The following is a 48,241-nucleotide window of genomic DNA, read 5'->3' as shown; positions in this document are numbered from 1 at the left end:
TTGGCTTGCCAACTGCAGGGCTACCGTTCGCGCCAGCGGGCCGGAGGCCTTAAGCCCGCCCTGTACTGCGAAGCAGTCAGGGTCGGGTAGTTTACAGCCTGCCGGTAACACTTCTTATCCCCACGACGGCCAGAGAGGCTGGTAAACTGCGAGAGTATACCTGGCCTTTTCATCCGCTTTAAATCACTATGAGTCCCAGTTTGCAAGCTGCTCAAACTCAAGCGCGAGTGCCCACCGAGACCATCCTGACGCCGCGCTTCTACACCACCGATTTCGAGGCCATCGGCAAAATGGGCTTAGGGGCTCGAGAGGCCGATTTCCGGGCCATCCTGCAGGAGTTTCGCGCCGACTACAACCGCCATCACTTCGTCCGGGGTGAGGAGTTCAACCAAGACTGGGAAAGCCGCCTGGATCCGCAGGCGCGCCGGTTGTTTGTGGAGTTCTTGGAGCGCTCCTGTACAGCCGAGTTCTCCGGTTTTCTCCTCTACAAGGAGCTGTCGCGCAAGCTAAAAGAGACCAACCCCGTTTTGGCCGAGTGCTTTGCCCTGATGAGCCGCGATGAGGCCCGCCATGCCGGCTTTCTGAACCGCGCCATGGGCGACTTCAACATGGCCTTCGACCTGAGCTTTCTCACTAAGCACAAGTCTTACACCTATTTCGCGCCGCGTTTCATCTTCTATGCCACCTATCTCTCGGAGAAGATTGGCTACTGGCGCTACATTCTCATCTACCGCCACCTGGAGGCCCACCCCGAGGATCGCGTTTACCCGATCTTCAACTTCTTCAAGAACTGGTGCCAGGACGAGAACCGCCACGGCGATTTCTTCGCGCTGATGCTTCTGAGCCAGCCCAGGCTGCTGCAGGGGTGGGTGGCCAAGCTGTGGTGCCGCTTCTTCTTGCTGTCGGTGTTCGCCACCATGTACCTCAATGATGTGGGAGAGCGCCCCGATTTCTACCGCCTCATCGGCTTGGATCCCCATGCTTATGACATGGAGGTGATCTACAAGACCAACCGCGAGGCGGCCAAGGTGTTTCCGGTGGTGTTGGATGTGGAAAACCCTGAGTTTGTGCGGCGGCTGCAGAAGTGTGTGGCCAACAACGCCAAGCTGAGGGAGATTGCCCGGGGATCCGGCCCCTTCAAGGGTTTGCGCAAGCTGCCCCTCTACCTGAATAACTTCTATCAGTTTTTGCGGCTGTTTCTGCTCAAGCCCCGCCGTGCCGGCTTCTACTTGTGGGAGCAGCCTGAGCCCCGTTTTGAGGGAGCGGCTGTTTCTGCTTAAGCTGTCTGCTGCCTCGCCTCAGTCGCGTCAGAGGTGTGGAGCACTCTTGCAGGTAGGCCATCACAGGTAGACCATGAACATCGCCACCGAGATTACTCCCCTCTTTTTGCTGGGAACGCTGGCCTTTTTGGGTTGGGGCTTCTGGAGAGCCCGTCGGCGGGGATCCTTAGCCGTTTGGGTGTGGTTACAGGGATCCCTGCTCTTGTTGCCGTGGGTGGTTTTCCTGGGGCTGCTGCTGCTGGGGATCTACCTCAATTTTGCAGGCTTCCTGGTGTTGCTGTTGGTCTTTACAGGGCTTTACATTGCTGTGGGGCGCAAGACCCGCCAGTTGGCCCAGCAGGAGCTGCAGGCCCGTCGCGAGCAGTTGGCTCGTCTGGAAGAGCAGGGGGAAGCCCCTTCGGCAGGGGAGGCGCCTTTGGAAGCGCCTGCGGTTCTGCAGCGGATCTCGGCTGAGGATCTGCAGGCCATTCAGTCTATTTTCGGCCTCGATACCTTTTTCGTCACCGAGACCGTCCCCTATGGGGAAGGGGCGATTTTTAAGGGCAACCTGCGCCAGGAGGCGGAGGTGGTGGTACCCCTGCTGGTGGAGAAGCTCAAAGAGCAGGTGGGCAGTCGCTACCAGCTCTTTTTGGTGGAGGATCCGGCGGAAAAGCCGGCGGTGGTGGTCTTGCCGGATCCCATCGTCAATTACCGCGCTTCCGTGGGGGCGCAGATCCTGGCGGGGGCGTTGCTGGTCTTCAGCTTCGTCGCCACGTTGGAGGTGGGGGCCAATCTCTTGGGCTTCCGGCTGTTGGATGCGCCGGGGCGCTGGGTGGAAGCCCTGCCGGTGGCAGCCGGGATCTTCGCCATCTTGCTGGTGCATGAGACCGGACACCGCTGGATGGCGGGCAAGTACGGCGTGCGCCTCAGCCCTGCTTTTGTTATCCCCAGCTTGGGGATTGGCACGCTGGGATCCCTAAACCGCATCCAATCGCCGGTGCCCAGCCGCAAGGTCCTCTTCGACATTGCCTTTGCCGGCCCGGCAGCGAGCGGGATCCTGTCGCTGCTGGTGCTCTTGGCTGGCCTGAAGCTCTCCGGCTCCGAGGGTCTGTATGTGCCCACGGAGATCTTCCGCAGCTCCATCCTGGTGGGCACCCTAGCGCGGCTGGTGCTGGGATCCCAGTTGCAGGTGGAGCTGGTTCCCATTCATCCTTTTGTTGCCGTGGGCTGGATTGGCCTGGCAATCACCGCCTTGAGCCTGCTGCCGGCAGGGCAGCTGGACGGGGGTCGCATTGTGCAGGCGGTGTACGGGCGGAAGACGGCGGCCCGCGCCACCTTCATCACCCTGATTGCCTTGGCGGTGGCGGCCATCAGCAACGTCTTGGCCCTCTACTGGGCGCTGCTGATCCTGTTCATCGCCCGCGAGCCAGAGCGTCCACCGCAGGATGAGATTACTGAAACCGACGGTCAGCGGGATGCTTTGGCATTGCTGGCCCTCTTTTTGATGGTCATGACCCTGTTGCCGATTGCCCCGGCTTTGGCGGGCTTTCTCAATTTCCCCAACGGCTGATGGGGCACAGGCTCAGGATCCGCCCGCGCGAGGAGCGCACTGCCATCCATGCCTAGACCGGGGAAAGGCTTTGGCCCAAGCAGAGCTGGAGAGGGCAAAGGAGAGCATCTGCAGCGTCTGTTGGCCCAGGCCGTTCGCCATCACCAAGCGGGGCAATGGCCACAGGCCGTCTCGCTTTACCAGCAGGTGCTGCAAGCCCAGCCCACTCACCCGGAGGCGCTGCACCTCTTGGGGGTCTGTCGGCAGCAACAGGGATCCCTAGAGGAAGCAATTGCCCTGATCCGGCAGGCCCTTGTCCAACAGCTTTGGTTCCCCGATGCCCACTTTAACCTGGGGATTGCCCTCAAGCAGGCGGGGCGGCTGGCGGAGGCGAAAACTCACCTGCAACTGGCCCTAGAGCAGGGGGGGGCCGGATCCAGAAGTCTTCTACCAGCTGGGGCTGGTGCTGCGGCAGCAGGGGGATTTGGAGGTGGCCCTTGTCCCCTTGGGACAGGCCCTGGAGCTGCAGCCGGACTTTGCCGATGCCGCCTACACCCTGGCCATCCTGCTGCGGGATTGTGGCCGGGAGGAGGAAGCGGCGGAGCTGTTCTACCAACTCTGGCAAGCGGATCCCGCCGACTTGGCCGCGGCCCTGGGCTGGTGTGTTAGCCAGTTGCCCTTGCTGTACGCCTCGGCAGACCAAGTTCCCGTGGCCCGGGAGCGCTACCGCCAAGCCCTACAACAGGTGAAGGGCCGCTGGGAACACCTGCCGCGGGATCCCGAAACCCTGGAGCGAGCAGCTGCCGGGATCGGCTCCGTCCAACCCTTCTTTTTGCCCTACCAAGGCCAGAACGACCGCGATCTGCAGCAGCTCTACGGATCCTTGGTGAGGGACGTGATGGCGGCCCGCTATCCCCAGCCCTCCGTCCTCTGGCAGCGACATCCTGGCCGAGTGCGGGTGGGCATTGTCTCCGGCCTGTTTCGGGATCACTCCGTTTGGAAGATCCTGACTCGCGGCTGGGTAGAAGCCCTGGATCGTGCTCAAGTGGCCCTCTACGGCTTCCACACCTCGGTCATCCAAGATGAGGTCACATGCTCCCTGCCCCCTCGTTTTGAGCACTTTGTGGCCGGATCCCGCAGCATAGAAAATGGCAAGCGGCTATTCGAGAGGCACAGCTGGATGTGCTCCTCTACCCGGAAGTGGGCATTGACCCGGTCTGTGCCCAACTGGCCGCCCTCCGCTTGGCGCCGGTACAGGCGATGGCCTGGGGCCACCCGCAAACTTCTGGCCTGCCGACAATAGACGTTTTCCTCAGCAGCGAGCTGATGGAGCCGCCGGACGGGGCCGGCCATTACACCGAGCAGCTCCTGCCCCTGCCTGGCATCGGCACCTACTATATTCCCCTAGAAGTTGACCCCGCCCCTGTGGACTGGCAAGCTTGGGGGGTGGATCCCGACAGGGTGCTTTACCTCTGCGCCCAATCCCTATTCAAGTACTTACCTCAGTACGACGAGGTGTTCCCCCGCATCGCCCGGAAAGTGGGGAAGTGTCAATTTCTAGAAGTGTCAATTTCTATTTTTGCGGGGCCGCCTCTCCCAAGGGATCCGCGAGCGCTTTTGGCAGCGGCTGCGACGAGCCTTTCAGGCCTATGACCTAGCTGCCGAAGAGTATGTGGTGCTCCTACCGGAACTGATACATTCACGCTGAACTCTCCTGAACATGGTTCAGGAAAGAAGCGATCGCATCCTGCCTATCTCTGAGCAGGAAGGCGGTATCCCGCAAAGCCCTGAGGAATACCCCCCGAGCGCTTTCCCCCTTCACTTCCCGGCAACCGTTGCGGTGGACTCAAGGATCAGGGGGAAACTTGGTCTACTATATCCCTCTCAATGACTTTTGCCAAACCGCCTAAAGCTCAGTAAATTCAGCAAAGTTCAGGGTTTTGGGGGTTAGAGGCATGCTCTCGCCTGCAGAATATGCCGCCTACAACGCCCTGGGGGATATTTACCTGGATAGCCTCGGCTGGTCAGGGGGCAACACCACCCTGGAAGCCCTGCCCCACGGGCTGCCCATCGTCACCTTGCCCGGATCCCTGATGCGGGGCCGCCACACCTACGCCATCCTGCAGCAGATGGGGATTCTCGATACCATCGCTCATAACCTCGATGAATACGTCCAGATTGCCAGTCGGTTGGGCTTGGATCCAGAGTGGCGAGAGCAAATGGGCCAGCAGGTGAAAGCACGTCAAGATCGCGTCTACCGGGATCCCGCGCCGATCCGCGCTCTGGAAGAGTGGTTGCGAAGCCTGAAGACCTGAGGGGGCAGTTTGGGTGAAAGGATAAACGGGCGAGTGTTGTCCTCTTGAAGGGATCCCGGACAGATGGCAGGATAGGCGGGGTTGTCTTGCCGGGCTTTGCCCATGTCTTCTGAGTCTGCTCCCGGTCAGTTCCCCAGGCCGGAAAACGCCCCCGACAACTTGCCCTCCCTTTCAACGCGCCTGAAAGAGATTGCCGTGGTATTCCTGCAGCTGGGATCCCTGGGTTTCGGCGGCCCCCAAGCCCACATCGCCATGCAACACGATGAGGCGGTGATCCGGCGGGGCTGGATGAGCCAGGAACAATTTACCGAAGGGGTGGGCCTATGTGAAATGTTGCCAGGGCCAGCTTCTACCCAGATGGGGATCTATGTCGGCTATGTGCGGGCAGGCTGGTTGGGGGCGGTGCTGGCGGGGATTTGCTTCATTGCCCCTGCTTTTGTGATCGAGGTGATTTTTTCTTGGCTTTACTTTCGCTTTCAGGGGGTGCCGCAGCTAGAGGGGATGTTTTTTGGGGTGGCCCCGGTGGTGATCGCCATTATCCTGGCCTTTTGCTGGAAACTGGGCCGTAAAGCTGTGAAGGATTGGAGCCGGGGGCTGATCGCGGTGGCGGCCTTTGCCCTGCTGCGGATTGGGGGGGTGAATATCCTGTTGCTGTTCGGGCTGGCGGCTCTGGTGGGGCTGCTGCTGTATGGGCCCAAAAAAGGCCCACTATCGGGGATCCCGATTTTACTCCCTTGGCCAGTATTGACGTTGGCCCAGACGGTAGTGGCCACGGTTCCACCGGAAACCCTTATCCTGAGCAGCTTTTGGGGTCTGGAGCGGATTGGTGCCTATTTCTGGCCTTTGGCCTTGTTTTTCCTGAAAGTAGGCGGCGCCATCTTCGGGGGAGGGCTGGTGATCATCCCCTTCATCGCCGACGAGGTGGTGGATCAGTTGGGCTGGTTGACGCCGACAGAGTTCTTGGATGGGGTGGCCATTGGGCAATTTACTCCTGGCCCGGTGGTGCTAACGGCAGCCTTTATCGGCTACAAGGTGGCAGGGGTGCTGGGGGCCCTGACGGCAACAGTGGCCATCTTTGCCCCTTCTTTTGCCTTTATTTTGCTGGCAGCTCCGGTTCTGTTGCGCATACGGCACAATGCTTGGGTGAAGGGATCCCTGCAGGCAATTACCCCAACGGCCCTGGGGGCTTTTGCTGCGGCTACAGTGCCCTTGGCCCAAAATGCGCTGCTACAACAAACAACTCCCGCTTCGCTGGTGGCTTTGGGGATCGGGGTAGCGGCCTTCATTGCCTTGATGCGCTTTCGCCAGCCCACTTGGCTGTTGGTGTTGATGGGAGGGAGGGCGGGTTTGCTGGCCCGAGGTCTGCTGGCCTAAAGGTTTTGCTCCCTGGCCCTGCTTTCTCCTTGGGGGTGAGGGAATGACCCTGATTCAGCCTGATGGCCACGGCACTGACTGGCTTGGGCCAGCCCTTCCTCAGAGGGATCCCTGCCTTCCAGGCGACAAAACAGTTGCCGCATGAGCAGCTCCCGTTGGCCAAGAGACAGGTGAGGGGCAAGGGTGCCGGGAAAGTGGGGCATGGCGAGGGTGACACGATCCAACAGGTCGGCGCGGCGATGTCTCTGTTGAATAGCCCAAGCCCGTTCCAGAAGGTTTTGGGCTGCTTCTGGCGCTAATCCCGCTTGCTCCGATAACCACGCTGCCAGTTGTTCCAAATCGGGGTCGAAGCGCAGCCGGTACATGTAGATCAACATGCCGATCCCGATCACCAAGCCCAAGCCACTGGCTACATAGGCGGCTTTGATGGAAGTTCCCGGCAGATAGGCCACCGCCGACACGCGCAAGATTTCGTAAGGGATGCGAATCAAGCTGTAGCCGACCACATACGTCCAAACCCAAGTGCCATCTTTAAGCTTGGGGAATCGCCAGAACATCCCCATCAACAGAGCAAACAGGGCCAGATTGAGGATGCTCTCGTAGAAAAAGATCGGGTGGAAAAACTCAAACTGGCTGTATTCCGGCTCGCGAGCTTGGGGAGGAATGTACACCCGCAGCGGCCAAGGGCTGTCCGGGGGAATAGGGGCACCATAGGCCTCGGAATTGAAAAAGTTGCCCCAGCGCCCAATGGCTTGGCCCAAAATTAACCCAGGGGTGAGAACATCGGCATACTTCCAGCCGTGGATCCCGGTGGCGCGGCAATAGAAGTAGAGAGCCAGAGCACCGGCCAGCACCCCGCCATGGATGATGAGGCCCCCCTGCCAAATGGCGAAGGCCGAGAGGGGGTTATCTCTGAACTCTGACCAATGGGTGATGACGTAGTAGAGTCTGGCCCCCAGAAACCCAGACACCACCAGCCACAGGGCCAGTAGCTCCACCCGTTCGCCGGCTTTGCCGGGTTCTTTCTCCAAATGACGGGATTCGGCCAGTGCTTTGGTCAAGATCAAGCCGACCAACACGGCCACTGCCATCAATAGGCCATACCAGCGCAGGCCCAGCCCTCCCACCAGCGGGGTGCCAGGGGGAAAACGGAAGACAAATTCTCCAGGTGAGCTGAAGGTGAGACCCAACAGCCCTGCACTCCATAGGTTCATCAACAACACGCTCTGCACCCCAAAATCCCTCAATTCAACTAACCTCACAAGCAAGATTCCACTGGGGGGTTTTGGATCCCCATACCCCTACTCCCGCAGCACGTAGCCCACCCCACGCACGGTCTGGATGAGGCGCTTTTCCCCTTGGCCTTCGATCTTGAGGCGCAAATAGCGAATGTAGACCTCGATGATGTTGGAGTCGCCCATGTAGTCCAGCCCCCACACATGCTCCAAAATCTGCTGGCGGGTGAGCACCTGTCGAGGGTGTTCCATCAAGTAGCGCAGCAGGTCGTATTCTTTGGCTGTTAACTCCACTTGCCGCTCTCCCCGAGTGACCTCCCGCGTTACGGGATCCAGAATCAGATCCATGAACACCAACTGGCCATCGCGGGATCGCCTCGGCTGCCGCAAATAGATCCGTATCCGAGACAGCAGCTCCTGAATGCTGAAGGGTTTGACCACGTAATCATCCGCCCCGGCATCCAACCCCGCTGCTCGATCCGACACCTCATCTCTGGCGGTCATCAACACCACCGGCACGCGGTTGCCCGTTGAGCGCAGTCGCCGACAAATTTCCAAACCTGAGATGCCGGGCAACATCCAGTCCAACAGCACCAAGTCGGGGTTTTGGTCGCAGGCTGCCCTCAACCCGGCCATGCCATCGCTGGCTACGCTGACTCGATATCCCTCACAGGTCAGCTCCGTTTCCACAAAACGAGCCAGCTTAGCTTCATCTTCGATCACCAGAATGTGGGCAGAAGAGGGTTCAGGCTCTGGCATACGCTCTCTTGCTGAATCCAAGGAAGACGCCGAAAAACTTGCTCATTGCCCCCAAGCATATCTCAACCGTATGGATTGGCAGTCGAGATGACTGAATCCGTCCTAGCCTGCAACAGCCTTGTGGAATTGCCTGGGGTTGATATCAGCAAGTGCTTTGAGTTATTCAAAAGGCATTCATGTACCTTATCACCATGAGTATCCTAAGCCATGACCCTCTCTCCTGTTCGGCTCACCCCGCCCCTACCTCCCATTCGATGGGAAAAACTGCCGGAAGACTTTCCCTTGCCGGATGAGCCTGTGGAAAGCACCTTACAGCCCCTTTTGGCTGCTGCTCTGCGTGAGGCATTGGAACTCGCTCAGATGATCCCTGCCCAGGCTTTGATCGCCTCCAACTTTGGCCTTTGCAGCACTGTCGGGGACAAGGTGGTGGTGAAAGCCCCCGACTGGGTTTATGTGCCCGCAGTACAGCCGATTCCCGAAGGAGAGATCCGCCGCAGCTATACCCCACACTTAGAAGGGAATCCCCCGGCGATTGTGATGGAATTCATCTCCGAAACCGAGGGCGGCGAGTACTCCATCAATCCCCACTATCCCTATGGAAAATGGTATTTCTACGAGCGCATTTTGCAGGTGCCTGTCTATGTAATCTTTCATCCCAAAACCGGTGAGCTGGATGTCTACCGCCTGGAGAATGGCCGCTATACCCCTGTATCGGCGGATGAAAACCGTCGCTACTGGATCCCGGAGATCGGCTTGTTTTTGGGGGTGTGGCGGGGACAAAAAGCCGAGACCAAAGCCAACTGGTTGCGGTGGTGGACTGCCGATGGGAATTTGCTCCTATGGGGAATCGAACAGGTAGAGCAGGAGCGGCAGCGGGCCGAAGCGGCAGAAGCAGCCCTCGAACAGGCCCGTCTGGAACAGCAGCGCCTAGCCGCGAAATTGCGGGAGTTGGGCGTGGATCCCGAGGCAATAGCCGATTGAGGGCTCTCCTAGTAGGTGCGCCCGCGCCAAGAGCGGGGTCGGCTGAGAGCAGACAGGATCACCCGCAAGACTGCCAAGGGATCCGCCAGAGGCGACATCCAGAACGTCCAAGGGGGATCCTGATAGGAGCCGCGAATGCCCAGCAGTACACCTAAGCGCAGAATCAGTAAGCCTAGGTTAAGCCCCAGCAGCACCTGCTCCGTCAGGGAAAAGGGAAACCCCATCCCGGCTTTGCCCAACAGCCCTACAACCACCGGCCCAGGGATCCCTTGGGTGAGGACGAGGAGAGCTATATCCCCCCACAACTGGGCCACAGGGGTGGCATCTTTCAAATCGAGGGATCGGCCCCACTCTCGCCAAGTTTCGCCAAAAGAAGTGTACATGCGCACCTTGAGCAGGTGCCGACCGTCGTAAAAAGCTACTTTAAAGCCGGCTGCCGCAATCTGCCGCACCAAGGTGACATCGTCACAGAAGGAGGCCCGCGCCAGCGTGTAACCGTTCATGGCTTCCAGCACCGACCGGCGCACTAGCATACATTGCCCATTGGCCATTGTCCGTTCCGGCAGGGTGGCGGTGTCTCCGGCGGCCCCGTAGCGGTAGATCAGGGTCACCAAAAGAGCCGGCTGCAGCCAGCCTTCCCCCCAGTGCTGCAGGATAAACTGCGGTGCCAGGGTGATCAGGTCGAGCCTTTGGGCCTGGGCGGTTTCCAGCAGGCGCTCCACCAAGCCTGGCTGGGGACGGGTATCGGCGTCGATGCCCAGGATCCACTTAGAGGCCGGATCCGACTGGAGAAATCCGTAGTGCAAAGCCCAGGGGCGGCCCACCCATCCGCCGGGGAGGGGATCGTCGGTCAGCAGGCGAAAGCGGGGATCCCGCTCAGCCATCTGCAGCACTTTTTCGGGGGTGCCATCTTGAGAGCGGCTGTCCACCACCAGCACCTCCCGCAGGACGGAGCTCTGTTGGTGTAATCCTTCTAGGCAGGGATCGATGCGCTCGGCTTCGTTGAGGGTGGGCAACAACACGCTGACCAAGCCCGGCTGCAAAGGGATCCCCGGCTGACCGGGAGGCAGAGGGGAAGGGCGCCGCAAAGAGGGCAGCAGCCGCGCCAGCAGCACCGCCAGCATCGGCACTTGCATAACCAATAGACTCAGGGCGGCAGCATCTCCAGCCCAGGCAGGGATCCCGTTCATGCCAGTTCTAACCTGTAAGGGAAAAGTGTCCAAGAATGCTTGCAAGAGAAGCCCAGTGAGGACAAACTCATACTCATGGTGATTTAGCAATTCAAAATCAGTTTGGTTCCATCGTGCCTGTGCCCATTCCCCCTCAAACCTGCCGGGCTCTTCATGGATGTCTTCATCCGGCTCAGCCACAAGGGATCCCCTGTTACAGTTGTGAAATTGCACAGTGAAAGGCTCAACGCCGCGATTGCCCGCGAGGTACGGAAAGAGCTAAGCCAAATTCTCACCGAGAAACCGGGGCATTTCTTGTTGGATCTTAGTCAGGTTAGCCTGATCGACAGCATGGGGTTGTCGGTTCTGGTTTGGGCGCATCGCCATTGCCGCACTTCGGGCTATCAACTCAAGTTCTGCAGCCTGCAGGAGCAGGTCAAGCTGCTCTTCTCCATCACCGGCTTGGATGCCATTTACGAGATCTACCCCTCTGTAGAAAAGGCACTTGAGTCTTTTCCGTAGCTCTCCCTATCGGGTCAACTGAGAACCGTCAGGGATCAGCTTCTCAACACCTGGATTAGCCTAACGGTTGAAAACCTGCTCAGGGGGAGGGGTTGCTGTTTTGGTTCTCGACCGTCTGGGGCCGGTTCACCTGAGCATAAATCTCTGCTTGCTGCTGGATTTGCTCCCGAACTTGGGGCGGGGCCAGCCGGGCTGCTTGCTCAAACAGCTCAGGCGCTTTTGCCCGTAGGTTTTCATCGGTGGCGGAGCTGAGGGCTATGGCTTTGCCCAACACGGGGGTGAAATCACTGGGATCCGCCGCAATCAACTTGTCGTAGAGGACTACAGCTTTCTCAGTCTGGTTGTTGCGGGCGTAGACAAAGGCCAAGCGCAAACGTACATCATTATCTTCCGGCACTTCTTCAAGATGCTTCTCCAGCAGGGCAATGGCCTCAGAGGTGCGGCCCAGGGTTAGCTGCACATCCACCAACTGCTGCAGCACCTGGCCATCTTTGGGATCCCCCTCGTAAAGGATCTGGAGCTGTTCTAATGCCCCTTCAAAATCCCCCGTATCCTGCTGGATTTCGGCCAAAAAGGCTCGCAGTTGCCGATTTTCGGGCTCCAGTTGTACCAGCTTCTTCAGCGGCTCGATTGCCCCTTGCGGCTCGTTGAGCTGCAGTTGGGTGTCGATCAACCCCCGCAGGGCAATGGGGTTATCCGGCTCCCGCTCCAGCACGACGCGATAGCCGTCTGCCTGGGCCCGCAGTTGCTCGGTTACCAGGCTGGCCTCTGGGGATTCGGAAGGCCCGAGGGCCTGGAATAGCGGGCCAAAGGAGAAGCCCAAGAAAGTTACCGTGCCCACCACCAGCAGCAAAATGTTGAGGAGCTTGCGGGCTGGGGATTCTTGGGGTTTGGACTGAGGCATAAAGGGCTCGCGCAGAAGACTCCTCTGTACTCTATCATCGGCGCCGGGGCAGGCTGCGGGGTGAGGTTACCCAATACCCAAAACTTTTGAAAACAGCATCCAAGGGGAGGGCAATGCCGTACTGAATTTAGGTAGTGCTGAATCTTTTTGCCACCCCTCACTCCCTCTTAACCATGCGGATCACCTGTTACCCCGACAACCTCACCTTGGAAGCCAATCCCCTGCTCACGGTTCTGGAAAATCTGCTCAAGGCGGGGGTGCGCCATGTCCATGCCTGTGGGGGCAATGCCGCCTGCTCCACCTGTCGCATCCTGATTTTGGAAGGCAGCCAAAACTGCCGCAGCATGACTCCTGCCGAGAAGAAGTTAGCTCAACGGCTAGACCTTCCTGTACATATTCGTCTGGCCTGTCAAACCCGCATCACTGGAGATGTCACCTTGCAACGGCTGGTGATCGATAAAGCAGATGTGGAAGTAGCTCAACATCAATTGCAGGCCCATTCGGTCGGCAGCCAAGTCACCGCCGCCATTCTCAGCGCTTCCCTGCGGGGGACGGCCAACTTCGACGAGGAGAACTTTCCCTACGATGTTGTCTACACCTTGGGTCGCTACTTCGCCCAAATGGGGGCCTTGGTGCAGCAATATGGGGGAGTACTGGCCAACCAGAGCGGGCTGAGAAGTCTGGCTTTGTTTGGTCTCAAACAACCCGAGCTGGCCATACAGCAGGCGCTGCAGGCGGGGTTGGCGCTTGGGCAGTCGGTGGTGGAGTTGAATAGGTGTTTGCGGCAACTCTCCTACCCGCAGGTCAAGCTTGCCATCGGGATCCACTACGGCCCAGTCCTTTTGCTGCCCCTCGATCCCCAAGATCCGCAGCGGTTGTCCGCCTTCGGGAAGTCGGTTCAGTTTGCCACCTGGCTGGAGTCGGTTGAGGATGTTTCGCAAGGGGGGGAACAGTCTGAGGAACAGAGCTCCCGGTTGCTCATCTCGGCAGCTGTGTATCGAGCCGTGGAAGGGCAACTCCTGCAGGTGGAGCCTCTTTCGGTGAAACCTTTTCCCAACGCCAAACCCATCCGAGTTTACAGGGTGCACCCTGACCAAGTTAGCTTGCCGACTGGCGAGGAGCAAGCTCCAGAAGCAGCCAAGCCCGAACCGATTGGATGGCTGGAAGCGCTCCGGGAATGGCTACAGGCTTGGTCTCGTTTTTGAGGGATCCCTTCAGCTAGAAATCGCAGGAGCCCCGCACTGTACCCGTAGGGTCAGTGTCGGGAGGAATGCGGAAGTTATGATAGAACCATGACCCAAGTCCTGACCGTCTCCTGCAAGCTCAAGGTGTCCCAGTCGCAAGCCGCAAAGTTGGATGCGACAATGGATGCCTTTGTGCAGGCGTTGAACTGGGTCAACCAAAACACACCAGAAAAAGTAGTCAACGCAGTCAAACTCCAGTCCCTTTGCTATTACCAGATTCGCGCTCGGTTTGGCTTGTCCAGTAACTTGGCAAGGACTACGTCCCGCTTACGCGACCAGCAGGTCTGCAGACGGCTGGCCGGTGCCCGTAAAGTTGCCCGACAGAAAAACCGTCCGGTCAAAACGTTCAAGAGAGGCTTTGCGACCTACGATGCTCGTACCTTTTCGTTCCGCAAGAAAGACTGGACGGTGTCGCTGACCACGGTGGAGGGTCGAGAACGCTTTGAGCTGGCGATTGGCCGTTACCAGAGAGAACAGTTGGCGGGCTCCAATCCCAAATCTGCCACTCTGGTCAAGCGCAAAGACGGTTTCTACTCCATTCAAATCTGTGTGGAAACGGAGCCATCCCCACCGCAACGCACGGATAGAGTGCTGGGGGTGGATTTGGGCAGGACGGATATTGCTCATACAAAGGACTCCGTCCCGCTTGCGCGAACGGAAGGAGATAACTGGCATGGACAGCAGTTGAACAAAGTCCGAGACCACTACTCGCGGTTGAGGGCGGTACTTCAACGCAAAGCCAGTAAGGGCACCCGCAGTTCGCGGCGCAGATGCAGAGAACTGTTGCAACGGCTGTCTGGCAAGGAGAGACGCTTTCAGTCGCGTCAGCGTTGCGTAGCAAAAACGTGGGTCAATCATCGCATCTCCAAAGCTATTGTCTCTAGGGCAAAGGCGACAAATAGCGCTATTGCTCTGGAAGACTTGACAGGGATCCGGGAAAGGGTCAATCAACAGCCACGCAGCAAAGCCGAACGGCGCAGGGCCAACAGTTGGGCGTTTTATCAACTCCGTCAATTTTTGGAGTACAAGGCTCTGCGTGCGGGGGTTGCTCTGGTTCTTGTTCCGCCTGCCTACACGTCGCAGACCTGCCACCGGTGTTTGCACATTCATCCCGACCCTGAACAGTCCTACCGCAGTGGAAAGAAGTTTAAGTGTGGACACTGTGGATGGGAAGGGGATGCGGATTTGAATGGTGCGAATGTGATTGCGCTTTTGGGGGCTGCTGTAAACCAGCCTAGAGGTCAAGCCTACGGCTCGCTTCGCGAACGTGGTTGGCTTGCCAACTGCAGGGCTACCGTTCGCGCCAGCGGGCCGGAGGCCTTAAGCCCGCCCTGTACTGCGAAGCAGTCAGGGTTGGGTAGTTTACGCAAAAACGCCATCCCTTTGCTGCACCTGGGCCCTCAGGTAGGGGATCCCCACCCGATGGCAGTAATCTCCAAAGCTCTCGCCAGGACGGCGCTCCTGCTTGTAGGCCTGCAGGAGAACTCTCATGAGCGGCACGATCTGGCTGATGTGTACCCGATCCTGAAACACTTGCGCCAGGCGATCCCCGCGGGGGCTGGCTCCCAGCCAAATCTGGTAGTAGCCATCGGGGGCGGATCCCACCAATCCCAGCTCGGCCAGGTAGGGTCGGGCACAGCCGTTGGGGCAGCCGGTCATGCGCACCAAAAAGGGCGAATCCTGCAGATCCAGCTCCTGCAACAGCCGATCCAACTGGCGCACCAGCCCCGGCAAAGCCCGCTCCGACTCGGTAATCGCCAACCCACAGGTGGGCAGGGCAGGGCAGGCCATCGACAGCCGCACCAGTTGAGGGATCTCTTCTTTGGAGAGCACCCCGTGGGACTTGAGGATCTGGTTGATGGCCTCCCGCTGGCCATCCTCGATGTCAATAAAGATCACGTCCTGAGTGGGGGTCAGCCGCACGTGCAGAGAAAAGGCTTCCACAATCCGGCGCAGCGCCGTTTTGAGCTGCCGCTCTGGGGTGTCCTGGATGCGGCCATTTTCAATGGAGATGCCCAAAAACCAACGGCCATCCCCCTGCTCGTGCCAGCCTAGGTAGTCGTCGCTGTTGGGGACAAACTTGGGCATGCGCCGGAAGGGCAACAACTTCTCCCCCAGGTACTGCTCGACCACACGGCGAAACTTGCGGATCCCCCAGTCTCTCACCAAGTATTTCAACCGCGCCTGCTTGCGGTCGTGCCGGTTGCCGTAGTCCCGCTGCACAGCCAAAACCGCTTGGCAAACCCGATACACCGCCTCCGGCGGGGCAAAGCAGAGCTTCTGGGCCAGCAAGGGCTGGGTTTCTTCCTTGCCGTGAGTGCGTCCCATCCCGCCACCTACCACGATGTTGAAGCCCTTCAAGTTGCCCTTGCGATCCGTGAGCACAATCAAGCCCAAGTCCTGGGAGTACACATCTACCGTGTTTTCCCCGGCTACGGCGATGGCTGTCTTGAACTTGCGGGGCAAATAGACGGGGCCATACAGGGGTTCTGGCCCCTCCAGGCGCACCCCGTTGCCCACAAACTGCTCTGCTTCCCGCACTTCCTCATCCACCGGTGGGATGGGAACCGGCTCCCCATCCACCCAGATCTCGTAGTAGGCAGAGGTCTTCGGAGCCAACAGATCCGCCAGCTTGCGGGCATACTCTTGGGCATAGCGATAGGCAGGGCGATTTTTGTAGGGGGCAACCGGTGCCATCACGTTGCGGTTGACATCGCCGCAGGCGGCCAGGGTGGATCCCATCTGTTTGAGAATGCTGGCTATGGTGGCCTTGAGGTTTTTCTTGAGGATCCCGTGTAGCTGAAACGTCTGCCGCGTTGTGGCTCGCAGGGTGCCATTGCCGTACTCATCGGCCAGCCGATCCAAGGTCAAATAAAGCTGCGGGGGCACGTGTCCCCCTGAGATGCGGGTGCGCAACATGATGGAATAGGCCCGCTCCAATCCTTCCTGCTTCCGTTGCTGCCGCAGATCCCGGTCATCCTGCTGGTAGGCGCCATGGAACTTGAGCACCTGCACCGCCGCCTCGCTGAAATGGGTGGTGTCTTGGGCCAGCTCCTGCTGAAGGGGATCCCGTAGAAAGTGGCTGTCTGCCTTGATCTGCTCCACCTTGGAGCGCTTGGCCTCGGATGGGATCATGGGGGGCATTGGTGATCTCCGGTAAACCGGTCGGAATACTTGTGAATAACAGGCTATCACCTCCCTTGGGCGGCGTCCAGTTGGAAAAGTCAGCCTCCTATCCGGGTTTTGTCCCAAACCCGCAAAACTTGTTATTTGAGTCAGCTGGAGATGTCGGCGCTTCTAGCTGGCCAGGGCTAGGCGGGCACCATACTCCTGCACCGACCACAGTTGCCAGGCACAATTCCCCTGCAGCTCCAAAACCAGGTCGTGGTAGGCCAAGAGGGTGGGACGATGGCCGACGCTGATGTAGGTGGTGTTCAGGTGTTGCAGCTGCAGGTAGAGCAGTTTTTCGTTGGCCACATCCAGGGCGCTGGTGGCCTCGTCCAAAATGGCGTAGCGGGGCTGGGTGATCAAAATGCGGGCAAAGGCAAGACGCTGCTGTTCCCCTAGGGAGAGAGTGCTGGCCCAGTCTTTCTCCACATCAAAGCCGCCCACCCGCTCCGGCAAGTCTCCCAGGTTCACCTGGGCCAAGACTCGGATGAGATCTTCATCGGTGAGGTCTCGGCGGCGTTTGGGATAGAGCAGTTGATCCCGCAGGGATCCCAGCAGCATGTAGGGCTTCTGGGGCAAAAAGAGCATCTCCTGGGTATCTGGGCGGGCGATGGATCCCTTGCCGTTGGTCCATAGGCCGGCAATGGCCCGCAGCAGAGAGCTTTTGCCGCTGCCGCTAACACCGACAATCAGCAGCCGTTGGTCGGCTTCCAAGGCGAAGGAGAGATCCCGAACCAGGGTTCGTTCTGAATTGGGGGTGAGCAAAGTGACGTGGTTTAGCGCCAATTGCTGGGCAATGCGAGTTTGAATGTTGCTTTCCCGAGCGCCGGTGTGGCGCAGCGCCGGATCTTCCAGAGACTCGTGAAAGGAGCCTAAGCGGTTGATCCCAGCGGCAAAACTGGAAATGCTTTGAATCTGGTTGGCCACAATGGAGAGGGCGCTCAACACCTGGCTGAAGGCAATGGTGGCCTGGGTGATGGTGCCGAAGTCTCGCACGCCGCTGAAATAGAGGGGAGCCACGATGACATAGGGCACAATGCGGGTGAAATAGTTGTAGGCGTATTGGAAAATATCGATGATGGCCTGCCAGATGATCAGCAAATTAAAATTGCGCAAGGCCGCACCAAAGCGATGCAAAATTTGCCTGAGTTCTTGATCCTCTCCCTGGTAGAAGGCAATGGACTCGGCATTATCCCGCACGTGCACTAAGCTGTAGCGAAAATCGGCTTCGTAGCGCAGTTGATCGAAGTTAATTTTGATCAGCTTGCGACCAGCCAAAATGGCGATGGCGGTACCAATGGTGGCATAGACTACCAGCCCCAACGCCAACGGACGAGAAATGCCGTAGAGGATGCCGGTGAAGGCGTAGAGGGTGAGAATCGAGTCAAGGATGTCCAACAGGAAGGAGAGGGTGGTGCCGGTAAAGGAGCGGACATCCTCTGATATACGCTGGTCGGGGTTGTCGATTTCGGTGTTGGCGGCGTTGGAATCCAGCTCGTAGTAAGCCCGCTGATTGAAGTAGCGATCCAGAAAATGATCGGTCAGCCATTCTCGCCAAAACAGCCCTAGCTTGAGGCGAGTGTAGCGGTAGATCACCAAAATGGGAATAGCTGAGATAATCAGCACTCCATAAATAATCAAAAACTGCCAGAAAGTGGGCTCTTCTTTTTGCTGCAGAGCTGTGTCGATAAACCGAAAGATAAAGCTAATCATCACGTTCAGCCGGTTTACCGTCAGCGACAGAAACAGCAAAAAGGTGAGCAGCGCCCACTGCAACCAGCGCTGGCGAAGCTGCCGCCACACTGCCCCAAAACAAAGGCTGCTCAAAGCCAAGCTGACCGAGGCCACCCACAGCACTGGCGAGGACAAGTTTCTCTCCGTTTGCGCCACCAATCCGGCTGCCACATTGGTGAAAAACTCCGGGAACAGGGCCTGACCGACCAAAGTTACCCCAATCTCCACAAAGAACATCAGGGCAACCACAAACACCATGGCCGCTGCCAGCAAGCCCAAAAAGATCCAGCCCCCATAGCGCACTCTGGGGTAAAAGTAGGGCTGGGCCACGGTGATAAACCGATCCCACAGTTTGCGGTCGAAGTTAAATTGAGAGGCTTGGGATTCCATTGTTGTGGTCGGCGGAGAGAGCAAGATCGACATCTCCCAGGCTAGCAGGCCATGGGTGCCAATCTGTGTTCAACAGGAGCGGATTCATTGGGGGTGAAACGCGGATCCCCCTTGTCCCATCCAAACCGTCTTGGCTCTGGGTCTTGCTCACCCACACACCCCTTGCTTAAAGCCAGTGTCCCTTCAACCTTGCAACCGGCTTTGCCAAGCCGATTGGGCCGCCAGCCACACCGTCTGAACCGGCACGTGCAATTCCTGGGCGCGGGCCACACAATCGCGAAACTCCGGCTGAGCGTTGACGATGCGGCCATGGTGGCGGGCTACCTTGATGTCTACCAGGCCGTAAGGGGTTTCCACCCGCTCAATGACCCGCTCCAGTAGGGTGCGCTGCTGTTGGAAGTGGCGAATGCCCAGGGTGGTGGTCTCCCGGAAGATGAGATCTTGACACTCCGGCACCCGATCCGGCGGACAGATAACGGTGAGCAGGATCCCCGGTCGCCCCTGTTTCATGGTGATCGGCTGGGTAAACACGTCCCAGGCCCCCAGGGCCAACAACTGCTCGCAGGTGTAGGCAATCACTTGGGGGTTGAGATCGTCGATTTGGGTTTGCAACACCGATACCGTTTCCGTTAGCTCTCCCCCATCGGCTTCCCCAATCCAGAGACGAAACACGTTGGGAATGGGCAGCTCTTGGGCACCGGCCCCACGCCCCACTTTTTCCACCCGCATCAGCGGACAGGGGCCAAACTCTTCCGCCAACGCCACAGCCAAGGCTGCTCCTGTGGGGGTCACCAGCTCGGCTTCCACCCCGTTGCTGAACACCGGCACGCGGCCCATTTCCCACAACTCGATCACCGCCGGCACCGGCACGGCCAATTTGCCATGCTCTGTGCTCACCCAGCCGCCCCCAATAGGATGGGGGGATGACAACACCCGCTCCACCTGCAGCCAATCCAGGCCGATGCAAGTGCCGACAATATCCACCAAAGCATCCACTGCCCCCACTTCGTGAAAGTGCACTTTTTCCACGGGCACTTGATGGACTTTTGCTTCTGCCTGCGCCAACTTTTCAAACACCGCCAGGCTGCGGGTCTTGATGGCTGGGGAAAGCTGGGATCCGGCAATCAAAGCCTGAATCTCCGACCAGTGCCGAGCAAGGGATCCCCCACTCTGGGATCCCAGCACCTCCACCACAGCTTGCAGAGCAGGCTGCCCACACCGCTGCACCCGGCTCACCTGCAGGCTATATTCCCCCTCGATGCCCAACGCCTGGAGCTGACGGTTGAGGTACTCCAAAGGCACCCCGCAATCCAGCAGGGCTCCTAGACACATATCGCCGGCAATGCCCGCCGCACAGTCGAAGTAGGCTATTTTCATGCTGGAGAACTGGGGGTAGCCGCTGCCGCCGGGATGGATGGGATCCCTCTTGATTGTAGGCAGCAACCGGCCTGGAAAAGGCGATGGGAGAAGAATCAAGCTTCTCCAGAGTCGGAAGATTCAGAAGATCGGGCAGCAGATTCCCGCCACTGTTGGATGACGTTGCCCAAATTGCGCCGAAACTCTCCAATGCCCAGCAGGGATCCGGGCTGGGGATCCCAGGAAGCTGAGAACACACCGTAGCTGATGCCCAAAAAACCAAGGCCAAACAAAGTTAGCGACTCCGCCAAGGTGAAGTAAGGGGGCAGAGGAACCACGTGGTTGGTCAAGAGATAGTAATTCACAAAAAAGCTGCTCAGACCTAGCCCCGAAGGGATCCCAGAAAACACCAGAATCCGCCGCACCATCCGCCGGCTGACCTCAGGGGGAATCACGGCAACAGGCTCCTTCTTGGCCGGCTTCTTCTCCACCTCAACAGAGGCGGAGGGGGAGCGACGGCGAAAGGTTTTGGACTGGCGGCTGGATTTGCCCACGAAGACAGATCTCCGATAGCGTTTTGGATGGGCTGCCTACTTTTTCACCCGGATGTTCAGCCGTTCGGCCAGCTCCCGGAAGCGGTCAGGAGAATGCTTGGCGATGTAGTTGAGCAAACGCTTGCGACGACCGATCATCATCAGCAGGCCGCGGCGGGAGTTGAAATCCTTCGGGTTTCTCTGAAGGTGCTGAGAGAGCTGGTTGATGCGACTGGTGAGCAGAGCCACCTGAACCTCGGCAGAACCGGTGTCGGTGTCGTGCAGTCGATAGCTCTCAATGATCTGCTGCTTCTCTTGTTGCAATAAGGACATAAGATCAAGGGACTGGATGCACTGCTTCAAGATAATAACATCGGCTTTTCCTCCCTCGCTATGGCCGAGGAGGGTTATGGAGAGAATGGGATATGACAACAACCTCTGGGGATCCTCCGGCACTGCCCGCTTTGCTGGAGCTGTTGAGCTCACAAGACTTGGGAAATCGGCTGCGCGCTGTCAACAAAGCCAGAGAACTGCCTGGGCCAGAAGCCCTGACATTGCTGCAGCGAGCGATTCACGACGAGAATGCCCGCGTCCGTTATGCTGCCATCAGCCAGATGGGCACCCTGTCTGGCGTCGATCCGAACCTACTGTTGCCCATTTTGCAGCGCTCTTTGCGAGAGGATCCGGAGTTCGATGTGCGGGCTGCTGCCGCCGCTGCCCTGGGGGATCTCAAGCAGCCACAGGCCCTGGCCGATCTCCTGGAAGCTTATCGGCGAGAAACGGAGTGGCTGGTACGGTTTAGCATCATCGCTGCCCTGGGAGAGCTGGGGAACCCTGCCGCCTTCGACACTCTGGTGGAAGCTTTGCAGGACAAGAGCGAGCTGATCACCACAGCCGCTGCCGCTGCCTTGGGCGATCTGGGGGATCCGCGGGCCATCCCCTACCTGGATCCCCTCATTGATTCCGACGACTGGCAACTGCGCTACCGCGTCTGCATTGCCCTGGCCAAGTTGGGAACAGAAGCCGCTCGCGCCGGACTGACCCGACTGGCCCAGGATTCCCAAGAACAGGTGGCCGTACATGCCCGGGCTGCCTTGGGATCCCTGTAGTTCCCTAGCTCATGGCATTGATGATGTAGTCAAAGTAAGGGGCGGCTTCAGCGGCTGCCGCCGGCTCCAACAAGCTGAGGGCAGCTTCCTTCAAAAAGACAATCGCATCGATCATGCCGGCGATGGGTACGTTGAGGGCATTGTACATTTCCCGCACCCCTATCAGGCCGATAGACTCAATCGGCTCTTTGCTGCCGGCAATAATGCCATAGGTCACCAGACGCAGATACCAGTCGTAATCTCGCAAACATTGGTTGTAGCGCTTGTCACCGTAGGCATTGCCACCGGGTTGCACATACTCGGGCCGCTTGGCGAATAGCTGCTTCTGGGCCTGGTCAATGATGCGCTTTTTGTTTTCTGCTAACACCTGAGCGATTTGCAAGCGCCTCTCGCCGGTGGTCATGTAATTCCTGATGGCTTCCAGTTCGCTAACTGAGAGGTAACGCAGCTGGTCATCCGCGGTCTCGATGATCTGGTTGATCACGCTCACGGTAGGGATTCTCCTGTTTTCTAACTTGCTTTCAATTCGGTTCATCAATTCGCAACCCATCCCCCCAGCCCAAGGTCGGCCCAAGAGATGAGCAGGTAGCTCGGCAAGCCAGCGCCGCCGGCTGCTCCCAGTTTAGGATAGGGCAAACCTTCCCTCAAGCACTTTGGCGTGACTCCATCTCGAGACTGGCCCTAGATCCGGCCTCGCAGCCATTGGGCCATCTCATTGCGGCGTGGGGCAGCCTCCAGACACACCTCTTCGGTAATCCGCCCCTCTTGGTAAAGCCTAAACAGGGATTGATTCATGGTACACATGCCCTCATAGGAGCCGTCGGCGATCAGCTCCTCAATTTCATCCACCGCCCCCCGCTTGATGTAGTCGCGAATGGCATCGGTGTTGCGCATGATCTCGTGGGCCGCAGCTCGCTTGCCATCGGTGGTGCGCACCAGGGTTTGAGCGATGATCGCCACCAGGGTTTCTGCCAGTTGCAGGCGCATCGGCTCCTGTTCTTCCGGCTTGTAAATCCCCAGCAGACGCTCGATGGTGCGGACGGCGCTGTTGGTGTGCAGGGTTCCAAAGACCAAGTGGCCCGTCTGGCCAGCCTTTAGGGCAATATCCACCGTCTCTCGATCCCGCATCTCCCCAATCAGGATGATGTCCGGATCTTCCCGCAGAGAGGCTTTCAGGGCATTGGCAAACTCCAGGGTGTGGATCCCGACCTCCCGCTGCCGCACCATCGATTTCTTGCTCTGGTGGACAAATTCGATGGGATCCTCGATGGAAATGATGTGTTTGGGAAAGTTGGAATTGATGTAGTCCACCATCGCTGCCAAGGTTGTGGACTTACCGGATCCGGTGGGGCCGGTCACCAAAACCAAGCCTTTGTGCTCTTCGGCAATGCGCTTCAAGACTTCCGGCGCCCGCAACTGCTCCAGCGTCAAAATTTTCAACGGGATCAGACGCATCACCATAGCCGGGCCAAGCAGGGAAACAAAGCAGTTGACCCGACAACGCACCAAACCCTCGTACTGGATGGCGGTATCCAGTTCCAAACATTCTTCAAACTGGCGAATTTGGTTCTCCGGCAGGCTTTCCCGCAGCCAGCCATAGAACATCTCGGTGGTGGTGACCGGGTAGTTGGTCAAGAGCATCTGCCCCCGATCCCGAAAGCGAGGCACTTCCCCCACCCCCAAATGAATATCGGAGTAGCCTTTGTCATAGGCTTCCTGCACCAGTTGGCGCAGAGTCAGGCCCGCAGGAGTAGCCGGGGCCACTGGGATCCGACCGGCAGCCGTTGGGCGAGCTGGTGGCGCAAAAGGCGGAGCGGCAGGATTGGGGCTGGGCGGCGGCACTGGAGGCCGAGCAGCAGCCGGGGTGGGCGGGGGCATCTGAGGAGAAGCGGCAGAGCCCGGCACAGGCACCGGTACCTGAGGGGGAGCGACAGCCACACCAGGCGGAAGGGGCCGACCCAGAATGGGGTTGGGGGGGCTTTTGGCGTTGACAGGCCGGGATCCCATCCCTTGGGAAGCTGAACCCAGCACCGGATCCAGTTGCGTTGGGGGCTCCACCGGGGGCGTTTGAGCAGCCGGACGAGACGGACGCTGCATGACCGGCGGAGCCGGGGGCTGCCAATTGGAGTCCAAATCGGTGGGAAACTGGTTTTCGGGGCTGACCTCGCTCATGACAAGCCTCGCTTCTGGCAGGGTTTGAGTCAATCTTAGGCTAGTATTCCCAGCCTGAGCAGAGGGTTAACTCAACCCAACCACCGGCAAAGCTCCGGGAAGCTCCCTAAAAATTGGACGGATGGCGAATAAGACTCAAAAACTCCTCACGGGTACGGGGATCCTCTTGAAACACCCCCACCATCGAGCTGGTGACCGTCCAGGAGCCAGCTTTCTGTACCCCCCGCATCACCATGCACATGTGGGTAGCCTCGATAACCACCCCCACCCCATAGGGATCCAACACCTCCATCAAGGCTTCAGCAATTTGCCGTGTCAGGCGTTCCTGAACCTGCAGGCGACGGGAGTACATCTCGACGATACGGGCAATTTTGCTTAGGCCCACCACCTTTTGCTTGGGGATGTAGGCCACATGGGCTTTGCCGATAAAGGGCAGCAGATGGTGCTCGCACAGGCTAAACAGAGAAACATCCCGCAACAGCACCATCTCGTCATGGCCCTCATCAAAGATGGCACTGTTCAGTAGCTCCTCCAAAGACTGCCGATACCCACTGGTCAAAAACTTCAAAGCCGCAACCACTCGTTCCGGGGTTTTTCGCAGCCCCTCCCGTTGGGGATCCTCCCCGATCCCCCGCAGCAGCGTCTCCACCGCCGCCACCATAGCCGGATCTGAGACATCCGAGCTACCCAATTCTTCTTCCGCAAAAGTGGCTCGATCTCGAATCACCCGAGACTTGAAATGGGCTTTGTCATCCATTCGAGATTGCGAGCCAGATCCGGGTTTTGCAAGGGTCATAGCAGGATATTCCTTGTTGAACGAAAGGCTAAGAGAACTCAGTGCAACTCAGCTCAAGGGGCATCCAGTCAAAAGCTGCGATAGCCAAAACCCTCCCAAGTCACGGGCAACCCCAAACCAGCCAGGTCTAAAAGGCTCCCACCGCAGGCATGAAGGTGAGATCTTCCACCACCGCGCCTGTGGGCAACCGAACAATGTAGGCAATCAAATCGGCTACCCATTCCGGCGAGAGCATTTTGGAGCGGTCGAAGTTGACTCCCACCGTGTCCGTATCCCAGAGGGACGTGTCCACGGCACCAGGGCACAAGCTGGTGACCCGAATGCCATGCTGTCGCTCCTCTTCGGCCAGAGCTTGAGAAAAGCCCATCAGGCCGAACTTGCTGGCACAGTAGGCTCCCCAGTTGGGAAAAGCTCGCTTGCCCGCAATCGAGATGACGTTCACAATCGTGCCGAAGCGCTGCCGGCGCATTCCGGGAAGTACGGCTTGGGCGCACAGAAAAGCTGCCGTCAAGTTCAAGTCGATCACTCGCTGCCAATCCGACAAGGGTAAGGTGGCCAAGGGGCCAACATGGGCTATGCCCGCATTATTGACCAAGACATCGCAGACGCCAAATCGATCCAGGAGAGCCTGCAACTGCTGGGGCAGAGCCGCTAGGTCGGCCAAGTCGATGGGAAAAATCGCTGCCTTGCCGCCCTGGGCTTGGATTTGGGCTTGCACCGCCAGCAGATCAGGTTGGGAACGGGCCACCAGAGCTACTGCTATCCCTTGTCGAGCTAGGGCTAGGGCTACAGCTCTGCCGATCCCTCGACTGGCCCCTGTAATCAGAGCACGTTCGGGAAACTTTGTCTCAAAACTCATTTAGAACAAGCCTCTGGAGTGCGCCACACAAGCAAGCGCCGCCCAGGCCTGAGAAACTTCGTTAACTAAGTTTAACACTGATTTTCCGCTGCTTCGCTTGGAATCAGGGCGAGGCGTAGAAACCTTATTCTGTCCTGCTCAAGATCTGGCTGCTGGCTGTTGGATCTCGATCCGGTTGGACGGGATCCGGGGACATGGTAGTGTGGTAAAAATAGTGAAAATCTTTTGCAACAACAACCGTCATGGCTGAGTTCTTGTTTTCTCCAAGTCCCACTGCCGTGCGCGAGGATCCCTCCTACATCCTTCAGCTCGAGGGCATCAGCAAGGGGTTTCCCGGCCAGCGGCAGTTGGTTTTGCGGGAAGTTGAGTTTCGCCTGCCCCAAGGAGACATCCTCGGCATTGTGGGCCCATCGGGCTGTGGGAAAACCACCTTATTGCGCACCATTGCCGGATTTGAGCAGCCGGATAGCGGGCGGATCCTCCTGGGGGGGCAGGTTGTGGCCGGGGAGGGGCAGTGGATCCCACCGGAGCGACGGGGAGTGGGGTTGGTGTTTCAAGATTTTGCCCTTTTTCCCCACTTGGATGTGTTGGCGAATGTGATGTTTGGCCTACGGCCCACTGTCGTGAATGGCCTACGGTTCACCGGTGTGACCGCGTCAGCGTTGCGCAGCGACCCTCGCTCTCCCCTGGCCGAGTTGCCAAATCCGTCTCAGCAGGCGCGCGAACGAGCTTACGAGGTGTTGCGGTTGGTGGGCCTGGAAGACTACACCCATCGTTATCCCCACGAGCTTTCGGGTGGGCAACAGCAGCGAGTGGCTTTGGCGCGGGCTTTGGCCCCCAAGCCCAGCTTAATTCTGTTGGATGAGCCCCTGAGCAATTTGGATGTGCAGGTGCGCTACTACCTGCGGGAAGAAATCCGCAAAATCCTCAAGCAAACCCAGACCTCGGCCATTTTTGTCACCCACGACCAAGAGGAGGCTCTCTGCCTTTCCGACTGGGTGGCGGTGATGCGGGAAGGCCGTATTGAGCAATGGGGATCCCCGGAGGAGGTCTATCGGGAGCCGGCTACCCGCTTTGTGGCAGAGTTCATTACCCAAGCCAACTTTCTCCGCTGCGAGCGGCGGGAGTTGGGTTGGCAGGCTGAAGAGTTGCTGCACATCCCATTCCAGGCTTTGAGGAATCAGCCCGACCCCGGTTTACGCTGCGCAGAGTTGATGGTTCGCCAGGAGGAGTTGCATTTGCACCCTGATCCTCAGGGAGGCATTGTCATTCGGGATCGGCAGTTTTTGGGACGAGAGTACCGCTATTGCCTGATCACAGAGACCGGCAAAGAACTGCACGCTCTGGCGCGGGAAGCTCTGCCTGTGGGCACGCGGGTTCAGATCGCTGTCAGACAAGGTCGGCTGTTTCCCCTCTCTGAGGGGCCATCTGTGGCTGAAAAAGAGCCAAATCGGGCAAAAGGCAAAAGTGTTGCCTGACATCGAGGTTCTTTTGCACACCCTCGGCAACGCATCTTCCCCCCAGAACACGCAAGCCCTTGCCCCAGACAAGGCTTAGACCGGCAAGACGGTGGTTCATGCCGGCGGCTCCCTCTGGAGCGACAAACTGGGTAGGCTGTTGGTGGAGGATTCGATGCCAAGCTATGCAGGGATCCCGCATCGTGGCAGGCACATCGGAGAACCGGATCGCCATGGCGGAGTTCCGGGTGGGCGTGGATGCGGTCATTTTCTCCATCGATACCGAGCAGAATCGCCTTCTGGTGCTGCTGGTGCGGCGGCGGGAGGATCCCTTCCGCGGTTGCTGGGCTCTGCCGGGAACGCTGGTGCGGCGCTCAGAATCCTTGGAAGCAGCGGCTTATCGCATCTTGGCCGAGAAGATTCGTGTTAGGAACCTCTATCTGGAGCAGCTCTACACCTTTGGGGGGCCGGAGCGGGATCCCCGCGAGGCCGAGGATGCCTATGGGGTGCGCTACCTGTCGGTCAGCTACTTTGCCCTAGTGCGGTTCCAGGATGCTGAATTGCTGGCGGACGGAGTGGAGGGCATTGCCTGGTATCCCGCCGACCAGATTCCCCCCTTGGCCTTTGACCACGAAGAGATTTGCCGCTATGCCCGCCGTCGCCTCTGCGCCAAGTTGGAGTACAGTCCGATTGCCTTTGACATTTTGCCCGCCACCTTCACGCTAGGGGAGGTCTACCAGCTCTACGGCACCGTTTTGGGCGAGGGGTTCTCCGACTACTCCAATTTTCGCGCCCGCCTACTGAAACTGGGTATCTTGCAAGATACCGGCCAGAAAAGTTCCCAAGGAACAGGCAGACCGGCAACCCTCTACCGTTTTGATGCGGCTGCTTTCGAGAAAATCCGTCATAAGCCGATGGTGTTTGTCTGAAGGCCGTCTGAGGGATCCCGGCTCGCCAAGGCCAAGCTGGCCAGATCGGTTGGTATAGATTGGCTTTTATTCAAAGGGAGTTCCATACATGACCACCTAGACAAAGGTTTATGCCTTGATCATGGTCATTTCAAGTTAGGCTGAGACACTTCCCAACTACTCCGCGTCGCTTCCACAACTATCCTCAACCCCTCTTCCAATGGAACAGTTTCATTCCTCGTTAAAATGACTACAGTCGTTTCAGGTTAGGGTGAGACGCCTAGGCTACTGAGAAAAGCTTTCTAGCCCTTTGCATTATTGCTCCGCAACGCTGACGCGACCAAGGTTTTAGGTGTGGGTGCAGTGTCCTAGTTTGAATCAAAGTGACCATATAGGATAGGAGCAGCCTGGTCATGACGCACTCAACTATCCCGGGAACCTTGCCAAGACAAATCTTTTGATGGATGCCGTAGAAGCCTGCTTCAGCACGGCTCAGATGCTTTCGGTGCCGTCCCCAAACTGCCTAGCGCTGCGGTTGGCTGAGCGAAGGTCTCAGGCCGGGATCCCAAGGGACAGTTCCTTTGGCGAACGCTCCGTGTAGTAGCAATGGAACAGGCTGAGGTCACCAGCAGCTTGGGGGCTGTGCTAAGATCAGAGACCATGACAGGTGTTGTTTCAGGAGTTCTCCAAGCATGTCTGCAGCAATAGATATCGCTGATGCTACCTTTGAGGCAGAGGTGCTGCGCAGCGATATTCCAGTTCTGGTTGATTTTTGGGCACCTTGGTGTGGCCCCTGTCGGATGGTGGCTCCTGTGGTTCAGGAGATAGCTGAGCAGTATGTTGGCAAAGTTAAGGTTGTAAAAATCAACACCGACGAGAACCCTCAAACTGCCAGCCAGTACGGTATTCGCAGCATTCCCACCCTGATGTTGTTCAAGGGCGGCCAGAAAGTGGATGTGGTGGTTGGCGCCGTACCCAAGGCAACTCTAACCACGATTTTGGAAAAGCACTTCGACACACCTGCCGAAGCCTGAGGGCTATGCCTTGGGTGTTTCAGAATGTAACTTTTGGGTTCTGGATTAGAACCCAGCTGCCATTTTGTGCCGAGAACTGATTAAAGTAATTCCAGAGAACTTTAGGATCCCAGCTTGACCGATTCCGTTTCTTCCCTTCTGCAAGAAGTTTTTTCCAACGCTGAGACCCGCCTAAAGCAGTTGGAGTATCATCCCAACCGGACGGCCTGGCTGCGTATTTTGCAGTCGCTGCAGCGCATGGGATCCCTGGAGCTGAGCCGTTTAGATGCCAAGATCTTGGCGGCTACTCTTGAGGATCTGGAGCAGGGGTTTGCCGCCTTCCAAAACTACGCTCATCAACGCAAGATCACCGTTTTCGGGTCGGCACGGCTAGGGCCAGAAAGTCCCGAATATCGCCAGGCCCAGTTGTTTGCCCACTGCATCAGTCAACGGGGATTCATGGTGATGACGGGGGGCGGCAGCGGCATCATGGAAGCCGGCAATCGAGGGGCAGGGCTGGAGAACTCTTTTGGGCTCAACATCCAGCTTCCCTTCGAGCAAATGGCCAATCCCGTCATTGCTGCCAGCGATCGGGTTATCAACTTCAAGTATTTCTTTTCCCGCAAGCTCTTTTTTGTTAAAGAAACCGACGCGCTGGTGCTTTTTCCCGGCGGTTTCGGCACTCAGGATGAAGCCTTTGAATGCCTAACCCTGATGCAAACCGGCAAAACCAAGCTCATGCCCTTGGTGCTGGTGGACAGAACAGGTGGCTGCTACTGGAAAGAATGGGACGAATACGTGCGGGAGCACCTGCTTGGTCGCGGCTTGATCAGCCCAGAAGATCTCTTCCTCTACACCCTAACCGACGATGTGGGAGATGCCTGTCAGCAGATTGTCGATTTTTATCGCGTCTTTCACAGCAATCGCTACGTGCGAGAGCTCCTGGTTTTGCGCTTGAACACCAAACTTTCACCGGAAGCTCTAGACATCTTAAACGAAGAGTTTGCCGATATTCTCGATTCGGGCCGGATCGAGCAAACTGGGGCCTTGCCGGAGGAAGCCGAGGAAGATATTGCCCATCTGCCACGGCTGGTGATGCACTTCAACCAGCGCAACTTTGGACGGCTATGGCAAATGGTGCGCCGGATCAACAAGCTTCACCCGGAACAGCCGGATCCTCTGCAAATGCGCCCTGAACAAAAGTAGATGTATCAGCGCTCTCAGAACCATCCAAGAACCAGCAGCCAATTGTTTTGGTGGTGCTCCCAATGGGCCGGTTGTTTGTCAAAATCTGCGGCATCACCCGTCAGGATCAGGCGGAGGCCATCGCCGCGCTGGGGGTGAGTGCCCTTGGGTTTATTGCGGTGCCCAATACACCCCGCTATTTGCCCCTCTCGGAAATGGCCCGTTGGGTGGGATCCCTGCCCGGCCCTGTGGAAAAGGTGGGGGTCTTCCTGGATCAGGATCCCCGCGCCATCGCCGCCTGGGTGGAAACGGTGGGCCTCACGGCTGTCCAGTTGCATGGCCAAGAATCCCCGCAGGATTGTCAGCAATTGGGGAAATGGCTTCCCGGGATCCGCCGCATCAAGGCCCTGCGCGTCCGCCAGCCGCAAGATCTGGAAGTGGCCAATCTCTACCGAGACTGTGTGGAGATGCTGCTTTTGGATGCTTATCACCCCCAACAGGCGGGTGGAACGGGGCGAACTCTGAATTGGTCAGAACTTGCCCACCGCTCCCTGCCCTTGCCTTGGCTACTGGCTGGTGGGCTGAACCCGGACAATGTTCTGCAGGCGCTCAGCCACCTGCAGCCAAGCGGCATCGACCTCTCCAGTGGTGTGGAACGTCGGCCAGGCGATAAAGACATCGACAAAGTCCGGCACCTGCTGCAGCAGCTTGGCTCCCAAGGGTGGGAGATTGCTCCTACTCTGCCGCCGATAACGCCAAGCGCAACGGGATGATCATTTGGCTGGGTTCCTACTGCAGCGACCGAATATCCAACCCCGGCTCGAACATCAGCTCTTTCACTTCCCCAAATCGGCCCATCACTCCAAGCTCCCGGTCGTTAAAGGTCACCAACACACCGCCCGCATTGCCGGTACGCAACACGATTGACTGCTCCGCTTCCCAATTCAACTCGGCCCCCGGTTGTAAGGTGGCCTCAAAAACCGTTTGCCCATCGGCGATGACCCGCAACCAGGAAGGGCGCTCCACCACGCGAATATCCAGACGCACCGGCTTGCGCCCCGCCCCCCCTGAGTGAGCTTCCAAGACCTCGGGGAAGACGCCCTGAATGCGCGTCCATTGGTCGAGGGTGGGAAACAGTTGGCGGGCCGTGGGCTGAGCTGCCGACAGAGTGGGATCCGGGGAGTTGGCAGCAGGCGGTTGCTGGCCGGAGCCTTCCCGGCCAACTGTTGGCAGGCTCACCAGCCAACGCCCAAAAGGATTGCCTGTGCCCTCCAAAAGAGCTGATAATCCCCCCACCGTCAGCACAATCAGCACCACATAAGCAGCCCAAAGGTGGAGAGGGCGCAGGGCAAAGGCAGGTTGCTGGCCGACAACAGCAAGAGGAGCTGGCGCGCGGGGGGTTTTGGCCGATAAAAGCGGAGAGGCACGCCGAGAGAGGGTTTCGCCATCCAACCCCAAATAGTCGGCATAGCGCTTGAGAAACCCTTGCACATACACCGGCTCCGGTAACCGGCTCAAGTCAGCTTCCTCCAGCGCCTGCAGATATTGGCAGCGAATGAAGGTATCGTTAGCTACTTCTGTCAACGTCAGTCCCCGTGCCTCCCGTGTTTGCCGCAACAGGGATCCCAGGGCTTCTAAAGAGTGTGCTGGCTCTTGCATCATTTGGCCACCTGCGGAAGAAAGGAGGCTACTGTGAGAGTTTGCACTCAGTTAGAGGCTCTGACGAGCTAATCGCGTGAGCGGGCCGGAGGCCTTAGAGGGCGCTTCCCGATCGCGTAAGCGGGACGGAGTCCTTGCGAGGATAAGCTGCTGTGCCCGGTGAGAGGGGCCAGCAAAGCTTGGAGCTCATGGGGATCCAACTGGCGGAACTGGCCTGCTTTCAGGTTGCCCAAGCCCAGTGGGCCAATGGCTTCCCGATGTAAGCTGAGCACCGGATGCCCAAGACGCTCCGCCACCCGCCGAATTTGCCGGTTGCGTCCCTCAAACAACACCACCCTCAGCCAGGAGCAATTGGGATGCTCCCTTTGCCGGAAATCCGGGGCAGGACAAAACTCCACCTCCGCCGGCAGAGTGGTGTATCCCTCTAAGTCTACTCCGTCTCGCCAATGTTGCAGAGTGGCCTGACTCGGATGCCCTTGTACCTGTACCCGGTAGGTTTTGGGCAGATGATAGCGCGGATGGGTCAGCTTCAAGGTCAAGTCGCCATCATTGGTGAGCAGCAAAGCGCCACTGCTGTCCGCATCCAGCCGGCCCACCGGGTAGAGGCGGGTTTGCCGTTTCCAAGATGGGGGGAGCAGATCCAGCACCGTCTTGCGTCCCCAAGGATCTGCACAGGTTGACAAAACCCCCACTGGCTTGTGCAGGAGCAAAACATAGCGCGCCGGATCCTTGGCCAAAGGGATCACTTGCCCATTCACCTCGATGCAATCCCGCTCTGGGTCGGCTTTGGAGCCCAGCTCAGTGACCACTTTCCCATTGACCCGAACGCGCCCGGCCAGGATCCAGGCTTCCACCTGGCGACGCGAGGCCAATCCCTGCTGAGCCAAGAGCTTCTGTAGCCGTTGGGGTTCTGCCATGGGGATTTGAACAGCAAAAGCAGCAACCGAAGCTGGGGGTGCTAGGCGGCAGAGCCTGGGGCCTCCGGCCCGCTTACGTGAACGGGGTTGGAGAGCCGGTCGGACAAATCAGCAGAATTGGAGGGCAACAGCAGCATCTCCGAGTAAACTACCCGACTCCGACCGCTAAAGTGGTACGGAGCGGGCTTTCAGTAGCCCTGAGCCTGCTCTGCTCTACCAGAGAACAAAACAGGCCTGAACCTCTAGGCTGGTTTACGACAGCCCCCAAAAGCGCAATCACATTCGCACCATTCAAATCCGCATCTCCTTCCCATCCACAGTGTCCACACTTGAACGACTTGCCACTGCGGTAGGACTTACCCTGCTCAGGGTGGATGTGTAAGCACCGGTGACAGGTCTGCGACGTGTAAGCAGGCGGCACAGGAATCAGAGAAACCCCTGCAGCCCTCGCCTTGTATTCCAGAAACTGACGTAGTTGGTAGAACGCCCAACTGTTGGCCCTGCGCCGCTCGGCTTTGCTGCGCGGCTGTTGATTGACTCTTTTCCGGATCCCTGTCAGGTCTTCCAGGGCAATAGCGCTGTTTGTGGTCTTTGCCCTAGAGACAATAGCTTTGGAGATGCGATGATTGACCCACGCCTGAAAACGTCTCTCCTTGCCAGACAGCCGTTGCAACAGTTCTCTGCATCTGCGCCGCGAACTGCGTGTGCCCTTACTGGCTTTGCGTTGGAGTACCGCCCTCAGCTTGGAGTAGTGGTCTCGGATTCGGTTCAACTGCTGTCCATTCCAGTTGTCCCCCTCTGACGTATGGGCAATATCTGTCCTTCCCAAGTCCACCCCCAGCACTCTACCCGTGCGTTGCGGTGGGGATGGCTCCGTTTCCACACAGATCTGAATAGAGTAGGAGCCGTCTTTACGCTTGACCAGAGTGGCAGATTTGGGATTGGAGCCCGCCAGCCGTTCTCTCTGGTAGCGGCCAATCGCCAGCTCAAAGCGCTCCCGACCCTCCACCGTGGTCAGCGACACCGTCCAGTCTTTCTCGCGGAACGAAAAGATACGAGCGTCGTAGGTAGCGAAGCCACCCTTGAACGCTTTGACGGGGCGGTTTTTCTGTTGGGCAACTTTACGGGCGCCGGCCAGCCGCCTGCAGACCTGCTGAGCCAAGTTACTGGATAAGCCGAACCGGGCACGGATTTCGCGGTAGCACAGAGACTGGAGCTTAACGGCGTTGGCGACTTTCTCCGGCGTGTTCTGGTTGACCCAGTTCAAGGCTTGGCCAAAAGCCTCCAAAGTCGCGTCCAATTTGGCGGCCTGCGACTGGGACGCCTTGAGCTTGCAGGATACGGTCAGGACTTGGGTCATAGTTCTATTGTAACCTCGCATTCCTCCCGGCACTGACCCTACGGGTACAGTGCGGGGCTCCTGCGATTTCTAGCTGAAGGGCAACCTGCAGGCTCGGCCAAGGCCTCCGGCCCGCTCACGCGAAGGGAAGATTTTTGCCTCAAGGCCCCCAGAGCCGCCATGAGCTGCGGCAGAGCCAGCAAAAGGTGCTGAGTGGCCTGTTGGGGTTGCCCTTTCAAGCAGGAAACCAAAGCTTCGGCAACACTCTGGTTTAGGGCCTGCAGAGCTTGGAGTGGAGTAGCACCCCCTAGAGAGGGATCCGGTTGCAGTGGGCTTTGAACATCCATGAAAAGGCAGGAAAGGCATGGACAGCAACCTTACAGCCCTTTCGCAGGTTGACCACAACAACGCCGCTGCCCATTGGAGCAGAGCGCTCTGGTTTGCGCAAGCGTGCCGCAGACATGGAGTCCTGTACGGATAGACGATCGGGGGAAGGGCTGTATAGCTCCCTTAAGCCTAACAAATCCAAAAACTTCAGGGCCCGCTTACGCGACACGAACGGTAAAAAATCTTTCTTTCATGTTGTCCGCATTGCTGCAAAGCAAAGGCCTCTCTATCTGGTCTGCTTAGCCATCGGTGCAATTATTCACCGCCCGATGGGTTTTCTTCGCCCTCGGCGGTGTTCTCTAGCGGTTCCTCAACCCCAGTCTGGGCCTTGGCCTCAAAGGTCGGTCTCAGTTGGTTGAGCAGGGCCAAAACGCGGGATCCCCGCTCCAAAGAGCGATCCTGCAAAAACACCACTGTTGGCACCCGTCGCAGGCTGAGGCGCTGGCCGATTTCCCGCCGCACAAAGGGTGTGGCCGCTGCTAGCCCTTCCATAGCTCGGTGTTGAGCTGTCTCATCCCCATAAATGCTGACGAAGATGCGGGCGTTTTGCAGGTCATTGGAAACCTCGACATCCACAATGCTGACCATCCCTGCCCCAACCCGGTCATCTTTGATCTCCGAGAGCAGGATTTGGCTGACCTCTCGTTTGATCAGTTCTGCTACCCGTGCCACTCGTCGCGCTGTCGCCATTTTTGGATACCTAGGCTAACATCATCCGCAAGCCTGCTCTGGCTGGTGTGGAGCTCAGCCCTTGCCGGCTCGATCCCAAGAACAGTAGCCAATGCTACGAGCATCTCTTCCTTCCACCTTTATCCTGAGTCCATGTCCATCTTGCCTTGAGTATGAATACCTAAAGCCATCGATGGATGGATGGAGACGTGATGATCAAGACGCCAGAGGCGCTGCGGCGCTCCATTGAGCAGTTCATGCTGAATGTGACGGAGCCGCTTGACCCGTTGCTCTCGCTGAAGCTGACTCAGCTGGTGGTGATGTTGGGGGATACAGCTTACGCGATGGGATACAGCGATGGCCAGCAAAAGCCAGAGGAGCGCTGCCGCTATTGTCCCAGTCGGGTGTTCGACAGTCTAGAGCTTTGATAGGGTTCTTCAAGGTTCTTTAGAATGTAGCTTCTGGCCGCCCCGGCTCCCAGCCTTGGGGGGAGTGAGTTGAAAGAGGCGGTGGAAACCGGCCAAGATGGGATCCCATTGCTTGGCAGCCTATGACTTCCCCCGTTTTGCTTTGGCATCGTCGCGATCTGCGGTTAGGGGACAACACAGCTCTTCATGAGGCAGCCCAGCGCAGCTCTCAGGTGGTGCCTGTCTTCATTTTCGACCCGCAGATGCTGAGACGGTCGGACATGGCCCCAGCTAGGGTGGCCTTTTTGCTTCAGGCTCTGCAAGAGCTCCAAGAGCGCTACGCCCAGATGGGGATCCCACTGATCTGGCGGCTGGGGGATCCCTCGGTGGAGTTGCGGTGCTTGGCCACAGACCTGGGAGCCAGGGCCGTGTTTTGGAATGCCGATGGGGAGCCGTTCGCCCTACAGCAAGAGAGTCGAGTGCAGGCCAGTTTGGCCGCAGCCGGGATCCAGTCCTTCTCCTACCAAGATATGCTGCTGCACGGGCCGGGGGAAGTGTTGACCCAGGCGGGGGAGCCCTATTCGGTCTTCACTCCCTTCTGGCGCAGGTGGGCGAGCTTGCCCAAGCGGGATCCCTACCCAACCCCCGAGGGTCTGCAGCCGGTATCGGGACTAAAAGCGCAGCCTCTACCGACTTTGGCAGATTTGGGCTTTGTCTGCGACCAGCGGATCCCGGCAGCGGGGGAAGCAGCAGCTCAGGCCCTTTTGGAAGACTTTTGTCAGGGGTTGCGCATTTTAGACTATGAGCGATCCCGCGATTTCCCGGCTGAACAGGGCACCTCTCTGCTCAGCCCCCACTTGTGTTGGGGAACCCTCGGCATTCGCCAGGTTTGGCAGGCCACGCGAGAAGTAGAGGCCGAGGTGCGCAGCGAAGAAGCCGAAAGCAGCTTGCAAACTTGGCGGCAGGAGCTGTGCTGGCGAGAGTTTTACAAGCATGTCTTGGCCCACTGGCCCCACGTGGAAACCGGAGCCTATCGACGAGCCTTTGATGCACTGGAGTGGGACAATCGGCAGGACTGGTTTCAGGCTTGGTGTGCGGGGCAGACGGGATACCCCATTGTGGATGCGGCCATGCGCCAACTGAACGAAACCGGCTGGATGCACAACCGCTGCCGCATGATTGTAGCCAGCTTTTTAACCAAGGATCTGCTCATCGATTGGCGCTGGGGAGAACGCTACTTTATGCAAAAGCTGGTGGATGGGGATCTGGCGGCCAATAACGGCGGTTGGCAGTGGAGCGCCGGTGTGGGAACGGATCCCAAGCCCCTGCGCATTTTCAACCCGGCCAACCAAGCGGCCCGCTATGACCCGGAAGGAGAGTACATCCGCCGCTATCTGCCGGAGCTGGCAGGGCTGGATACGCCTGCTCTGCTGTGGGTGGGAGATGACCCCAAGGGAGCCTGGGCTTTGCGGGAACGGCGAAGTTGTGGCTATCCGGATCCCATCGTGGATCACAAGGTGCAGCAGCAGGAGTTCAAACGGCGCTACCAGGCGGTGCAGCAGGGGTACTCCAAGTCTGTTCAACGATCAAACGATCATAGAAATCCAAGCGTTGTGTAGTCTCGTAAAAAAAGGGGATCCAATGGATCCCCCGTGGCTACCAGAGCTTAAGGCAAATGCCCGTCCAAAGCAGGTAACTGCAGCACTAGGGCTTCAGCTCGCTGGGGATGCGCTCCCCGAAGAGCACGAAGTAGAGAATCCGATAAATGTCCGTGTTCAGGATCCCGGTGGTCGGCACCAGCTCTTGGGCATTCAAGCCCGCAGCGCGAGCGATGACGCCGCTGCCCACGTCATCCTTACTGGCCCAAGCCACGGCAAAGGGAAAGCGCTTGCCATTTTTGTCGGGAGCGGAAATGAACGGCTTGCTACCGGTGCCGTCAACCCCGTCAATGGGGGCACCACTGCCTTCGGGGTCAGTAGGGGGCAGCGGCTCCTCGGCGGACTCGACATCCACCAACTGCATGCCACCGGCATTGCTGTCGCTGGTGGTGATCATGAAGGTCTTGGGATTCTTCTCGATAAAGTTGAGAATCACCCCGATGGCATCGTCGGCCCGCTTCATAGCCTCCAGGCAGCCAGAGGCATTGAGGTTATTGCACATGTTGTCGGTGCCCTCTTCTTCGATGACGGCGAAGAAGCCCTTAGGATTGCGGGAGATCCGCGCCAGGGCAAATTCGGTCATCTCGGCAATGGTGGGGGCGCTGGCGATGTAGTTGGGCAAGTTTTCTTTCCGCAACTCTTCTTCAGGCTTGTCGTAGAAGGTGTCCTCGACGTTGAACACCCCCAAAACCTTGGAGACATCTGCCGGCAGCTTGAGCAGCTCGTCGCGGGTGTAGACAACGGCGTACCCCTTTTTCTTGGCCTCCTCAATCAGGTTGCGGCCATCCTTGCGCTTCCCTTGGCCAAAGCGGCCCTGGACACCTTCCGGCAGCAGCCATTCCTCGCCAGCGCCGAGGATGATGTCTACCCCTGACTCCACCACCTGCAGGGCAATCTCCTCATAGTCGCTGCGCTTGGCAGCTTTGGCAACGAAGGCAGCCGTCCCCGGCTCAATGATGGATCCCGTTTGCACCAGAGCCGTACCCAAGCCTGCCGCCACAGCATCTTCCATGATCGTGTTCAGGGTGCCGTTGGCAGAAGGATACTCCTTGCCGTCCGGATCCAACCCAAAGCTCTTGGCGTGGGCACGAGTTCCTGTGGCATGGGTCACCGCTCCGGCGTTGGAAGTTCCCCCAAGCTGGTCGAAATGGTGCCCGCGATAGGTGGTAATCACGGGAAGACGATCCCAGTTCAGAAAGCCATCGGGGCCGTAGTGGAGAATGCGTGTGATGTCCCAGTGGGAAGCTGAGGTTCCATCTGGGTGAAAGAAGATTGCACCGTTGCCGGTTGGCTTAGGCGCCGCTTGAGCCACACTAGAGGAAAAAACTGACGAGGACAGCAGACACAAAGTTGCAGCCAAAGCCGCCCTCAAAGAATAGCTACGCATAGCCAGCACCCTCCTGCTCGTTCAAAGCTGAACGTCAAGGAAAGTAACACAGCCTTGAACAGTTAGCAAGAGCGCGCACAAATGCTCCTGCAGAACTTACCTGCAGCGACAATCCGCCTCTCAGGTCTCCTACTTGGCCGGGGCAGGTTGCGAGGTCTATACCTAGAGTTAACTATCTCTTAACTGCCTCATAACGTCAAGGCTTCTCGTAGAGCTTTATAGCCGTCTTCCAGTCAAGCTGTTCTTTTGGGAGCAGGCGTCGAACTCTTGGCCTGCCAGGACCGCCTAAGCTGTCTAAGGTGGTGTTGCCAACGCTGCAGTTCCCCGGCTTCCAGCGGGATCCCACCGAAGCGCACCTCCAGGTAGCGCTCCAAGAACCGGATGGCCAACTGGGCTTGTGGTAAGTCGGAGTGGCGCAAGTGTTCCAGGCAGGCCTCAGGGCCTAGGTGGGCTGGGATCCCCACCGCCGTCGCCAGATCCCGCAGTTGCAGATAAAGCCTTGAGATAAGCTGGCGGCGCTGCTGCGACTTGGGTAGAGCCGCCGGGATCCAGCGCATCCCAGCAAAGGCCAGACTCGGTAGCAAGAGGCCAACCATCCAGGTGGGCCAGGGGGGCGGAGGCTGCCACAGGGATCCCATCACCACCCCATTGGCGGCAGTGGCTAGGAGAATCCACCCCCCATCCTGCCAGCGCACGGCCTGATAGCGGCGGCGGCGGCCCCAATAGGCCGTAGAGCCGGTGATCACCACCACCCCCAACACCGGCAGGCCATTCTGCTGCAGCGTTTGCCCCCAACCCACCAGGCTACGACGGAAGGCAGTGATGACATCCTCCAGCTCCTGGGGAGCAGTTACGCGGCTGGCCAGCTCCTGGATCTGCCGCCAGATCTGCCGCTGGGTGGATAGGTCGTACTGGATGACGTACTTAAACCAGCGGAAGCGCAAGCTGTCGTAGAAATCTTGAAGGGGATCCCACCAGGTTTCCCGCCGGCTGACATTGGCCTCTGCCGGTGTGGCATCGAAAATGATCCACCCGTAGGAGCCAAAGGGGATCTCCGTCCAGGAATGGGCGTCGGCATTGCGTACTGCCAGATAATTTTCCTGCGCCACCCAGCGCCCGCCCAAAAAGCCATTCACCATCCGGGCCGGGATGCCAATGCTGCGGGCCAGTATCGTCAGGGCTGTGGCGAAATATTCGCAGTGGCCCCGCCGATGGGTGAACAGAAAGGCTTCCAAAGGCGGTTCAGGGCCGGGATCCGGCAGATCGGTGGTATAGGCGTAGTTCTCCAGCAGGTAGTTCTGCAAAGCCGTCACCTTGCCAAAGACATCGGGGATCCCAGCGGTAACGTCTTCAGCCAAGGCGGGAATGCGCGGATCCAGGTCTGCTGGCAACTGCAGATAGGCTGCCTGTTGGACTGGGTCGAGAGCACTGAACAGCTCCGCGTGGCCTAGCCGGCGCAAGCGCGGGCTTAACTCCCTTGAGATCCGGCTCCGGGCGCGGTAAAGATGGGGCACCTGCCGAGGCAGAGAATGGCCAACATCTCCGGTCTCGCTCAGGATGAGGCGGCGATTCTGCCGTTGCCAAGCTTGTTGCACCGTCGCTGCTCCGCCCCGCTCCAGCCATTCCATCTCCACCAGCGGGGCCACCCCAAAAACGGTGTTGGTGACCAGCGGCTCCAGATAGATAAGCTGCTCCAAGGGGAGAAGCAGCAGGTCGGGAGCAGTGGGGATCAAGCTGGAGGCAGAGAGATCAAATACCCCTGCTGCGTTGGGGAAAATGGGGATGAAGCGGTCTAGCGTTCGCGACCAGGCCCGTCCATCGTAGCGATCGAAGCTGATCCCGCGCCAGTAGAGGGACTCCACACGGGGCGGCACCCCTGCCGGAAATTCCACCCGCATGACAACGGTGTTATCGGTTTTGAGGGTGCCGAATGCTCCCAGGCTGACTTCCTCGGCAAAGCCAGTGGTCATCACCGGCGAGCGGGCCTGGCGACCCAGAACTCCTAAACTGACCCGCGGGAACAAGAAAAACAAAGCCACGGACAGGATCACCGCCAGCAAAGCCAGGGATCCGAGAAAGCCCAAAAAGTTGAGGTTGATGCCACGGGTTTGGCTGGCTGCCTGCGGGTGCTGCTCTGCTTGCAGGCGCAGGTGGTAAAGGGTGAGGTTGATTAGCCCTACCCCCACGTACAGCAAAAACAGCAGCCCAAAGCTGATGTCTTCGTTGAACAGGGTGGCAATGGCCATCAGCAGCAGAGACAGCACCGCCAACTGGATGTGATCCGCCGCCCGTTCCCGCTGAAACAGCTTGGCCCCCGTTAGGTAAAGCACCAAGCCAATGGCCCCATCGGAAAAGGCAAGGATCCCGGAGATGACCAAAGCCAGCAGGCTGAGCAACACCGCCACCGTCAGGGGCATCCACAGGGGGGCATAGCGGGCAAAAGCAATCCTTGGCGGCTCCCAAAACCAACTGCAGGCCCCTGCGGCCAAGCAAACGGCAATGACCGGTGGCGACAGAGCCTGATCCCCCAGACAAAGAGCCGTGAAGGCAATCCCCACCAACAGGTAAACAAACACCTTTTGAACGGATGGCAGTGTCCAGGTCATGGCCCTTGGGATTCAATCCTTTCCAGCATAGCCAAGTCTTTTTTGCTACCGGTTTGCCCTCCCTGGGATCCCCTTTTGGACAAAGCGAAGAGCATTAGAATCGTTAACTAAGAATCGTTAAGATTTTGTTACTCGCCGGTCTCGACGGGATGCCTGTGACACGCTGCGCGAAAAGGTGGTGAGATGTCCAGCCAAAACGAAATTCATGTGGTGGGGGCGCGGCAGCACAACCTCAAAAATGTCAACCTGCGGATCCCGCGGGATCGCCTGGTGGTGTTCACCGGCGTCTCCGGCTCTGGCAAATCTTCTTTGGCCTTTGACACCATTTTTGCCGAAGGGCAGCGGCGCTATGTGGAATCCCTCAGTGCCTATGCGCGGCAGTTTTTGGGGCAACTGGATAAGCCGGATGTGGATCGCATCGAAGGGCTGAGTCCGGCCATCTCCATCGATCAAAAGTCCACCAGCCACAACCCCCGCTCGACGGTTGGCACCGTTACCGAAATCTACGACTACCTGCGGCTTCTGTATGGGCGAGCTGGGATCCCGCACTGCCCCCATTGCAACCGGGTGATCGCCCCCCAGACGGTGGATCAAATTGTGGATCAGATCATGGCTCTGCCGGATCGGACGCGGTTTCAGTTGCTCTCGCCGGTGGTGAAGGGGAAAAGGGGCACCCATGCCAACCTGTTGCAAAGCTTGCGCCAGCAAGGGTTTGTGCGCGTGCGCATCGACGGCCAGGTATGGGATCTCAGCGAAGAGATCACCTTGGACAAAAACAAGACCCACACTATCGAGGTGGTGGTGGATCGGCTGGTCAAGGGCCCCGACATGGCAGAGCGGCTGGCCGATTCCCTGACCACCTGTCTGCGCCAGTCGGGGGGACTGGCGGTAGTGGAGCTCTTGCCCCGCGAGGAGGAGCGGGAACATCTGTTGCAAAAAGTAGCCGAGGTGGCGGGGCAGTACCTCAACGGCAAGCCGACGGAGCTGATCTTCTCTGAGCAATTTGCCTGCCCCGAACATGGCTCGGTGCTGAGCGAGCTGTCGCCGCGGCTATTTTCCTTCAACTCGCCCGTTGGCGCCTGTCCTGTCTGTCACGGCTTGGGCTTTGAGCCCATCTTCGACCCCGACCGCATTGTGCCCGATCCCAAACTTCCCCTCTACGCGGCCATCGCACCTTGGGCCGAGCGGGAGAACCCCTACTACCTGGCGTTGCTGGCAGGGGTCGCCAGGGCCTTTGGCTTTGACCTCAGCAGCCGCTGGTGCGACCTCACGCCCGAGCAGCAGCAAATCCTCCTCTACGGCACCGACCAGGAGATCTACGTTGAGGCAGAATCCCCCTACCGGGGCCGGGGCTACTACCGTCGCTACGAAGGGGTGATCCCGCAGTTGCAGCGGCACTACCAAGAAACCACCTCCGAGACCTACCGGCAAAAGCTGGAAACCTACCTCACCTACCGCCCCTGTGCGGCCTGTGGGGGGGCTCGCCTTCGCCCTGAGGCCCTGGCAGTGCGCGTCGGCGGCTACCGTATCACCGATCTCACCGAGGTCTCTATCCGGGAGTGCCTACACCGCTTAGAGCATTTGAAGCTCACCCCTCGCCAGGCGCAGATTGCCGAGCTGGTGCTGCGGGAGATCAAAACCCGGCTGCAGTTTTTAATCGATGTGGGCCTTGACTACCTCACCTTGGCCCGCCCGGCCATGACCCTTTCGGGGGGTGAAGCGCAGCGGATCCGGCTGGCTAGCCAGATTGGCTCTGGCCTGACGGGCGTGCTCTACGTGCTAGACGAACCCTCCATTGGCTTGCACCAACGGGATAACCACCGCCTTTTGCAGACCCTGTTTCGCCTACGGGATCTGGGCAACACCCTAATCGTGGTGGAACACGACGAAGAAACCATCCGCGCCGCCGACCACATCGTGGACATCGGCCCTGGAGCTGGCATTCACGGGGGAGAAGTGGTGGCCCAAGGGTCTCTAGCCAACATCCTGGCCTGCGATCGCTCCATGACCGGAGCTTACCTTTCGGGGCGGAGGCGGATCCCTACCCCTGCCCAGCGCCGACCGGGGAAAGGGGTTGCCCTCAAGCTCACCAATGCCCACAAAAACAACCTCAAGCACATCGATGTGGAGATCCCGCTCGGCAAACTAGTCTGTGTTACGGGGGTCTCCGGCTCCGGCAAGTCCACCTTGGTCAACGAGTTGCTCTACCCTGCCCTGCAGCACTACCTTGGCCAGAAGGTGCCCAAGCCGGCGGAAATGGGGGAGTTACACGGCATTGAACACATCGACAAGGTTATTGTCATCGACCAATCCCCCATTGGCCGCACTCCTCGCTCCAACCCTGCCACCTACACGGGTCTGTTTGATCCCATCCGCCAAGCCTTTGCCCAGACTCGGGACGCCAAAGCCAGAGGCTATCAAGCTGGCCACTTCTCCTTCAACGTCAAGGGAGGGCGCTGCGAAGCCTGCAAAGGGCAAGGGGTGAACGTGATTGAGATGAATTTCCTGCCCGATGTGTATGTTACCTGCGAAGTCTGCGGCGGCAAGCGCTACAGCCGCGAGACCCTCCAGGTCAAGTACAAGGGCAAAAACATCGCCGAAGTCCTGGATATGACGGTGGGGGAGGCGCTGGATTTTTTCTCGGCTCTGCCCCCCGCCGCCAAGATCCTGCAGACTCTGGCCGATGTGGGCCTCGATTACATCAAGCTGGGCCAGCCAGCCCCGACCCTCTCCGGTGGGGAAGCGCAACGGGTCAAGTTGGCCGCAGAACTGGCCCGCCGCTCCACCGGCAAAACCCTCTATCTGTTGGATGAGCCTTCCACCGGCTTGTCTTTTTACGATGTCCACAAGCTCTTGAACGTCCTGCAACGGCTGGTGGATACAGGCAACACCGTGCTGGTGATCGAGCATAACCTGGACATTCTCCGCTGTGCTGATTGGATTATTGACTTGGGGCCAGAGGGCGGCGACCGCGGCGGCCAGATCATCGCCGTTGGCACTCCAGAACAGGTGGCTGAGCACCCCGGATCCCATACAGGGCGATATTTGAAGCAGGTTTTGCAACAACATCCTCCAGGTCGCTGAGCAACTCAGCCTGCTCTCAACTTCAGGGAGAGAGTTGACCGAAAGCGGCCCAAAGTGCTCCGCACCGCGAACGGTTAGCCTGAGTCTCACGTCGCTATGGCATGATGGGTCGGAAGGAAAAGGTTCGCACTCTCCCCATGGTAGGGCAGACCCTGGGTGGCCGCTATCAGATCTTGGAAGCACTGGGATCCAGCGGACAGACCTACTTGGCACAAGATGGCCATCACCCTGAGCGGCTTCGGGTGGTGATCAGGCGCTGGCAGCCCGGCCAAAGTGCTCTGCACCGCGAACGGGGTGAGGACTCCGCCTCGCTGCGGCATCTCTTTCAACAAGAAGCGGCCCTGCGGGAACACTTGGGATCCCACGAAGGTATTACCCGCCTGTTGGCCTGCTTTGAGCAAGAGGGGGAGTTTTATTGGGTGGAAGAATGGGTTGAAGGGCCCACCCTGGAACAAGCCCTATTGCTAGGTAACGCAACCGAGAGGGGCCAGCTAACGACTCCGTCCCGCCAAATGCACTGCCATTGGGGGCACGACTGGACAGAGGCTGAGGTACGAGCCTTGTTGCAAGATGTGCTACAAACCTTGGCCTTCCTGAATGGGGAAGGGGTGAGCTGCTGCAACCTGCAGCCCTCTCGCTTGATCTACCGTCAGCCGGATGGCCGATGGGTGTTGTTGGGGTGGGGAGTTGGGGCCTTTTCCGGCTCTGGCTCCGAGAACCCTCCTGGCTCCAGGCGTTGCGGCGACCTCCATGCTCTTGGGCTGATCGCCCTGCAGGCCCTCTGCGGGATCCCGCCCCAGAAGTTGTTTCGCGATCCGTTGACGGGGGAGTTGCGCTGGCACGATCTGGCCTCTACTAGCGCTCCTTTTGCTGCTTTTCTGGATCGTTTGGTGAGCTGCAACCCACAACAGTGCTTTCCTTCAGCAACAGCAGCTCTGGCCGCTTTGCAGGCTTTGCCCCCCGCCGAGAGCCCCCCTGCCGCCGAACTCCTGTCCCAGCCCAGCCCTGTCGCCGCCGAGCCCTTACAGGAGCCAACCACCCCACCGCGTTCTCCGGTATCGCTGCGGGCGCGTCCCCGGATCCCACCGGTTTGGGCAGGGGGCAGCTTGGCGGCTTTGCTGGCGTTGACGGTGGCAGGGGTATGGCAGATGAGGGCGAACCTTGACCTGCGGGGGGAGCCCAAGGATTCTGTCCCCCTCACGAGAACGGGATCCTCTGGCCCGGCAAAGCGCAACGGCCTGGGACTCCGTCCCACTCGCGAGAACGGTTCTCATGCCTCCGTCCCCACCGCCGTCACGGTCGCGGAAGCGTCGCGTAGCGATAACGACCCGGCAGACTGGGCCAAGTCTTTGCAGCTCAAGGCTACGCTGGAAGGCCCTGTCGCCGTCACTGCTCTGGCCATCAGCCCGGATGGAAATCTCCTTGCTGCCGGGGGAGACGACGGCGTGATCCGGCTTTGGGATCCCCAGGCTGGCCAACTGCTCCAGAGCTGGGCAGGCCACGAGGGATCCGTTGAGGCACTGGCCATCAGCCCAGATGGTACCTTTTTGGTGAGTGGGGGGGCAGACAAGACGGTACGGGTCTGGGATCTGGCGACCCTGGGGGATCCGGCTCTCTCGCCTGGGGATGTGCTGGCGCGGCTGCAGTTGCAAGGGCACACCGGGTTGATCAACAGTGTCGCCATTAGCCCCGATGGTCGTTGGATTGCCAGTGGCAGCGCCGACCGCACCATCCGCCTTTGGCAGGCCGACAACGGCCAGTTGATCCGCACCCTGGCGCCTCCCACTGCTGCCGCCCAGGAGACCCCTCAGAGGGCTGGCATTACAGCAGTGGCCTTTGGCCCAAGACCTACCCGTATGAATACTTCCCACCAATCTGAAGGGATCCCCCCTTGGATCTTGGTGGCCGCCAATGGAGATCCCACCGTTCACCTTTGGGATCCTGGCAGCGGGGCCTTGCTGGAAACCCTAAAGGCCGACTACCCCATCGAGCAGGTGCTTCTGAGCCCAGATGGCCGCTATTTGCTTGCCGGCAGTACCGGTGGCATCTTGGTCTGGAACCTGGGCGTGGGAGCCCTAGAGCGTACCTTGCCGCAGCCGTTTGCCGGCTTGGCCGCCCTTGCCCTCAGCTCCGATGGCCGCTTGCTCGCCAGCGGCACCGATTACCGCGCTCACCAGATCAAGCTCTGGGATCTGCGCAGCGGAGAACAGTTGCGCACCCTGGGCGGCCAGACTTGGATGGTGAGCGTCTTGCTGTTTGGCCCCGGTCGCGGAAGCGTCGCGCAGCGATATGGGCAGACCCTTCTCAGTGGTGGCGCCGATGGCTCAATTCGCATTTGGGGGCCAGCCGACCCAGCTCAGCCCTAGTGGGATCCAAGCAGATAAAATACTCGACGAAGAAGGGATCCCGGCAGAGCATGACTCTAGTCAATAATAAGCTCAACTATACTGAAAATAATGTATAATATGTTCAGTACGGATTACTACCAGTTGATCTTTCTGTTTACTTTCGAGTCTGCCAACATGGTAGCCAAAGCAAAGCAGAAAATTGGTAGTAAGACGACACGGAAACTGCGCTTTGGGTATTCTACTCAAAGCTTTGCGGGATACCGCCATTCTGTTTGGACTCCGTCCCGCTAACGCGAATGGAAACAAACAGAATGCTATCGCTGCATAGTTGAACAGTGATGTTCAGCAGTGTTCAGCGTAAATGTATCAGCATGGGCAAAGTTGTCATCATTGGGGCGGGGCTGGCCGGCTTGGCTTGCGCCAAAGTGCTGAGCCAGGCGGGGTGGAGGGATGTCCTGGTTCTGGAAAAAAGCGACGGCCCTGGGGGGCGGGTGCGTACCGACAAGGTGGATGGCTTTCGCCTGGATCGCGGTTTTCAGGTGCTGTTCACCGCCTATCCCAAAGTGCGACAGCATTTGGATCTGGGCAAGCTCGATCCCCGTCCCTACCGGCCCGGCGCTATTTTGGCTCAACCCGGTCGCTGCTGGCTGTTGGGGGATCCCCTACGGGATCTGTCCAGCCTTCTCCCCTCTTTGCTCAACCCCTTGGCCAGCTTTGGGGACAAGCTCAAGGTGCTGCAATTGCGATCCGAGCTGGCGCGCCGCAGCCCGGAGCAGGTTTTTCAAGAAGGGCTAGGGGGATCCGATTGCTCGCTGCGGGAGTTTCTGGAGCAGTACGGCTTTTCCCAACAGATCTGCCAGCACTTTTTCTACCCCTTTTTCCGCGGGATCCTTCTAGATCCGGATCTGGGCAGTAGCGCCCGCCTCTTTGCCTTTTATTTCAAGATGATGGCCGAGGGATCCATTGTCACCCCGGCCTTGGGCATGGGAGAACTGGCCCGACAACTGGCCGGTCACCTGTCCCCCGAACAGATTCGCTACCAAACCCCGGTGGAGTGCATCCTGGCAGAAGACGGGAAAGTGTGCGGGATCCGCACCGCCAAGGGTGAAGAGATCCCTGCCGAGTGGGTAGTTTGTGCTACTGATGCCCCTCAGGCACGGGCCTGGCAGGCGGAGCTGTGCCCTCAAGCCCCCACCCCCATTCCCACCCAGGGGCGAGCGGTGACCTGCCTCTACTTCTGCGCCCCCTTTTCCCTCACTCGTGGTGGCTATTTGCACCTCAACGCCACCGGCCAGGGCTGGATCAACCATTGGGTTCAGCTCACCCACATCAGCCCGGCACTGGCTCCCCCCGGCCAACACCTGTACTCTGTGGTGGTGCTGGGGGATCCCCCCTTAGGTGACGAGGAACTGGCCCAAGCCTGCCGGGCCGAGCTGCAAACTTACTTCCCGAAAGCTCCCCTAGAGCAATTTCGCCTGTTGCGGGTATACCGGATCCCTTTTGCCCAGTTTGTACAACCCCCCGGCTTTCAGCAGCATCTGGTTCCCACCTTTAGCGGCCTGCCGGGCCTCCTTTGGGCCGGGGAATACACCCACCAGAGCAGCCTCGAGGGGGCTCTCCGCAGCGGCGAGCAGGCAGCGGCGTGGATCCTCCAAAAATCCGCCTAGATCTGTACAAAGCAATACAGACTTTCTTAGGTCGTGTTGATCTTATGTTAGGATAGAGAGAATAATTTATAGAGGAAAGAGGATGAAGTTGGTTTTTTTAGATGAAAACAAATGGCAGAAGA

Annotated in this window: 38 protein-coding genes and 4 pseudogenes; 22 read left to right on the top strand and 20 right to left on the bottom strand. The window is 58.7% G+C overall.

Translation table 11 applies throughout. From position 1 onward, the window contains the following. The first annotated feature begins 188 nt into the window (after nt 1-188). From acsF to chrA, 7 genes and pseudogenes are all read left to right on the top strand, one after another. Nucleotides 189-1,280 carry a magnesium-protoporphyrin IX monomethyl ester (oxidative) cyclase gene (acsF, locus tag ACVWYZ_RS11250; RefSeq protein ID WP_457467103.1) on the top strand — a complete coding sequence of 364 codons (1,092 nt, stop codon included), beginning with the start codon at nt 189-191 and terminating at the stop codon, nt 1,278-1,280. A gap of 73 nt (nt 1,281-1,353) precedes the next feature. After that, nucleotides 1,354-2,829 (top strand): site-2 protease family protein, encoded by a 1,476-nt coding sequence (locus ACVWYZ_RS11245; protein WP_457467102.1) that lies wholly within the window; start codon nt 1,354-1,356, stop codon nt 2,827-2,829. A gap of 48 nt (nt 2,830-2,877) precedes the next feature. Then, nucleotides 2,878-3,063: pseudogene (locus tag ACVWYZ_RS11240) on the top strand (tetratricopeptide repeat protein); the annotation flags it as partial. A 208-nt stretch (nt 3,064-3,271) separates the two neighbouring features. Then, complete coding sequence (locus ACVWYZ_RS11235) at nt 3,272-4,111, top strand: tetratricopeptide repeat protein (RefSeq protein WP_457467101.1); 840 nt, start codon at nt 3,272-3,274, stop codon at nt 4,109-4,111. Next, nucleotides 4,069-4,461, top strand: coding sequence for a hypothetical protein (locus ACVWYZ_RS11230; RefSeq protein WP_457467100.1), 393 nt, complete (start codon nt 4,069-4,071; stop codon nt 4,459-4,461). Before ACVWYZ_RS11235 ends, ACVWYZ_RS11230 begins: the two co-directional genes overlap by 43 nt. Before the next feature lie 302 nt (nt 4,462-4,763). After that, nucleotides 4,764-5,123 carry an O-linked N-acetylglucosamine transferase family protein gene (locus tag ACVWYZ_RS11225; RefSeq protein WP_457467099.1) on the top strand — a complete coding sequence of 120 codons (360 nt, stop codon included), beginning with the start codon at nt 4,764-4,766 and terminating at the stop codon, nt 5,121-5,123. A 102-nt stretch (nt 5,124-5,225) separates the two neighbouring features. After that, nucleotides 5,226-6,497: a chromate efflux transporter gene (chrA, locus tag ACVWYZ_RS11220; protein ID WP_457467098.1), complete on the top strand. Its 1,272-nt coding sequence runs from the start codon at nt 5,226-5,228 to the stop codon at nt 6,495-6,497. Here the strand turns inward: chrA and lgt are convergent. Both lgt and ACVWYZ_RS11210 read right to left on the bottom strand, forming a co-directional pair. Beyond that, nucleotides 6,494-7,759, bottom strand: coding sequence for a prolipoprotein diacylglyceryl transferase (gene lgt / locus ACVWYZ_RS11215; protein WP_457467097.1), 1,266 nt, complete (start codon nt 7,757-7,759; stop codon nt 6,494-6,496). The two genes, chrA and lgt, sit on opposite strands and share 4 nt — an antisense overlap. A gap of 39 nt (nt 7,760-7,798) precedes the next feature. Then, a complete protein-coding gene (locus tag ACVWYZ_RS11210) occupies nt 7,799-8,491 on the bottom strand; it encodes a response regulator transcription factor (RefSeq protein WP_414373777.1) in 693 nt (230 codons plus the stop codon). A gap of 207 nt (nt 8,492-8,698) precedes the next feature. Between ACVWYZ_RS11210 and ACVWYZ_RS11205 the strand changes: the two genes are divergently transcribed. After that, complete coding sequence (locus tag ACVWYZ_RS11205) at nt 8,699-9,472, top strand: Uma2 family endonuclease (protein ID WP_414408014.1); 774 nt, start codon at nt 8,699-8,701, stop codon at nt 9,470-9,472. Between the two features lie 8 nt (nt 9,473-9,480). Here the strand turns inward: ACVWYZ_RS11205 and ACVWYZ_RS11200 are convergent, their stop codons facing one another. Further along, nucleotides 9,481-10,662, bottom strand: a complete 1,182-nt coding sequence (locus ACVWYZ_RS11200; RefSeq protein ID WP_457467096.1) for a glycosyltransferase — start codon at nt 10,660-10,662, stop codon at nt 9,481-9,483. A 153-nt stretch (nt 10,663-10,815) separates the two neighbouring features. Between ACVWYZ_RS11200 and ACVWYZ_RS11195 the strand changes: the two genes are divergently transcribed. Next, the gene (locus ACVWYZ_RS11195; protein ID WP_457467095.1) at nt 10,816-11,163 is read left to right on the top strand and encodes an STAS domain-containing protein; all 348 of its coding nucleotides are present in this window, start codon (nt 10,816-10,818) and stop codon (nt 11,161-11,163) included. 79 nt (nt 11,164-11,242) lie between these two features. Here ACVWYZ_RS11195 and ACVWYZ_RS11190 read toward each other — a convergent pair whose 3' ends face one another. Further along, nucleotides 11,243-12,067: a tetratricopeptide repeat protein gene (locus ACVWYZ_RS11190; RefSeq protein ID WP_414332323.1), complete on the bottom strand. Its 825-nt coding sequence runs from the start codon at nt 12,065-12,067 to the stop codon at nt 11,243-11,245. 134 nt (nt 12,068-12,201) lie between these two features. On the opposite strand from ACVWYZ_RS11190, the gene ACVWYZ_RS11185 reads away from it, so the two are divergent. Both ACVWYZ_RS11185 and ACVWYZ_RS11180 read left to right on the top strand, forming a co-directional pair. Then, nucleotides 12,202-13,272, top strand: a complete 1,071-nt coding sequence (locus tag ACVWYZ_RS11185; protein WP_457467094.1) for a 2Fe-2S iron-sulfur cluster-binding protein — start codon at nt 12,202-12,204, stop codon at nt 13,270-13,272. Between the two features lie 87 nt (nt 13,273-13,359). Further along, nucleotides 13,360-14,672 (top strand): annotated as a pseudogene (locus ACVWYZ_RS11180) (RNA-guided endonuclease InsQ/TnpB family protein). Nucleotide 14,673: 1 nt separating this feature from the next. Here ACVWYZ_RS11180 and ACVWYZ_RS11175 read toward each other — a convergent pair. The 5 genes from ACVWYZ_RS11175 to rpsO form a co-directional block, all read right to left on the bottom strand. Then, nucleotides 14,674-16,455: an NADPH-dependent assimilatory sulfite reductase hemoprotein subunit gene (locus tag ACVWYZ_RS11175; protein ID WP_457467093.1), complete on the bottom strand. Its 1,782-nt coding sequence runs from the start codon at nt 16,453-16,455 to the stop codon at nt 14,674-14,676. 153 nt (nt 16,456-16,608) lie between these two features. Then, on the bottom strand, nt 16,609-18,636 hold the full coding sequence (locus ACVWYZ_RS11170; RefSeq protein WP_457467092.1) for an ABC transporter ATP-binding protein/permease: 2,028 nt from the start codon (nt 18,634-18,636) through the stop codon (nt 16,609-16,611). A 150-nt stretch (nt 18,637-18,786) separates the two neighbouring features. Continuing rightward, nucleotides 18,787-19,980: a nickel pincer cofactor biosynthesis protein LarC gene (gene larC, locus ACVWYZ_RS11165; protein WP_457467107.1), complete on the bottom strand. Its 1,194-nt coding sequence runs from the start codon at nt 19,978-19,980 to the stop codon at nt 18,787-18,789. Between the two features lie 95 nt (nt 19,981-20,075). Continuing rightward, complete coding sequence (locus tag ACVWYZ_RS11160) at nt 20,076-20,513, bottom strand: PAM68 family protein (RefSeq protein WP_457467091.1); 438 nt, start codon at nt 20,511-20,513, stop codon at nt 20,076-20,078. Nucleotides 20,514-20,549: 36 nt separating this feature from the next. Beyond that, the gene (gene rpsO / locus ACVWYZ_RS11155; RefSeq protein ID WP_457467090.1) at nt 20,550-20,825 is read right to left on the bottom strand and encodes a 30S ribosomal protein S15; all 276 of its coding nucleotides are present in this window, start codon (nt 20,823-20,825) and stop codon (nt 20,550-20,552) included. Between the two features lie 92 nt (nt 20,826-20,917). On the opposite strand from rpsO, the gene ACVWYZ_RS11150 reads away from it, so the two are divergent. Continuing rightward, on the top strand, nt 20,918-21,601 hold the full coding sequence (locus ACVWYZ_RS11150) for a HEAT repeat domain-containing protein (RefSeq protein WP_457467089.1): 684 nt from the start codon (nt 20,918-20,920) through the stop codon (nt 21,599-21,601). A 4-nt stretch (nt 21,602-21,605) separates the two neighbouring features. Here the strand turns inward: ACVWYZ_RS11150 and apcD are convergent, their stop codons facing one another. The 4 genes and pseudogenes from apcD to ACVWYZ_RS11130 all read right to left on the bottom strand — a co-directional run bounded on the left by apcD (nt 21,606) and on the right by ACVWYZ_RS11130 (nt 25,428). Next, nucleotides 21,606-22,091, bottom strand: a complete 486-nt coding sequence (apcD, locus tag ACVWYZ_RS11145) for an allophycocyanin subunit alpha-B (RefSeq protein WP_011431857.1) — start codon at nt 22,089-22,091, stop codon at nt 21,606-21,608. A 191-nt stretch (nt 22,092-22,282) separates the two neighbouring features. Continuing rightward, complete coding sequence (locus ACVWYZ_RS11140; protein WP_457467106.1) at nt 22,283-23,608, bottom strand: type IV pilus twitching motility protein PilT; 1,326 nt, start codon at nt 23,606-23,608, stop codon at nt 22,283-22,285. Nucleotides 23,609-23,879: 271 nt separating this feature from the next. Then, a pseudogene (gene folE / locus ACVWYZ_RS11135) lies at nt 23,880-24,449 on the bottom strand (GTP cyclohydrolase I FolE); the annotation flags it as partial. 247 nt (nt 24,450-24,696) lie between these two features. Continuing rightward, on the bottom strand, nt 24,697-25,428 hold the full coding sequence (locus ACVWYZ_RS11130) for an SDR family oxidoreductase (protein WP_457467088.1): 732 nt from the start codon (nt 25,426-25,428) through the stop codon (nt 24,697-24,699). A 242-nt stretch (nt 25,429-25,670) separates the two neighbouring features. Between ACVWYZ_RS11130 and ACVWYZ_RS11125 the strand changes: the two genes are divergently transcribed. The 5 genes from ACVWYZ_RS11125 (at nt 25,671) to ACVWYZ_RS11105 (ending at nt 30,764) form a co-directional block, all read left to right on the top strand. Beyond that, nucleotides 25,671-26,906, top strand: coding sequence for an ABC transporter ATP-binding protein (locus ACVWYZ_RS11125; protein WP_457467087.1), 1,236 nt, complete (start codon nt 25,671-25,673; stop codon nt 26,904-26,906). Between the two features lie 212 nt (nt 26,907-27,118). After that, nucleotides 27,119-27,814 (top strand): NUDIX hydrolase, encoded by a 696-nt coding sequence (locus ACVWYZ_RS11120; protein ID WP_457467105.1) that lies wholly within the window; start codon nt 27,119-27,121, stop codon nt 27,812-27,814. 629 nt (nt 27,815-28,443) lie between these two features. Then, entirely contained in the window at nt 28,444-28,827 is a 384-nt protein-coding gene (trxA, locus tag ACVWYZ_RS11115; protein WP_255344546.1) for a thioredoxin, read from the top strand. A 114-nt stretch (nt 28,828-28,941) separates the two neighbouring features. Continuing rightward, a complete protein-coding gene (locus ACVWYZ_RS11110) occupies nt 28,942-30,012 on the top strand; it encodes an LOG family protein (RefSeq protein ID WP_457467086.1) in 1,071 nt (356 codons plus the stop codon). A 62-nt stretch (nt 30,013-30,074) separates the two neighbouring features. Beyond that, nucleotides 30,075-30,764 carry a phosphoribosylanthranilate isomerase gene (locus ACVWYZ_RS11105; RefSeq protein ID WP_457467085.1) on the top strand — a complete coding sequence of 230 codons (690 nt, stop codon included), beginning with the start codon at nt 30,075-30,077 and terminating at the stop codon, nt 30,762-30,764. A gap of 16 nt (nt 30,765-30,780) precedes the next feature. Here the strand turns inward: ACVWYZ_RS11105 and ACVWYZ_RS11100 are convergent, their stop codons facing one another. The 5 genes and pseudogenes from ACVWYZ_RS11100 to rbfA form a co-directional block, all read right to left on the bottom strand. Continuing rightward, nucleotides 30,781-31,443 (bottom strand): DUF4115 domain-containing protein, encoded by a 663-nt coding sequence (locus ACVWYZ_RS11100; protein WP_457467104.1) that lies wholly within the window; start codon nt 31,441-31,443, stop codon nt 30,781-30,783. Then, a pseudogene (locus ACVWYZ_RS11095) lies at nt 31,441-31,650 on the bottom strand (helix-turn-helix domain-containing protein); the annotation flags it as partial. The gene ACVWYZ_RS11100 and the pseudogene ACVWYZ_RS11095, both read right to left, overlap by 3 nt. 68 nt (nt 31,651-31,718) lie before the next feature. Then, on the bottom strand, nt 31,719-32,567 hold the full coding sequence (locus ACVWYZ_RS11090) for a pseudouridine synthase (protein WP_457467084.1): 849 nt from the start codon (nt 32,565-32,567) through the stop codon (nt 31,719-31,721). 148 nt (nt 32,568-32,715) lie between these two features. Next, entirely contained in the window at nt 32,716-33,927 is a 1,212-nt protein-coding gene (locus ACVWYZ_RS11085) for an RNA-guided endonuclease InsQ/TnpB family protein (RefSeq protein ID WP_457467083.1), read from the bottom strand. Between the two features lie 621 nt (nt 33,928-34,548). Further along, on the bottom strand, nt 34,549-34,983 hold the full coding sequence (gene rbfA, locus ACVWYZ_RS11080; protein ID WP_414382476.1) for a 30S ribosome-binding factor RbfA: 435 nt from the start codon (nt 34,981-34,983) through the stop codon (nt 34,549-34,551). A 191-nt stretch (nt 34,984-35,174) separates the two neighbouring features. Between rbfA and ACVWYZ_RS11075 the strand changes: the two genes are divergently transcribed. Continuing rightward, nucleotides 35,175-35,390: a hypothetical protein gene (locus ACVWYZ_RS11075; protein WP_238376842.1), complete on the top strand. Its 216-nt coding sequence runs from the start codon at nt 35,175-35,177 to the stop codon at nt 35,388-35,390. A gap of 122 nt (nt 35,391-35,512) precedes the next feature. Continuing rightward, nucleotides 35,513-36,988 (top strand): cryptochrome/photolyase family protein, encoded by a 1,476-nt coding sequence (locus tag ACVWYZ_RS11070; RefSeq protein ID WP_457467082.1) that lies wholly within the window; start codon nt 35,513-35,515, stop codon nt 36,986-36,988. 85 nt (nt 36,989-37,073) lie between these two features. Here the strand turns inward: ACVWYZ_RS11070 and ACVWYZ_RS11065 are convergent, their stop codons facing one another. Together ACVWYZ_RS11065 and ACVWYZ_RS11060 are read right to left on the bottom strand one after the other, a co-directional pair. Then, nucleotides 37,074-38,423, bottom strand: a complete 1,350-nt coding sequence (locus tag ACVWYZ_RS11065) for an alkaline phosphatase (RefSeq protein WP_457467081.1) — start codon at nt 38,421-38,423, stop codon at nt 37,074-37,076. 224 nt (nt 38,424-38,647) lie between these two features. Further along, the gene (locus tag ACVWYZ_RS11060) at nt 38,648-41,020 is read right to left on the bottom strand and encodes a transglutaminase TgpA family protein (RefSeq protein WP_457467080.1); all 2,373 of its coding nucleotides are present in this window, start codon (nt 41,018-41,020) and stop codon (nt 38,648-38,650) included. 183 nt (nt 41,021-41,203) lie between these two features. Between ACVWYZ_RS11060 and uvrA the strand changes: the two genes are divergently transcribed. The 3 genes from uvrA (at nt 41,204) to ACVWYZ_RS11045 (ending at nt 48,119) form a co-directional block, all read left to right on the top strand. Continuing rightward, on the top strand, nt 41,204-44,104 hold the full coding sequence (gene uvrA / locus ACVWYZ_RS11055; protein WP_457467079.1) for an excinuclease ABC subunit UvrA: 2,901 nt from the start codon (nt 41,204-41,206) through the stop codon (nt 44,102-44,104). 137 nt (nt 44,105-44,241) lie between these two features. Further along, nucleotides 44,242-46,470 (top strand): WD40 repeat domain-containing serine/threonine-protein kinase, encoded by a 2,229-nt coding sequence (locus ACVWYZ_RS11050; protein WP_457467078.1) that lies wholly within the window; start codon nt 44,242-44,244, stop codon nt 46,468-46,470. Between the two features lie 353 nt (nt 46,471-46,823). Next, a complete protein-coding gene (locus ACVWYZ_RS11045; protein ID WP_457467077.1) occupies nt 46,824-48,119 on the top strand; it encodes an FAD-dependent oxidoreductase in 1,296 nt (431 codons plus the stop codon). The last annotated feature ends 122 nt before the right edge of the window (nt 48,120-48,241 follow it).

Source organism: Thermostichus sp. MS-CIW-37, assembly GCF_054060065.1.
This window is presented reverse-complemented; position numbering and strand designations above follow the sequence as displayed.

Excerpts from the sequence above, each read along its gene's own strand:
- acsF (WP_457467103.1), top strand. The coding sequence starts at position 189 with ATGAGTCCCAGTTTGCAAGCTGCTCAAACTCAAGCGCGAGTGCCCACC.
- ACVWYZ_RS11245 (WP_457467102.1), top strand. The coding sequence starts at position 1,354 with ATGAACATCGCCACCGAGATTACTCCCCTCTTTTTGCTGGGAACGCTG.
- ACVWYZ_RS11230 (WP_457467100.1), top strand. The coding sequence starts at position 4,069 with ATGGCCTGGGGCCACCCGCAAACTTCTGGCCTGCCGACAATAGACGTT.
- ACVWYZ_RS11225 (WP_457467099.1), top strand. The coding sequence starts at position 4,764 with ATGCTCTCGCCTGCAGAATATGCCGCCTACAACGCCCTGGGGGATATT.
- chrA (WP_457467098.1), top strand. The coding sequence starts at position 5,226 with ATGTCTTCTGAGTCTGCTCCCGGTCAGTTCCCCAGGCCGGAAAACGCC.
- ACVWYZ_RS11210 (WP_414373777.1), bottom strand. The coding sequence starts at position 8,491 with ATGCCAGAGCCTGAACCCTCTTCTGCCCACATTCTGGTGATCGAAGAT.
- ACVWYZ_RS11205 (WP_414408014.1), top strand. The coding sequence starts at position 8,699 with ATGACCCTCTCTCCTGTTCGGCTCACCCCGCCCCTACCTCCCATTCGA.
- ACVWYZ_RS11200 (WP_457467096.1), bottom strand. The coding sequence starts at position 10,662 with ATGAACGGGATCCCTGCCTGGGCTGGAGATGCTGCCGCCCTGAGTCTA.
- ACVWYZ_RS11195 (WP_457467095.1), top strand. The coding sequence starts at position 10,816 with ATGGATGTCTTCATCCGGCTCAGCCACAAGGGATCCCCTGTTACAGTT.
- ACVWYZ_RS11190 (WP_414332323.1), bottom strand. The coding sequence starts at position 12,067 with ATGCCTCAGTCCAAACCCCAAGAATCCCCAGCCCGCAAGCTCCTCAAC.
- ACVWYZ_RS11175 (WP_457467093.1), bottom strand. The coding sequence starts at position 16,455 with ATGCCCCCCATGATCCCATCCGAGGCCAAGCGCTCCAAGGTGGAGCAG.
- ACVWYZ_RS11170 (WP_457467092.1), bottom strand. The coding sequence starts at position 18,636 with ATGTCGATCTTGCTCTCTCCGCCGACCACAACAATGGAATCCCAAGCC.
- larC (WP_457467107.1), bottom strand. The coding sequence starts at position 19,980 with ATGAAAATAGCCTACTTCGACTGTGCGGCGGGCATTGCCGGCGATATG.
- rpsO (WP_457467090.1), bottom strand. The coding sequence starts at position 20,825 with ATGTCCTTATTGCAACAAGAGAAGCAGCAGATCATTGAGAGCTATCGA.
- ACVWYZ_RS11150 (WP_457467089.1), top strand. The coding sequence starts at position 20,918 with ATGACAACAACCTCTGGGGATCCTCCGGCACTGCCCGCTTTGCTGGAG.
- ACVWYZ_RS11140 (WP_457467106.1), bottom strand. The coding sequence starts at position 23,608 with ATGGGATCCCGGCCTGTCAACGCCAAAAGCCCCCCCAACCCCATTCTG.
- ACVWYZ_RS11130 (WP_457467088.1), bottom strand. The coding sequence starts at position 25,428 with ATGAGTTTTGAGACAAAGTTTCCCGAACGTGCTCTGATTACAGGGGCC.
- ACVWYZ_RS11125 (WP_457467087.1), top strand. The coding sequence starts at position 25,671 with ATGGCTGAGTTCTTGTTTTCTCCAAGTCCCACTGCCGTGCGCGAGGAT.
- ACVWYZ_RS11120 (WP_457467105.1), top strand. The coding sequence starts at position 27,119 with ATGGCGGAGTTCCGGGTGGGCGTGGATGCGGTCATTTTCTCCATCGAT.
- ACVWYZ_RS11105 (WP_457467085.1), top strand. The coding sequence starts at position 30,075 with ATGGGCCGGTTGTTTGTCAAAATCTGCGGCATCACCCGTCAGGATCAG.
- ACVWYZ_RS11090 (WP_457467084.1), bottom strand. The coding sequence starts at position 32,567 with ATGGCAGAACCCCAACGGCTACAGAAGCTCTTGGCTCAGCAGGGATTG.
- ACVWYZ_RS11085 (WP_457467083.1), bottom strand. The coding sequence starts at position 33,927 with ATGACCCAAGTCCTGACCGTATCCTGCAAGCTCAAGGCGTCCCAGTCG.
- rbfA (WP_414382476.1), bottom strand. The coding sequence starts at position 34,983 with ATGGCGACAGCGCGACGAGTGGCACGGGTAGCAGAACTGATCAAACGA.
- ACVWYZ_RS11075 (WP_238376842.1), top strand. The coding sequence starts at position 35,175 with ATGATCAAGACGCCAGAGGCGCTGCGGCGCTCCATTGAGCAGTTCATG.
- ACVWYZ_RS11070 (WP_457467082.1), top strand. The coding sequence starts at position 35,513 with ATGACTTCCCCCGTTTTGCTTTGGCATCGTCGCGATCTGCGGTTAGGG.
- ACVWYZ_RS11060 (WP_457467080.1), bottom strand. The coding sequence starts at position 41,020 with ATGACCTGGACACTGCCATCCGTTCAAAAGGTGTTTGTTTACCTGTTG.
- uvrA (WP_457467079.1), top strand. The coding sequence starts at position 41,204 with ATGTCCAGCCAAAACGAAATTCATGTGGTGGGGGCGCGGCAGCACAAC.
- ACVWYZ_RS11050 (WP_457467078.1), top strand. The coding sequence starts at position 44,242 with ATGGTAGGGCAGACCCTGGGTGGCCGCTATCAGATCTTGGAAGCACTG.
- ACVWYZ_RS11045 (WP_457467077.1), top strand. The coding sequence starts at position 46,824 with ATGGGCAAAGTTGTCATCATTGGGGCGGGGCTGGCCGGCTTGGCTTGC.